Here is a 46,177-nt window from a genome sequence, read left to right on the forward strand (position 1 = left end):
ATTCGATGACATTCGGGCGCAGTGACGACAGACCATATTCCTTGATTTTCCCCTCTGCTTTTAAATCTTCCATTGCGCGGATCGACGCATCGATATCATCATCAATCGTGCCGCCGTGGACGTAATACAGGTCGAGATAAGGGGTTTCAAGACGATTCAAACTTTCAAGACAAGCTTGTTTCAAATAGTCATAACTCGGATCCCATGTCCAACCGGTTCCGGTCGCGTTCATCCGATTTCCACCTTTTGAGGCGAGAAACAATCGACTGCGATCCTCTTGTGAGAAGGTTTGACCGATGATGGATTCGACCGCTCCGTTCGCATAGACGTCCGCTGTATCGAAGTGCGTGATTCCAGCATCAAGTGCCGTCCGCAGGATTGCCGTTGCTTCTTCCTGGCCGCGCTTTAAGATCGTCATCGTACCTAATCCTAATGACATGTTCAATTCCCTCTTTTCTTAGATGAACTGTAAGTTTGGAACTTCTGCATTCTAGTGTATCATATCTGATGAAAAAGACGATTTCGAAGTCTTGCGGCAATACGTCGGAAACGGCATACTAATCATGACAGAGAACGTAAACTAAGATAGAAGAGGGGAACACATCCGATGGAAGAAAAAACGATTGAACGTGAAGTGATTTATGAAGGAAAAGTCTTTGATGTCGAGAAACACGTCGTCACGTTACCGAACGGCAATACGTCCGTCCGTGAACTGGTCTATCATAATGGTGCCGTCGCGATCATTGCTTTTGATGAACAAGGTGACTTGATCGTCGTGGAACAGTACCGAAAAGCATTTGAAAGTCTATCGATCGAGATCCCAGCAGGAAAACTCGAGAAGGGTGAAAATCCACTTGATTGTGCCGGACGCGAATTAAAGGAAGAAACAGGATACGTCGCGAAAGAGTTACGACATGTCTTTGATTTTTATGGTGCGCCTGGTTTCTGTAGTGAGCGTGTACATATTTATGAAGCGATTGGTCTGACTGCTGGTGATCGTCAACTCGATGAAGATGAGTTCCTTGAGAATAAGACATTGAAGCTTGAAGAGGCGCTCGAACTCGTTGCAAACGGAACGATTGTTGATGCGAAGACGATCATGGCGATCCAGCATTGGCAGATCCGTACTTTAAAATGATTCTCATTTAAATGATTTTCAGTTGATAATCATTTTAATTTGAAAAAAGACTGATTATCAGCTATGATAATAGCATCAGTTCGAACAAAGGGGGCGTTATGATGGAAAGTCGTGTAGAACGCATCAAAAAACAGCTAAGCGGTAAAGGATATAAGCTGACTCCCCAACGTGAAGCGACTGTGCGTGTCCTGCTCGAACATGAGTCGGATCACCTCAGTGCCGAAAATGTCTTTCTCCTTGTAAAAGAAAAGAACTCCGACATCGGACTTGCGACGGTTTACCGGACGCTTGAATTATTGACGGAGCTTGAAGTCGTTGATAAAGTCAACTTCGGAGATGGCGTATCCCGATTTGATTTACGACAAGAGGGTGCGAGTCATTCGCATCACCATCTCGTCTGTATCGAATGCGGATCCGTCGAAGAGATTTTAGACGATATGCTGGAAGAAGTAGAGAAAGAAATCGTGTCCCGATTCCACTTTAAAATCAAGGATCACCGCCTGACATTCCATGGCGTCTGCCGTGTCTGCCAAGAGCGTCATGCTCGGGAAGCGTTGGAACAATCGCAAACACAAACAGTCTGACCGTCCGACGAAATTTCGGATGGTTTTTCTTTTTCAATTTTTATAGGTCAGACCTCTTCACAACGGTTTACACCTTTGATATGATGGGAAAGTAAGCGATTTCGTAAACGAAGAGGATGAGTTCAGTGCGTGAACAACTGGAAGCATTTATCAATTATTTAGTGATTGAACGGCAAATGTCCGCGAATACGGCAGCTGCGTATCGAAATGATTTAAATCAATACTTACAGACGCTTGAAACAGCGGAAGTTTCCTCGTTCGAACAGGTTCACCGACATCATATCGTCGACCATATTGAACGATTGCTTGAGGCACGAAAGTCACGATCGACGGTTCGCCGGGCGACGAGCTCAATCCGTTCGTTCCATCAATATTTGGTCGAAGAGAGACTTGCAACACATGATCCGTCTCGTCATCTTGATTTACCGAAACCGGAGAAAAAGTTGCCGGTCGTCTGGAGTCAAACGGACGTCGAACGCTTGCTTGATTCGGTCGTCGGGGTCGATCCGCTTACACGACGAGATGCAGCAATGCTTGAGCTTCTCTATGGAACAGGCATGCGCGTCAGCGAACTGCTCCAACTGAAGTTGAACGATTTGCAACTCGAACTCGGGTATCTGTCGTGTCTTGGGAAAGGGAACAAATCCCGGATTATCCCGATGAGTACGACATCGATTGAAAGCGTTAGGACGTATCTGGATCTCGCGCGTAACAGTCTTGGTGGTCAACAGACGGACGATGTCTTCTTAAACAGTCGCGGTGATCGTTTGTCACGGCAAGGGTTTTGGAAGATGATTAAACGACGAGCAAAGGAAGCGGGGATCGAAAAAGAGATCACGCCGCACGTCTTGCGCCATTCGTTTGCGACCCATCTACTTGAAAATGGTGCCGATTTACGCGTCGTACAAGAGATGCTAGGACACGCTGATTTGTCAACGACACAAATGTATACCCACGTTAACAAAGCACGACTCCACGACGTGTATAAGAAACATCATCCACGGGCATGATGGTTCTATCTTTTAAAGGTCTGACTTCAGACAAATGATGCGTTTTGTCTAGTCTCTTTCCGGGAAAAATCGTAACGGGAATCGCACAACTACAGCTCGTATATAGGAGGAACAGCAAATGGCTCAATCATTTAAACGTGTATTTTTGATCGTCATGGACTCCGTAGGAATCGGAGAAGCACCGGACGCTGAACAGTTCGGAGATCTTGGTTCGCATACGCTCGGTCACATCGCGCGTGAACGCAACGGACTCAACATGCCGAACATGGCAAAACTCGGTCTCTCGCATATTGAACCGATCGAAGGTGTCTCAGCTGAAGAAGCACCGCTTGCGGCATACGGAAAAATGCAGGAAGTATCTGCAGGGAAAGATACGATGACAGGGCACTGGGAGATCATGGGTCTGCGGATCGATACACCATTCCGTGTCTTTGAAAAGTTCCCGCATGATTTGATTCATCGCTTAGAAGAGTTCTCAGGACGGAAGATCATCGGGAACAAACCGGCTTCTGGTACGGAAATCTTAGATGAACTCGGACAAGAACATGTCGAGACAGGCGCTTTAATCGTTTATACGTCGGCAGACTCCGTCCTTCAGATCGCAGCTCACGAAGAAGTCGTTCCATTAGAGGAACTGTACCGGATTTGTGAATATGCACGCGACATCACGCGGGATGACCCGTACATGCTCGGTCGTATCATCGCACGTCCATTCCTTGGTGAAGCAGGAGCGTGGGTCCGGACAGCGAACCGTCACGACTATGCCCTTAAACCATTCGACCGGACGGTCATGAACGAACTCGAGACGGCAGGACTCGATGTCATCTCGCTCGGTAAGATTGCTGATATCTACGATGGAGAAGGTGTCACGGATGCAATCCGGACGAAGTCGAACATGGACGGGATGGATCAGCTCGTGAAACAACTCGATCGTGATTTCAACGGACTTTGCTTCTTAAACCTTGTCGATTTCGATGCGTTGTTCGGACACCGTCGTGATCCACAAGGTTATGGACAAGCACTCGAAGAGTTCGATGCGCGTCTTCCGGAAGTGTTTGCTCGCTTAAACGAAGACGATCTCTTGATCATCACGGCTGACCACGGAAACGATCCGGTTCATGCTGGGACTGACCATACACGGGAATACGTACCATTGCTTGCCTACCATAAAAATGGTGTTGCAAAACCGCTCGGTATCCGTGAAACGTTCGCTGATCTTGGAGCGACGGTCGCAGAAAACTTCGCCGTCAAGATGCCGGCACATGGAACAAGCTTTTTAACAGAACTATAATTCGAGGGAGCGATTCAGATGACAGTCAACTGGAATGAAACACGTTCATTTTTAGAAAGCAAGATGCAGGCAAAACCGGAAATCGGATTGATTCTCGGTTCAGGACTGGGTGTCCTCGCGGATGAGATCGAAAACCCGATCGCGATTCCATATCATGAAATTCCGAACTTCCCGGTATCGACGGTCGAAGGACACGCGGGACAACTCGTCTTCGGTACTCTTGAAGGAAAACAAGTCGTTGCGATGCAAGGGCGATTCCACTTCTACGAAGGATATTCGATGGATATGGTCACGTTCCCAGTCCGTGTCATGAAAGCGATCGGCGTCGAGACATTGATCGTCACGAACGCAGCGGGTGCTTGTAACGAAGCGTTCGAACCAGGTGATTTGATGTTGATCACGGATCACATCAACTTCTTCGGTACGAACCCATTGATCGGGAAGAACGTCGATGAGATGGGACCACGTTTCCCGGATATGTCGAAGCCGTATGATGCGGAATTACTTCGTCTTGCGCAAGAAACAGCAGATGAACTCGGAATTCGTGTCCGTCAAGGTGTCTACTTCGGAAACACTGGTCCAACGTATGAGACGCCAGCAGAAGTCAAGATGGCACGGATGCTCGGTGGCGACGTCGTCGGTATGTCGACGGTTCCTGAAGTCATCGTTGCCCGTCATTCTGATATGCGAGTCCTTGGGATCTCATGTGTCTCGAACATGGCAGCAGGTATTCTCGATCAACCGTTACACCATGATGAAGTCATCGAAACGACAGAACGTGTCCGGGCACACTTCCTATCACTCGTTCGCGGTTCGATCAAAAAAATGTAACGACTGTTTTTAAAACTCACAAACCACTCCTGAGGAGGAACTAGATTATGCGTATGGTAGATTTGATTGCAACAAAACGAGACGGTGGCGAACTCGCAACAGCTGATATTCAATCAATGGTAGAAGGATTCACGAACGGAGAGATTCCGGATTACCAAATGTCAGCGATGTCGATGGCGATTTTCTATCAAGGAATGTCAGATCGTGAAATCGCTGATTTGACGATGGCGATGGTCAACTCGGGTGACGTGATCGACCTTTCGCGTATCCACGGTAAAAAAGTCGACAAACACTCGACTGGCGGTGTTGGTGACAAGATCAGTCTAATCGTCGCACCACTCGTTGCGTCAATCGGTATTCCGGTTGCGAAGATGAGCGGTCGTGGACTCGGTCATACAGGTGGAACAATCGACAAACTCGAAGCGTTCCCTGGTTTTGACGTTGAGCTTTCAGAAGAAGCGTTCGTCTCACAAGTCAACGACATCAAGATGGCAATCATCGGTCAAACGGGTAACCTGACGCCTGCAGACAAAAAACTTTACGCCCTTCGTGATGTTACGGCGACAGTCAACTCGATTCCATTGATCGCAAGTTCGATTATGTCGAAAAAGATTGCAGCAGGAGCAGACAGCATCGTACTCGACGTTAAGACGGGTTCTGGTGCCTTCATGAAATCGTTCGAAGATGCAAAAGCACTTGCGACAGAGATGGTTTCGATCGGTAAGAGTGTCAACCGTAAGACGGTTGCTGTCATTACAGACATGGATCAGCCGCTCGGCTTTGAAATCGGAAACGCAAACGAAGTCAAGGAAGCGATCGAAGTCCTTCAAGGGAAAGATGTCCGTGACTTGAAAGTCATCGCCTTGACGATTGCATCACACATGGCAGTCCTCGGTGAGTTCTACCCGACATTCGACGAAGCATATGCGGATCTCGAAACACGTCTCGGTAACGGAGCAGCACTTGACGTCTTCAAGAAGTTCATCGCAGCTCAAGGTGGCGACGCGTCACTCGTTGATGACATGACAAAAGCACTTGAAACGAAATACGAAAAAACATTCGTCGCTTCAAAAGCAGGTTATGTCTCTGAAATCATCGCTGACGAAGTCGGTGTTGCAGCAATGATCCTCGGTGCAGGACGCGCGACGAAAGCAGATGAGATCGATCACGCAGCAAGCGTTACGTTGCACAAGAAAGTCGGCGACCGTGTCGAAGTCGGCGATGTCATTGCAACACTTCGTTCAAACAAAGAAACACTCGATCAAGCAATCGAAAAAATGGATCACGCGTACCATATCAGTGAAACGAAACCGGCAGAACGTCCGCTCGTTCACGCTGTCATCCAGTAAGCAATCCAATCAGCAATACTTGAGTAGTGGACGTCGTCCGCTACTCTTTTTTTTATGGTAAAATTGTAAGTGTAAAAATATGGGAGGGGATTATATGGAACGTTGGATAATCGGGATTGCCAGTCTAATTGGAGTCATCGGAGGTAGTGCCTTATTGATGACGTTCGCTTTTACACAGGACATGAACTCGGATGGAACGAAAGAGACTGAAGTACAGCGGAATGCAAAAACTTACTTAGAACAGCATCTTCCGGAAGCGAAGGTGACCGGTAGTCTTTACGACAACATGGGCAATTTTCCATTTGAATATGCCGCACGCGCGATAGACGAAAAAACGAATACTGAGTTTTTCGTCTATCAACAAGAGGAGTCGGGGAGGTTCGTTGACTCGTATCATGCGTCACTTTGGGAAGATCGGTTAGAGCGACGGATCCCGTCGCCGACTCTCGAACAACTGAACCATCAATTGAGCGTGACCGTACTTTATGACAACGATAAAATTCAGCGACTTGGTAAGGTCCGTTTTGATTCAAAGGCTTATTTACGTGCGGAAATCGCTCCGACGCTCTTAGTGGACGTGCCTCGCAAACGACATGAACAGGATAGAGCACAGATCAAAGAGTGGGCAAAGTCGTTACGTGAGCAAGGAATTCTTCAACACATGACGGTCAAGGTCGATTATGTCTCGAAGAAAGGTGAACTACTGGAGGACGGAAATTCGTTGTTCGTGACATTATAAGAGGGATGAAACAAATGAGAGTATGCGGTTCCCATCTGATTTGTTATACTGGAAATACTTGTAATGAAAAAGGGGGCACTCTCATGAAACCACCACGCTTACAAAAAGGGGATAAGATTGCAATCGTCTCGCCGGCGTCTGCTGTCGCAGCATACGTACCGCGTCGTCTCGCGCGCGGTATCGCAACACTTGAAAAAATGGGCTTCGAGGTCGTCTTAATGCCGAACGCAACGGCTGTTCATAGTCATACGGCAGGAACGATCGGGGAACGGCTGCAAGATTTACATATGGCGTTCGCAGATCCGTCGATTAAGGCGATCATCTCAACGATCGGTGGGTTTAACTCACACCAGCTACTCGACGAACTCGACTATGAATTAATCCGGAACAATCCGAAAATCTTCGTAGGTTACAGCGATATCACGGCACTGTTTGCTGGGATCTACCAGCAGACAGGATTGACGACGTTCGTCGGACCCGCACTGCTGACACAATTTGGTCAATTCGATGGTCTAGATCCGTATACGGAAGAGTCGTTCAACCGTACGTTCATGCAGACGGAGCCGATCGGTCGGATCGAAGCGTCTGAGGAGTGGACGGACGAGATTTTACGCTGGGATGTTGCGGACGATCGAAGACGGGAACATCAAGTGAACGCAGGATATACGATCGTTAAGACCGGCGTCGCAGAAGGTCCGATTCTGACGGGGAACACGGGAACACTTTTACTGCTTGCCGGAACACCTTACCTGCCATCGTTTGACGGTGTCGTCTTGATGCTCGAGGATGACGAAAGTGAGACACCGGAAACGATTGACCGCTATTTCACGCAATTACGACACATGGGTGCGTATGACAAGGTTGCGGCACTCATCGTCGGACGTTTCCCGCGAAAAGTCGATTTTGATCCAGACTTCTCGCTCAAGGACATCATTCTGCGCGCGACAAGGGGTTACGATTTCCCGATCATTCTCGATGCGGACTTCGGGCATACGGATCCTGTTGCGACACTGGCGAATGGAATTCGGATTCGTGTCGAAGCGACGGATTCGGTCACACTCGATATATTAGAGGCAGCTGTCGAGTAAAAAGGTCTGCACGACGCCCTGAAATTTGGTACACTGTACCATGGAATCACGATCTCGAATCGTGACGAATCTCCTGCTGAAAAGCACGAAAGGTTGGTCAAACATGCAAAAAACTGGTCATATCTTATTAGAAGATGGAAATAAAATCGAATTCGAATTGTTCAACGATGAAGCACCGATCACGACTGAAAACTTCGAAAACCTTGCAAACTCGAACTTCTACGATGGATTGAACTTCCACCGTGTCATTCCAGGCTTCGTCTCACAAGGCGGATGCCCAATCGGAAACGGTACAGGTGGTTCAGGAAAAACGATTCCTTGCGAAACGTCAACTTCGTACCCACACAAACACAAAGCAGGTTCACTTTCGATGGCACACGCTGGTCGTAACACAGGATCAAGCCAGTTCTTCATCGTGCATGAGCCACAACCGCACCTCGACGGCGTACACACGGTCTTCGGACAAGTGACTTCAGGTCTCGAGCACGCTCAAAAAATGAAGCAAGGCGCTGGCATCAAAGAAATCCGCGTCGAAGCGTAAGTTCTTGCTCCTCTTCGAACGTTCGAAGAGGAGTTTTTCTTTTTTTAGATCCGGGTACAATCAGTAAGGGAAGTTAACTCGAAAAGGAGTGTTTGTCATGCGATTAGAAGGAAAACGAATCATCCAAGTCGTCAGCAATGACTTCGAGGATTTAGAATTATGGTATCCTGTCCATCGCTTACGTGAAGAAGGGGCAATCGTCGATATCGTCGGAGAGAAGGCGGATGAGACGTACATCGGGAAGTATGGTGTCCCGATTAAATCGAATAAGACGTTCGATGAGATCAACCCGTCGGAATATGATGCGATTCTTGTTCCGGGTGGTTGGTCACCTGATTTGTTACGTCGCTTTGACTCCGTTCTGAATATGGTGCGTCATTTTGACCAGAACAAGCAACCGATCGGTCAAATCTGCCACGCTGGTTGGGTGCTGATCTCTGCAGGCATCTTAAAAGGTGTCAACGTCACGAGTACGCCAGGAATCAAGGATGATATGACGAATGCAGGTGCGATTTGGCACGATGAAGCAGTCGTCGTCGACGGGCATATCGTCTCGAGTCGTCGTCCGCCCGATCTACCAGACTACATGCGTGCCTTCATCCAAGTGATGGAAGAACAAGCATGACTCAGATGCAGGGGACGTCACAAGACGGACTCCTGCATTTTTAGTGGATTATGAAAAAAATGCAGTAATTCTGTGTGAGAAGGTGTAGAATGAATGAGTCTCAGTCGTTCATGCTCCTGAGAGTTGTTGAAATTAGGAAGGTGTAGAATCACATGCTAGTAAAATATAAGAAGTTGAATGAACGGACCGCGATGGGGCTGATCGCCTTTTCGTGCGAAGTGAAGGATCCGAAGTATTTGCTTGAAACGGTTCAAGCCTATGAACAGGAAGAAGACCAACGCTTGTATTTGTACAAACAAGATGAGGATTTCGTTGGTGTCATCGGGTTTCAATTAATGGATGGCCATGCTGAATTGAAACATATCGCCTTATCACCGTCTTTCCGTGGAGAACGGATGTCGTATCTCCTACTCGATGAAGCAGCCAAGCTTCTGCGAACGGATATTACGGGTGCGACCGAAGAGACGCAACGCCTCGTCGACAAATGGAAAAATCAATAAAAAGACCGGTCCATGGCTCAGATGGACCGGTCTCTTCGGTTTTGTAGCGCTTCTTGTCGTGCCGTGACGACATCCGTACGATCGCGTAAACGGTGTTTATGTGTCACATAGTCAAGATCAGGTGCTGTCGCTTCAAGTGCGACGGCTCGGATGACGTCCGAGAAGACAGGTAACGGGATGTGTCGATAAACCTTATCCGTAAAATGGTCGCGATGATCGAGCAAATATGAGACGTCGATCCCGGACGCAATCAGTGATGCCCGGTGACGTTCGATTTTATCGAATGCTTTTGCATACGTCCGCTGTGCCCCAGCCGCATTTCCGCGGCGGTGATGATAGCGGGCGACGGCCAGTTGAATCAGACCGACAAGCGCCTCGTCCTGGCGTTGTCCTTCTTGCCAGACTTCCTCTAAGATTTCATGGCACTCGAAGTAATCGTGCCGAATGTTGAATTCAAATACGAATCGCTCGATTGGATTCATGGAATCACCTCTTCCTTTGAATATAACATAGTCGAACCTATCCGTTGTATGGTATACTAAGGCGCAAAAAACGTTGATGGGCAGGGAGAATCATGGAATCATACAGTGTAAAGATGGATGCGTTTGAAGGCCCGCTGGACTTGCTGTTACACTTGGTTGGTAAATTAGAAATCGATATTTATGATATATCCGTTTCCATGGTGACGGATCAATATGTGTCCTATATCCGTGCGATGCAGCATCTTGAACTAGATGTTGCTAGTGAATATCTTGTCATGGCAGCGACGCTGTTGCAACTGAAAAGCAAACAACTCTTGCCGATCGAACAGACGGAATACGATGAGATTCCCGATTTCGAGGAAGAACCGACGCGAGAAGGTCTGATTCAACAGTTGATCGAGTATAAAGCATACAAAGAAGCAGCACTCGTCCTGAAAGAAAAGGAAGAGGCACGCCTTGAGCTGTTCTCGAAACAACCAGAGGATTTGATGCGTTATCTCGATACGGATGCACAAGAGTATAACGGTACGTTATCACTGAGTGATTTATTACGTGCTTACGAAAAAATGCGCCAACGGGAAGCCTGGAAGGTGCGCCGTTCGAAGACGGTCAAACGGGAAGAACGTTCACTCGAGCAACAGATGGAGTCCGTTGCCCGGTACGTCGCGACCCGTGAGCGGACGACATTCTTCGGCTTTTTTGCGGAGCAACCGACGGTCGAAGAACTAGTCGTCAGCTTCCTCGCTGTTCTTGAGCTCGTGAAGCAACGGGTCATTGATTGTGAACAGATGACCGATGATATCCTATTGCGGAGCATGGTGAAGGAGGAGAGTCAGATTGGCGTATGAACAAATCATTGAGAGCCTGTTATTCGTCGTCGGAGACGATGGGATCGATCCACGTGGTCTCAGTCAAGCGTTAGAAATCAGTGAAGCGGCAGCGCGTGAACAGTTGCTGGCTCTTCAAACGACATTCGAAACAGAGCAGCGTGTGTTGCAAATTGTGGAGTCGGGTGGTGTCTTTAAGATGGTGACACGAAAAGAAATGTCGCCATATATTCAGGCATATGCCGGTTCGCTCGCAGAAGATTCCTTGTCTCGAGCAGCGATGGAGACACTCGTCATCATCGCATACAAACAACCCGTCACACGTGCTGACATCGAAGTCGTTCGTGGTGTGAAGACGGAGCGTGTCATCCATACGTTAAGTGCAAAAGGTTTGATTGAAGAGGCGGGACGCGCTAAAGGCGTCGGTCGCGCGAAATTGTATAAAACGACGGATCATTTCCTGGACCATTTTGGTTTGAACAGTATTGAAGAGTTGCCGCCACTCGAGTTCGAAGAAACGTTCGAATCGGATGGAGATCTCTTCTTCCGGAATGATCCTTCATTAGAGGAGAGAGTGAATTAATGGAACGGTTACAAAAAATCATCGCACAAGCAGGTGTCGCTTCGCGGCGTAAAGCAGAGGAATTGATCACAGCAGGTCGTGTCAAGGTCAACGGGAAAGTCATCACGGAACTTGGAACGAAAGTCGGAGCACGTGCCGAAGTCGAAGTCGACGGTGTGAAGCTTGAGCGTGAAGAGCACGTTTACTACATGCTCTATAAACCAACAGGTGTCGTTTCGACGGTTGAAGACGATAAAGGACGTAAGACGGTCGTCGATCTCGTACCACCGGGGCACCGTGTCTTCCCAGTCGGTCGACTCGACTACAATACAAGCGGTCTTCTGTTAATGACGAATGACGGTGAATTCTCGAACCTCTTGCTTCACCCAAAATATAAGGTACCGAAGCGTTACATCGTCAAAATCAAAGGTGTACCAGAATACTTCCACGTCAAAGGTCTTGAAAAAGGCGTCGTCTTACCGGATGGTTTCAAGACAGGTAAAGCCCATGTCGAGATGCGCGATATCGATAAGAAGAAAAATACAGCGATTCTTGAAATGGTCATCTATGAAGGACACAACCGTCAAGTCCGTCAAATGGTCGAGACACTCGGTTCGGAAGTCTTGAAGTTGAAACGTGAACAGTTCGGTTTCTTGACACTGGCCGGTCTTACTTCTGGCGAGTGGCGTGAACTTTCAAAAAAAGAAGTCAATCAATTGCGTGAGCTAGCGGATCCAGCCGCTCCACCTACGAAAAGACGTAAGAACACAAAAAAACGTTAATTTGTAAAGCGAGAAGCTCATCCTCCGGGTTGAGTTTTCTTTTTTTGTGACAAAACGATTAACGAATTTCACATTTTGTCAACGGTAAAGCGATTTCAAGTACAATATGGGTGGAGGCGGTAAAATATGAAAAAAACGAAACAAAATCCGGAAGAACGCTTAGCAGCGGCCCAGCAAAAAAAGAAGAAACGCTCCTTCTGGCGTCTGATGATCATGACGATCGTCTTGTTCGCCGGAGCAGTCGTCATCATGCAATTCGTCGATCAAGCGACACGTGATAAAAACGGTCGTGTCATGGCAGGTGATGATGCCCCTGGTTTCGCACTCGTCGATCTATATGGTGAGAAACAGCACTCGATGGACGAGTACAAAGGAAAAGGACTTTTACTCAATTTCTGGGGAACATTCTGTGAGCCATGTAAGAAAGAGATGCCATTGATCAATGACAACTATCAGATGATGCAAGACCAAGGCGTCAATTTCGTAGCGGTCAATGTCGGTGAAACACCAGTTCGTGTCTCAAGTTTCATCAAGGATATTGGCGGAACGGACTATCCGATTCTCATGGATACGAACAGTTCGGTCGAGAAGGCTTACGGGATCTACAACTTACCTGTGACGTTCATCATCAATAAAAAAGGTGAAGTCGTCGAGAAGTATGAAGGTGAGATTGATCAAGCGAAGCTCGAAGAGATGGTGAAGAAGGCGAACGAGTAACGCATCGAAGGGGGATTTAAGGATGCAGGAGCAAGAAGATTTCAAACAACTGGACATGCGTTACGAGGAAGCGGAGCTTCGATCGAAACGTAAAAATCCATCTTGGATCGACCGGGCATGGACGTTCTTCTCGTCCGTCAAGGTCGGGTTGTGGCTGATCGGGTTGATCATCATCGCGAGCGGGGTCGGAACGATCTTCCCGCAAGAGATGTATATTCCACAGGCAACACCACCGGAAGAGTTTTATCAAAAGGAATACGGCACGGCAGGTGACATCTACTATACGTTAGGATTCCACAACCTGTTTGAATCATGGTGGTATATCGGATTGATCACGCTTTTATTACTCTCGATCATCATCGTATCGATTGACCGATTCTTCCCGCTCTACCGAGCACTGAAGAAACAACCGGTCATCCAGTCGGACCGTTTCATGAACGGTCAGCGATTTGGCGCGGAAGCGACTGGCGATATCAAAAAAATCGATGCGATCGCACCGTTGCTTGAGAAAAAAGGATATAAAGTCCGTCGTCAAGATGGGGCACTCTTAGCGGAAAAGCAACGTTTCGGACGATGGGGTCCATACATCAATCATATCGGACTCGTCTTATTCTTCGGTGGTGCGATGCTTCGAGTCGTACCAGGGATGCACGAAGATGAATTGCTTTGGCTCCGTGAAGGAGAGACGTTGCCGATCGAAGCGACGGACAATCAGTACTACTTGAAAAATGAAGCGTTCAACATCGAATTCTATGATCCTGAGAAGGTCGATGAGAAGTTCAAGAAATCACTTGAAGCAGCAGGCGGAAATGTACCGAAGAACTATGATACGAAGATGACGCTGTACAAGAAAGTCGGTGAAACATCCGATTTCAAACCGAAGCTTGAAGAAATCAAGTCAGGTGAGACGGCAGTCAACCGTCCATTCGAATTCGATGATTATCAAGTCTTCCAGGAACAGTACGCGGCAGATCCGGAATTCAAGACGATGTCGTTTAATATCGTCAACCAGAAAACGGACAAAGTCGTCGATACGATCAAGGTCGACTTGCGTGATCCGAAAGAAACATATGCTTTAAAAGATGGATATGAAGTCGAACTGAAGGACTTCCTTCCGGACTTCGTCGTCAAAGATGGTCAGCCAACGACGAACTCGGGACGTCCAGTCAATCCTGCCTTCGTCTTCAGTATCAAGTCACCCGAACACCCGAAAGGTGAGCGGAGTTTGATTGGGATCAAACTGAACGTTGGTGGAGATGAGAACCAGTACAAGATGGCATTCGCCGGTACGGAACTCTCAAACATCTCGGGTGTCCGGATTAAAAAAGATTTGACGCTACCGTTCCTGTTTGCAGGTGGTATCATCTTCATGGCAGGCCTATTGATCGGGATGTACTGGCCGCACCGTCGTCTCTGGCTCAAAGAGAAGAACGGTCGAATCCAGATTGCTGGATTTACGAACAAAAATGCATTGGGGCTCCAAAAGGAAGCCAATCTCGCGTTGACGGAAGTCGGTCTGCCAGAACTTGAGGATCGACAAAAGTTGCGGGAAGAGGGGGAAGCTAAATGAATTTGCTTCAGTTGAGCAGTAACCTGCTCCTTACATCATTCATCGTCTACCTCGTCAGTACAGGATTCTTCGCTGTAGCGACGAGTGGTAAAAAAGGACCGACGCGTTCTGGTAAAATCGCCTTTACGCTTGCGATTATCGGTTTCCTCGCGCAGCTCGGATATTTCTTCACGCGCTGGGCTGGAGCTGGGCACGTTCCAGTTTCGAATTTATATGAATACACGACATTCTTCGGCATGATGATGGTGCTTGGTTTCTTGATCGTTTATGCCATCTACAAAAACAATGTCCTCGGTTTGGTTGCGATGCCAGTTGCATTGCTCGTTATCGCTTATGCGTCGATGTTCCCGGATGAAGTCCAACCGTTGATCCCAGCACTACAAAGTGTTTGGCTCAAAATCCACGTCACGACGGCAGCGCTCGGCGAAGGGATTCTTGCCGTCAGCTTCGCGACCGGATTATTGTATCTGATTCACGCGACGGATTTCAGCAAGGAATCGAAAACACGGACGTGGCTCGAAGTCGTCATGTTTTCACTCGCATGTGTCGTCGGTTACATCTTAGTTGGGCTGTTGTTCAAAGCGACAGGTTCTGCGTCGACGATCGAATACGTGGCGAAAAACGGTGCAACGATGACGCATGACTATGCCATGCCAGTCTTGACAGGTCCTGAAGGCGGAAAAGTCTTATCGGGTTCAGGTGCCGTCATCAAATTACCGAACTTCTTGAACGCGAACAAAGTCAATACGGTCTTATGGTCGATCATTGGTGGCGTCGTCTTATACGTCTTGCTTCGCTTCGTCATTCTTCGCAAGCGTCTTGCTGAGAGCTTGAAGCCGATTGCGCGCAAGATTGATCTTGAGACAGCAGATGAAATCAGCTATCGTTCTATTGCGATTGGTCTTCCCATCTTCATCCTGGGCGGTCTGATCTTCGCGATGATCTGGGCGCAAATGGCATGGAGCCGATACTGGGGCTGGGATCCGAAAGAGGTATGGGCACTCATCACGATGCTCTTCTACGTCTTTTATCTCCACATGCGCATCCAGCGTGGTTGGATTGGTAAAAAATCAGCTTGGTTATGTGTCGGCGGATTTGCCGTCATCATGTTCAACCTTGTCTTCGTTAACCTTGTCGTAGCAGGATTACACTCATACGCATAAGAAAAAGTAAGCAGCGGACCCGGAAATGGTCCGCTGCTTTTTCATGTGCGTCTGACCGAAGTGTGCCTTTTCGGAGAAATCAGCCAGAGCAAGCCATTCTTTTCGTTTCATAGTATACTAAAAGAGTAGTAGGATAGAGGAGTAGAGTTTAGTTTATAGGAGGAGACAGCATGTCAGAAGAAGCACGTATTTTAGTCGTCGACGATGAAGAACGGATTCGTCGCCTGTTGAAGATGTATCTGGAGCGGGAAAATTTCACGATCGAGGAAGCAGACAATGGAGAGACGGCGCTTGAAATGGCGCTTGAGACAGAATACGATGTCATTCTCCTCGACTTGATGATGCCGAAGATGGACGGGATGCAAGTTTGTGAAGAATTGCGGAAAACGAAAGCGACGCCAATCGTCATGTTGACGGCAAAAGGCGAAGAGACGAACCGCGTCCATGGGTTTGAGATGGGGGCAGATGATTATATCGTCAAACCATTCAGCCCACGCGAAGTTGTCTTGCGTGTCAAAGCGATCCTTCGTCGGGCAAGTGCGACGAAATTCCTCCACACGGATGCGAAAACAAAAGATGTCATCGTCTTCCCACACTTGACGATCGACAATGATGCCCACCGCGTGACGGTTGAATCACAAGAAGTCAATTTAACACCAAAAGAATACGAACTCCTGTATTTCTTAGCAAAACAAACGGATAAGGTATTCTCGCGGGAACAACTACTCAAGGAAGTCTGGAACTATGAATTCTTCGGGGATCTGCGGACGGTCGATACACACGTCAAACGTCTGCGTGAAAAGCTGAATCGTTTGTCTCCGAACGCAGCTCAAATGATCACGACGGTCTGGGGTGTCGGATACAAGTTCGAGAATAGTCCGACCTGACGATGAAATGGTTGCAAAGCGTTGTCATCAAACTATGGGGAACGATTCTGTTACTCGTTTCGGTCGTCTTGATCGCCTTGACGATCTTGTTACTTGAATTTTTCAACTCGTTCCATATCGAACAGGAGCGGGGACACCTCGCGAAACTCGGTCAACAAGTCGAGACCGTCTTTCAGGCGCACTCCGGCATCGAGGAAGGGTCGAGTACTGCTGTTGAAATCACGGATATTTACGGCGCGACACTGATCGCAAAGACGCAGGACGATTCCGTCGAAGCGAACATCTCACAAGCGAAGGCGAACCGGATCATCAAGGAACTCGAACGTCAGAACTGGAAAGCAATTGACGGTGAAGAAGGCGAGACGGCGATCGGCAACTATGAGACCTTCGATGGAAAGGCGGCACTCGCGTATCGGGCACCGCTCATTACGGACAGTGGCAACGGAACGATCTACTTGATCGAGCAATTGACGAACATCGAACAGGCGAATGAGGGTGCACGTCAAATCATTCAGCTCTGTGTCCTGTTAGCGATTATCGGAACGACCGTCTTTGCCTTCTTCCTCTCGACACGGATCACGGCACCACTGCGGACGATTCGTCAAGCTGTCGTTGAGGCCGGTGAAGGAAAGTTCGATCAGAGCCTGACGCAACGTTCACGGGATGAGATCGGTGACTTAGCGCTTGCGTTCAATGAAATGAGTAGTCAACTCAATCAATACGTCACGGATCTCGACAAGGAGCGACATTTACTCTCCTCGATTCTGCGCTGTATGGCAGACGGCGTGTTGACGTTCTCAAAATCAGGTGAGCTCCTCGCGACGAATCCACCAGCTGAAGCATTTTTAGCAGGTTCTCCTGTACCGGATGAACTGATTGAACTGTTCCAGACGGTCATGCAGGAAGAGACGGAGATGACGGTTTCCTTCGAACGAGAAGGACGCTTCTACATCATCATCGTCAGTCCGTTACTCGAACAAGAAGAACAGATCGGAGCGGTCGCCGTCCTGCGTGATATGACGGAAGCACAGCAACTCGAGAAGATGCGCGCTGATTTCGTTGCGAACGTCAGTCATGAACTGCGGACTCCACTCGTCATGCTGCAAGGGTACTCAGAAGCGATTGTCGATGGCATGACCGAAAGTGATGAAGCAACAAAGGAATTCGCTTCGATCATTTACGACGAGTCCCAGCGACTGTCAAGACTCGTTAACGATCTTCTTGATCTTGCGCGCATGGAAGCGGGATATCAGGAGTTACGGATTGAATCCGTCGAAGCAATACCTTTTGCGAATCGAGTGATCAAGAAGTTCAAACAGATGGGACGCGATAAACAAGTTACCTTCTCGGTTTCTGGTCCGAACATCGCGTTTGAAGCAGACCCTGATCAAATGGAGCAAGTCTTGACGAACCTGCTTGGGAACGCCCTGCGTTATACGGAGAACGGTGAAATCAAGATTAAGATTGACGAAGATAGGGAAAACATTACATTATCCGTCATTGATTCGGGTGACGGAATTCCAGAAGAAGATCTACCGTTCGTCTTTGACCGTTTTTATAAAGCGGATAAAGCGCGGACACGTGGCAAGACGGGTACAGGAATCGGTCTTGCGATCGTGGCGAATGTCGTCCGAGCTCATGGTGGTGAAGTCGAAGTCGACAGCCGCTTGGGAGAGGGAGCGACCTTCCGGATCCGATTACCGAAAAAACAAGGGAAGCGAACATTATGAGTCGCTTCCTTTCGCTATAGGAGTGAATGAAACATGAAAATTTACACGAAGTCTGGTGACAAAGGAGAAACATCTCTCGTTGGTGGGAGAGTCAAAAAAAATGATCGGTTGATCAGCTTGATGGGAGAACTCGACGAATTGAACAGTTTCGTCGGACTTGCCCGGACGAAAGCATCATCAATCGAGGTGCGTGAGCAACTGACAGTGATCCAGCACGCGCTATTCGATTGTGGCAGTGACTTGATGTATGTCGAGCCGCGCCCGTCACGTTTGAGTCAAGAAGCGACGGTTGATTTAGAAAGTTGGATTGACACGTTAACGGAGTTATCGCCGCCGCTCGATAAGTTCATCTTGCCCGGCGGAACGGAAGCAGCTGCAACGTTACACGTGGCACGGACGGTCTGTCGTCGCGTTGAACGTTCGATGATCGATGTCCCTCAAGCGGCTCATTTGTTACCGTTCATCAACCGACTCAGTGACTTCTTCTTTACAGCAGCCCGTTATGAGAATGCCGTCAAACAAAAAGCAGATATTGAATATGTCCGCAGTGCGCATGTATTCAAACGAAAGGATGGAGAGCAATGAGTCAGTCATTTAGCACATGGAAAAAGGAAGGAACGAGCTACCATCTCGTTCCGACCGACAAATTCAAGACGACGACGATTCTCGTCACATTTTCAGCACCGTTAGAAGCGAAGACGCTGACAAGCCGTGCAATCCTACCGTATATCATGGAAAAATCTACAGCCGCTTATCCGTCGATGAAAGCGTTACGTGAGCCGCTTGAAACACTATATGATGCGGGACTTTATGCGGACGCGTCGAAGTTCGGAGAAGAGCATGTCATCTCGTTCCAACTCGATGTCGTCCGGGGAGAACTCGTCCATCATCCGTCGTTGTTAAAAGAAGCACTCGAATTGCTCGAGCAAATGGTGCTGTATCCAGATTTGACGGAAGGTGGCTTCCGTGAACAGTTCGTCAAACAAGAAAAACGATTGCATGCCTTACGGATCAGTTCACTATATGACGATAAAATGCGCTACGCACAGCAACGTCTTCTCGAATTGATGGCACCAGGTGAAGCCGTCGCGTTGCCATCCCTTGGAACACTCGAAGAACTCGAACAAATCACCCCGTCATCCTTGCGTGATACATACCGTTCGATGATTGAAGACGACCGGATTGATGTCTTCGTCGTCGGACATGTAACGAAGGAGGAGATGGAAGACGCTCTATCATTCTTGCCATCGCATTCTGAAAAAATCAGTCATTACATTCCGGCCCAAAAAGCAGTCAATGGCGTGAAACGGTCGAGTGAAACACAACCGATCAAACAAGGTAAATTGCACCTTGGTTACCGGGTAGCGGTCGATCCGACGTCTGCTGACTCGATTCGGATGCAAATCGTCAATGGTCTGTTCGGTGGCTTCCCGCATTCAAAACTGTTCATGAATGTCCGTGAAAAAGAGAGTCTCGCCTATTATGCGGCTTCACGATACGCGGCATTGAACAGTGCACTCTATGTTTATGCAGGAATCGACACGAAAGAAGCGGAACGTGCCGAGAAAATCATCTTGGAACAACTCGTTGATTTGAAAGCAGGACAGTTCACGGATGAAGAATTGACACAGACGAAGGCGATGTTGATCAATGCACGCCGTCAAATCCTTGATCAGCCGGGTCAACTGATTGGTTGGTTGAATGGTTCGAAGATGCGTGGACTGACACTGGAGGATGAGATTCATATCATTGAAACGGCGACACGTGAAGACGTCGTTCGATTAGCAGCGGCAATCGATCTTGATGCCGTATATCTATTGCGAGGTGAAGCATGATGGAACAACTGATCTATCACGATACAGACGAAACGGTATACCACGAGCAGCTCGATAACGGCTTATCCGTCTATTTGTTGCAAAAAAAAGGATACGAAAAAACGTATGCGACGTTTACGACGCGGTATGGGTCGATTGATCAACGATTCAAAAAAGGGGAGGAATGGATCACGGTACCGGACGGCATCGCCCATTTCCTCGAGCATAAGATGTTCGAATCTGAAAAAGGGGACGTCTTCCAAGAGTTCGGTCGTCTCGGTGCCTCTGCGAACGCCTTTACCTCGTTCTCGCGGACAGCGTACTTGTTTTCAGCGACGTCGCTGATCGAACAAAACCTCGAGACGTTGATCGATTTCGTACAAGATCCCTATTTCACGCCGGAAAGCGTTGAAAAAGAGAAAGGGATCATCACGCAAGAAATCCAGATGTATCAAGATAATCCGGGATGGCGCCTGTTCTTCGGTCTGATCGAATCGATGTATGCATCGCATCCGGTCCGAATCGATATCGCGGGAACTCCGGAATCAATCAATCAAATCACGGCCGATGACTTGTACACGTGCTACCGTACGTTCTATCATCCATCGAACATGGTGTTGTTCGTCGTCGGAAACATCGACCCGGAAGAGACACTGGCATTGATCAAGGCGAATCAGGCGAAGAAAGACTATACGGATCGTCCTGCAATCGAACGGGATTACGGTCAAGAGCCGCATGGCGTACATCGTCCACGTTTTGAACTCGAGCTCGACGTTAAGACACCTAAGGTATTGATCGGTTACAAGGACGAATCGCTTCGCGGTGAGGCACAAGTCCGCCGTGAGTTAACGAGTGAACTGCTGTTACATCTCTTGTTCGACCAGACATCATCGACGTATTTGGAACTGTATGAAGACGGTCTGATTGACGATACGTTCAGCTTTGATTACTCGAGTGAGGAAGAGTTCGCCTTTGCGACGTTTGGAATGGAGACAGAAGATCCAGACAAATTCATCCAAGCGTATGAGACGCTCCTGCAAACACGTCCTGACTTTACGGAAGACGAAGTCACACGCAAGCGGAACATGATGCAAGGGAAGTTCCTCCGTGCCTTGAATTCACCGGAATTCATCGCGAATCAGTTCTCGCGTCACGCACTTGCCGGTACGAACCTGTTCACGCTTCCGACATTGATTGCTTCGATTACGAAAGAAGAGATTGAAGCCCGTTTCGACGAGTTGTTCGCCATTGAAAACCGGGCGATCTCAATCGTCAAACCGTACGCGTGATGCGAATCCTCATCACCGGTGCGAGTGGCGCCATTGGTCTTGCGGCAGCAAAACAACTTGCTGCCGCCGGACATGAATTGGTGCTTCAGACGTATCGACAGCAAGCGGTTTTAGAACGGATGATAGAGGAGTGGCAAGGCGAGCACCACATCCTGACTGCGAACTTAGCAGACGAGGAGGACTTGCAGGCATTTTGTGCGGCATTACCTGTTGTCGATGCTTTCGTCCATTGTGCCGGAACGAGTTATAGCGGTCTGTTGCTCGATCAATCAGCAACATCAATGCATGAACTTTGGAAAATCCATGTCGAGGCATTGATTCGCATCAGCCAAACCGTAACACGGACGAAACCGTTTACGTCGAAGCTTGCGATCGTCGTCATCAGTAGTGTATTAGGGGAACAAGGTGTCGCGGGTGAGGTCGTCTATTCGACGTGCAAGGCGGCACAGCTGGGCTTCGTCAAAGCATACAGTAAAGAACTTGGACCAATGCATGGACGCATCAATGCGATTACGCCAGGATGGATTGATACGCCGATGAACGCGATTTTTTCTGAGGATGAAAAGGCAGAAGCGATTGCTGAAATCCCTGCCGGACGATTCGGAAAAGTAGAGGAAGTGGCTTCTGCCATCCGTTACTTGGTGCAACCAGAATCGAGTTATGTGTCGGGAGCCATCCTTAAAATAGATGGTGCGTGGATGTAAGCATTGGAATTTCAGTTCAGGAATGCTTTTCATTTTTCAAAAAATCATTTAACATGAGGAATGGATAATCGTATCAATAGAGGAGGATGGGCGCGTGAGTGAGTTCGAGCAATGGTATCTCGAATATGAATTAAAGGTCAACCGTCCCGGTATACTCGGGGACATTGCTTCGTTGATGGGAATGTTACATATTTCGATCGTGACGATCAATGGTGTCGATCATCAACGACGCGGTATGTTGCTCCAAACGAAACAACCGGATCAAATTCCACGACTCGCTGCTATTCTCAAGACGATGTCAACCATAGAGGTCATCAAACTACGAAAACCAAAACTGCGCGACCGGATCGCGATTCGTCACGGTCGTTATATCGATCAAAGCAGTGATGAACGAAAGACGTTCCGCTTCGTTCGGGAAGACTTAGGGATTCTCGTCGATTTCATGGCAGAACTATGCAAACAGGATGGGCACTTGTTGATTGGTGTCCGCGGTATGCCACGAGTCGGGAAGACGGAATCGATCGTCGCTGCAAGCGTCAGTGCGAACAAGAAATGGTTGTTCCTTTCTTCGACGCTGATCAAACAGACGGTCCGAACGTCGTTATTCGATGACGAACGGACTGGGGATTATGTCTACATCATCGATGCCTTGGTGTCGCAACGGAATTTCGATGAACGGCACTGGCAGATTTTACGCGAAGTCATGCGACTACCGGCGACGAAAATCGTCGAACATCCGGATGCCTTCGTCAAATCAAGTGAATATACGTGGGATGATTTTGATTACATCATTGAATTACGCAACACGACAGAAGAAATCATTGTGACTGAACTGCCTCGTTCCCATAGGGGAAATGATTGGTTCAACTTTGAATAAGTATGAAAAATGGAAGGTGTGTTACCGATGACCGAGCTCGGAACCTACTTAAAGGAACAACGAGAGGCGCTAGGCGTCTCTCTCGAACAAATTCAAACGACGACGAAGATTCAAAAGCGTTACATCGTCGCGATTGAAGAAGGCAACTATGATCAATTACCAGGTGCTTTTTACGCCCGGGCCTTCATCAAGACATATGCGGAAGCACTCGGTCTTGACGTCGACGAAGTCTTCACGACCTATAAGCGTGATCTTCCGGAACCGGAGACACAACCGGTCGTCGAATTATCACGACGCGCGACGTATTCGAAATCAAGTGCACCGAAGAAAAGCGTTGCAAAGCGCTGGATTCCGAACATCATCATCATCGTGCTAATTTTTGCGATTGGTGCTGCCTTGTATTATGGACTTCAGATGTTCCTCGACGGTAACGAAGAGGCAAAAACGTCTGCACCGAAGCAAAACGATGTCACGATCGACCAAGGAGACGCACCGAGTAAAGAAACGGATGCGCCTGCGAAGACGGAAGAAAAGCCGAAGGAAGAACCGGCGAAACAAGAAGAAACAAAAGAAAAACCTAAAAAAGAAGCGCTTGCTGCGAAGTCGACATCTGGTCAAGATGTCACCTATGAAGTCGCAACGAAAGATACGATGAGTGTCTCGATTCAAATCAAGAAAGATGCCTCTCCATCACCATTCGTTGGTGTGCGTGATACATCCCTTGAAGGAAAAGCACTCGCGCCAGATCACATCAACGCGTCGGATCCGAATCCGATCGTCGTGAAGGACGCGAAGACGGACTTGATCCGGATCCGGATCGGTTCGATTAAAGGGATTGATAAAATCGTCGTCAATGACCAAGAACTGAAACTGAACCGTTCGCTTCTCGTCCAAAACATCTATCTGAAGAAAGTAGCCACGCCGTAAACCGGCGTGCCTTCTTTTAGATGGCATATTCATCTACATATGAAATGAAGGAGGAGGGCGTTACATGAACTTACCGAATCAATTGACAGTATTACGCGTTTTATTAATTCCCGTGTTCGTCATCGTACTTGCGATTGATCCGAACTGGGGACAGTGGGATGTACTAGGAGCTGAACTTCCCGTCTCACACTTCGTTGCAGCCATCATCTTCCTTGTTGCTTCACTGACGGACTGGCTTGATGGGTATATCGCCCGCAAACAAAAACTAGTGACGAACTTTGGAAAATTCATGGATCCACTTGCTGATAAGATGTTAGTCGCTGCTGCGCTCGTCTACCTCGTGGAACTTGAGTTCGTCGCGGCTTGGATCGTCGTCATCATTCTCTGCCGTGAGTTCGCAGTCACGGGTCTGCGTCTTGTCGCTTCTGACGAAGGCATCGTTCTTGCTGCCGGAAACTCTGGGAAAGCCAAGACTTGGGTCCAGCTGACATCGATCACGGCATATTTATTGCACGATATCGTTTTTGCGATGTGGAACATTCCATTCGCAGATATCACGATGTGGCTTGCTTTGATCTTGACGATCTACTCAGGCGTCGAGTATTTCTCGAAAAACATCAAGTTAATTACGAAATCCATGTAAGTTGGATCAATTTAGACTGTTCGTCATACCGAACAGTCTTTTCTTATACTTCAAGAAGGTGAGGAATCAACATGAAAGCAGAAATCATCGCAGTCGGAAGTGAGCTTCTCCTTGGAGAAATCGCCAACACGAATGCACAGTACCTTTCCGAATGGCTAGCCAGTGCAGGAATTGACGTTCATTATCATACAGTCGTCGGTGACAACCGCGAGCGGATGCAGAAAACGTTCCGTCAGGCGCAACAACGGGCAGATCTCCTCGTCATCACAGGGGGTCTTGGACCAACGGAAGATGATTTAACGAAAGAGGTGCTCGCAGATCTTCTCGGACGTGATCTCATTCTCGATCAAGCAGCGTACGAAAGAATCGAAGGATTCTTGAAGACACGTCAACGGGAGATGACGAACAACGAGCAGAAACAAGCATTAGTCATCGATGGCGCGACGGTTTTACGCAATGATGCGGGTCTTGCTCCCGGTATGTCGGTGCAGACGGAGCACCATCAATATATCGTTTTACCCGGTGTGCCACGTGAGATGAAGCAAATCCTCAAAGATCACTTCAGTCATTTGTTCGGTCAAGAGACAATCCGTTCCCGAACACTACGTTTCTTCGGAATCGGAGAATCGGCTCTAAACGATCGCCTGGAAACGTTAATCAAAGAAGCAACCAATCCATCGGTCGCCCCTTATGCGGAACTCGCTGAAGTCCGGTTGCGTCTGACTGCTAAAGCACTCGATCAACAGGAAGCCGACCGTATGCTCGATGAACTGGAACAACACGTACTGGCTGAAGTGGGCATGTACTTTTATGGATATGGCGAGACGAGTCTGCCGGAAGTCGTACTGAAACGGTATCAAGAAGCAGGATTGACACTGTCACTCGCCGAATCACTGACGGGAGGAGCTGTCGCGAGTGGTCTCGTTGATGTCAGCGGTGCGAGTCAAGTGTTGCGCGGGAGCGCCGTCGTCTATGATGATGCAGCGAAGCAAGCCGTGTTATCGGTACCGGAAGTTTTGTTACGAGAGCATACTGCTGTCAGTAAAGAGGTCGCGATCGCGATGGCTGAAGGGGTACGGGAACTGTATCAATCCGATATCGCCGTCGCGTTGACAGGGGAAGCAGGTCCGACGAGCAACAGCGGAAAAGTGGTCGGAACCGTCTATTGTGCTGTTGCGGACGCACGTGGAACACGCATCGTCGAATGGCAATATCCATCGTTCGACCGAGGAATGATTCGACTGCGCGCCGTCAAGGATACCTATTTCCTTCTACTGAAACATCTCGAAAAAGCACCCGAGTGAGAAAATTGGCCAATGTGCAAGTATGCGAATAAATGTTCGTAAAATGCTTGTCATTCGGTCTCAAAAGAAGTACAATAATCTCAGTAAGATAATTAAAAGGAGGCCTGCTACGTGAGTGATCGTAAAGCAGCACTTGAGATGGCGTTACGCCAGATAGAGAAACAGTTCGGTAAAGGTTCCATCATGAAACTCGGAGAAAATGCGGATCAGAAGGTTTCAGTGATCTCTTCTGGATCGATTACATTAGATATTGCCCTAGGTGCAGGTGGATACCCACGTGGACGGGTCATCGAAGTATACGGACCTGAATCGTCAGGTAAAACGACGGTAGCGCTTCATGCAATTGCAGAAGTTCAAAAACAAGGTGGACAAGCAGCATTCATCGATGCGGAGCACGCGCTTGATCCAGCATATGCCAACAAACTTGGTGTCAACATCGATGAGCTCCTCTTGTCACAACCGGACACTGGGGAACAGGCACTTGAAATCGCGGAAGCACTCGTTCGTTCTGGTGCGGTCGATATTCTTGTCGTCGACTCTGTTGCGGCACTCGTACCAAAAGCAGAGATCGAAGGCGAAATGGGTGACTCACACGTCGGTCTTCAAGCACGTTTAATGAGCCAAGCGCTTCGTAAGTTGTCCGGTGCAACGAATAAATCGAAGACGATCGTCATCTTCATCAACCAAATCCGTGAAAAAATCGGTGTCATGTTCGGTAACCCGGAAACAACTCCAGGTGGTCGCGCACTTAAATTCTACTCGTCTGTACGTTTAGAAGTGCGTCGTGCGGAAGCGTTGAAAAACGGTACGGACGTCGTCGGTAACAAAACGAAGATTAAGGTCGTCAAAAACAAGATCGCACCTCCGTTCAAACAAGCGGAAGTTGATATCATGTACGGTCAAGGGATTTCAAAGGTCGGTGAGTTGATCGACATCGGAACAGACCTCGATATCGTTCAAAAGAGTGGTGCATGGTACTCGTACAACTCAGAGCGTCTCGGTCAAGGACGTGAGAACGCGAAGCAATACATGGTCGAGCATCCGGAAGTCGCAGCAGAGGTCGAACGTTTGATTCGTGAACACCACGGTCTCGTCGATCGCGAAGAGCCGGTTGATTTCGAAGCAGAACAACCAGAAGATCTATTTGCTGAATAAACCGTTTCAGAGAGGATTCGCATGCGAATCCTCTCTTTTTTAGTGTAAAAGAGGAAAACAGTGGAATTCTTTCCCGTCCGTTCGTTGACAATGAACGAGTGCTATCCTTACAATATAGATGTACGTTTTTTAGACAGCTTCGATGAAATACCGAAATGAACTAAGAAACACCTTGCAAAGGGGAGGTGAACCCATGAGTACACTGACTTGGATTGTCATACTTCTCCTCACTTTGCTGATCGCATTCATCGTAGGCTACTTCTTGCGGAAATCGATTGCAGAAGCGAAAATTCAAGGCGCAGAAACGGAAGCGAACAAAATCGTTGAACGTGCGCGTGAATCGGCTGAGGCAACGAAAAAAGAAGCAGTACTCGAAGCGAAAGATGAAGCATTCAAACTTCGTAACGAAGTGGAAAAAGAATTGCGTGAACGTCGCCAAGAGCTAGCGAAACAAGAAGCCCGGTTGCTCCAGAAAGAAGAGACACTCGATCGCCGTGTTGACGCTATCGACCGTAAGGAAGATCAAATCAATACACGTGATGCAGAGATCGCGAAACGGAAGCATCAAGCTGAAGAACTAGAGCGCAAAGTAGAGGACCTGTATGAACAGGGACGTCAAGAGCTTGTCCGCGTCGCGAATTTATCGCAAGACGAGGCAAGAACGATCATCATGGATGAGACGAAACAGGCTGCTTTACACGACGCAGCCATTCTTCAAAAAGAAATCGAACAAAAAGCAAAAGAAGAAGCCGACAAGAAAGCACGTAACATCTTGTCACTTGCGATTCAACGGTTCGCCGCTGAACATATCGCAGAGACGACTGTATCGGTCGTCAACTTGCCGAACGATGAGATGAAAGGTCGGATCATCGGACGGGAAGGCCGCAACATCCGTACGCTCGAGACCTTGACTGGGATCGACTTGATCATCGATGATACGCCGGAAGCCGTCATTTTGTCTGGTTTTGACCCAATTCGTCGCGAAGTCGCTAAAATGGCGCTCGAGAAATTGGTTCAGGATGGTCGGATTCACCCGGCCCGTATTGAAGAGATGGTCGACAAATCCCGTCGTGAAGTCGACGAGCGGATTCGAGAAATCGGGGAAGAAGCGACGTATGATGTCGGAATCCACGGCATTCATCCGGACCTTGTCAAAATTCTCGGTCGCTTGAAGTACCGTACGAGTTACGGACAGAACGTCCTGTATCACTCACTTGAGGTTGCCCACCTTGCAGGTATGATGGCAGCTGAACTTGGAGAAGATGTCACGCTTGCGAAGCGTGCGGGTCTTCTGCATGATATCGGGAAAGCGATCGACCACGAAGTCGAAGGCAGTCACGTTGAGATCGGAGTCGAGCTCGGTACGAAGTATAAAGAGCATCCAACCGTCATCAACGCGATCGCGTCCCACCACGGGGATACGGAAGCGACATCTGTCATTTCCGTCTTGGTCGCAGCTGCGGATGCATTATCTGCTGCTCGTCCAGGTGCACGTCAAGAGACACTCGAAAGTTATATCCGCCGTCTCGAACGCCTCGAGGAAATCTCGGAATCGTTCGACGGTGTCGAAAAATCATTTGCGATCCAAGCGGGTCGTGAAGTCCGCATCATCGTTCGACCTGACGTCGTCGATGATGTACTGGCTCACAAGATGGCGAGTGACATCCGGAAAAAAATCGAAGAAGAACTCGATTATCCGGGACACATCAAGGTCACGGTCATTCGGGAAACGCGAGCAGTCGAATACGCGAAATAAGTGGAGTGGCGGGCGACCGCCACTTTTTTTAATGAACGGAGGAACAGCAATGAAGATTTTATTCGTCGGAGACGTCGTCGGTGCACCCGGTCGACATATCCTGCAACAATTCACAGCACGCTTGAAAGCGAAATACAATCCGAACGTCATGCTCGTCAACGGTGAAAATGCAGCACACGGACGCGGTATCACGAAGTCGATCTATCATCAATTCCTCGAACTCGGATTCCACGGCATCACGATGGGGAACCATACGTTTGATAACCGTGACATCTTTGACTGGATTGACGACGCGGACCGGATCATCCGTCCTGCGAACTATCCGGAAGGCACACCAGGTCGTGGGATGATGATCGTCAAGGCAGGCAATAAAAAGATTGCCGTCATCAACGTCCAAGGAACGGTCTTCTTACCACCTCTCGGTGACCCGTTCCGTACCGTTGATGAACTGATTGCGGAAGTCGAAGGAAAAGTCGATGCGATCTTCGTTGATGTCCATGCGGAAGCAACGAGTGAAAAAATCGCGATGGGTTATCACCTCGATGGTCGTGTACAAGCTGTCGTTGGCACACATACGCACGTCCAGACAGCAGATGAGCGTGTTCTTGACGGAGGAACGGCTTATATCACGGATGTCGGGATGACAGGTCCGCTGAACGGTGTGCTCGGGATGCGTCAGGAAGATGTCCTACGAAAATTTAAGACACAGCTCCCAACGCGGTTTGAAGTTGCCGAAGGACGGGAACAACTTAATGGAGTCTTGATTCATATCGATGACACAACCAAAAAAGCAACGAAGATTGAACGGATTCATCTGACGGATCAGTCAGTATTCTTCGACTGATTGCCATTTCTGGATGGGGAGGTACACGCATGGACGTCCTGAAAGTATCAGCTAAGTCGAATCCAAACGCGGTAGCAGGTGCACTCGCGGGTGTCATTCGAGAGAGAGGTTCCGTCGAGATTCAGGCCATTGGTGCGGGAGCGCTCAATCAATCTGTCAAAGCCGTCGCCATCGCACGCGGATTCGTGGCGCCTTCTGGCATCGATTTGATTTGTATCCCAGCCTTCACAGACATTTTAATTGATGGAGAAGAAAGAACCGCCATCAAACTCATCATCGAACCACGATGATGAATTGGACATAGGTCCTATATTTACAAGTAGACCATTTACTCGACTGGAGTAGATGGTCTTTTTGCTGCGTCTTCGAATTTTTCTCACCTTTCCACCGAGGGAGCATTGTACTACTTCCGGTAAATCGGTATCATGAGGGAGGATAGAGAGAACTATCATTTCAGGGGACAGAGAAGGAGCGAACGTCGATGTATAATCAGTTATCATGGAAAGTTGGCGGTCAGCAGGGAGAAGGGATCGAATCAACAGGCGAAATCTTTGCGATTGCCTTGAATCGACTCGGCTATTATCTGTATGGCTACCGTCACTTTTCGTCACGTATCAAGGGAGGACATACGAATAATAAGATTCGTGTCGCAACACAGGAAGTCCGGACGATTTCCGATGATCTCGATATTTTGGTCGCGTTCGATCAAGAGACGATCGACGTCAACTTCCATGAATTGCGTCAAGGTGCCATCATCATCGCGGATGCAAAATTCAATCCGACGAATCCGGACGAAGCACGCGCTTCCTTGTATGCGATTCCATTTACGGAGATCGCAGCTGATCTCGGTACGGCCTTGATGAAGAACATGGTCGCGATTGGTGCATCGAGTGCGATTCTCGGCATTGCACCAGAGCGTTTCCAAGCCGTCGTCGAACAGATTTTCGGACGAAAAGGTCCAGATATGGTCGAGAAGAACTTAGCAGCGATTCGTGAAGGAGCAGCAGCGTTTGAAGCTCTTGCAGGAGAGGGCGAACGGTTCGTCTTGGAACCGGCTGACGGAAAACAACGGATGTTCATGATTGGAAACGATGCAATTGCTCTTGGCGCGATTGCCGGTGGAGCGCGTCTGATGGCAGCTTACCCGATCACACCATCATCTGAGATCATGGAATACTTAATCAAGAAATTACCGCAGTTCGGTGGAACGGTCGTCCAGACGGAAGACGAACTGGCAGCGGTCACGATGGCAATTGGTGCCAACTACGCAGGTGTCCGTGCTTTGACGGCGTCTGCTGGTCCAGGATTGTCACTAATGGCGGAAGCGATCGGATTATCCGGGATGACGGAAACACCGCTCGTCATCGTCGATACACAACGGGGTGGTCCGTCAACAGGTCTACCAACGAAACAGGAACAGTCGGACTTGATGGCGATGATCTATAGTACACATGGTGAGATTCCGAAGGTCGTTTTGGCACCGTCAACGGTCGAAGAAGCGTTCTACGATGCAGCAGAAGCATTCAATATCGCAGAGGAGTATCAATGCCCTGTCATTCTATTGACGGATTTGATGCTGTCGCTCGGAAAACAATCGGTTGAACCACCGGATATGTCACGCGTTGAGATCCGTCGCGGGAAGTTGATCCAGGAAGACTTACCGGAACTTGAAGGAAAAGCGTACTTCAAACGCTACGAAGTGACGGAAGATGGAATCAGCCCACGTGTCATTCCAGGCGTCAAGCACGGAATTCACCACGTAACGGGTGTTGAGCACAATGAGGAAGGGCGTCCGTCGGAAGCGACGAAGAACCGGGTCGATCAAATGACGAAGCGACTTCGTAAGCTGAACACGTTCCGCTTACAGGATGCCGTTCTCGTAACGGAGCATCATGCAGAACCGGATATCTTATTCGTCGGTTTCAACTCGACACGTGGAACGATCGAAGAGATCATGCCACGACTCGAAGCACAAGGAATCAAGGTTGATCACTTGCATATCCGTCAAGTCCATCCGTTCCCAAGTGAGCTCGTCACGCCGCACTTAGAGCGGGCCAAACGAGTCATCGTCGTCGAGTACAACGCAACGGGACAACTGGCGAAGCTGATCCAGATGAACTGTGGACATGCATCGAAGATCGAGCATATCCTGAAATTCAATGGCGACCCGTTCTACCCAGCAGAGGTCGTCGAGCAGGTCGTAGGAGGGGTATATCATGGCAACCTTTAAGGATTTTAGAAATGATGTCAAACCAAACTGGTGTCCAGGGTGTGGAGACTTCTCGATTCAAGCAGCGATTCAGCGTGCTGTCGCGAACGTCGGTCTCGAGCCAGAAGAGTTGGCATTGATTTCCGGGATCGGCTGTTCTGGTCGGATTTCCGGTTATATCAATACGTATGGCTTCCACGGCGTTCATGGACGATCCCTTCCGATCGCCCAAGGTGTTAAGATGGCGAACCGCGAATTGACAGTCATCGCGTCTGGTGGCGACGGTGATGGATTTGCGATCGGCATGGGACATACGATTCATGCATTCAAGCGCAATGTCGACATGACGTACATCGTCATGGACAATCAGATTTACGGCTTGACGAAAGGACAGACATCACCTACTTCTGCACCTGGATTCAAGACGAAATCGACGCCAAAAGGGTCGATCGAAAAGAGTGTTTCACCGGTTGAACTCGCCTTGACGGCTGGTGCGACGTTCGTTGCCCAAAGCTTCTCGAACGATTTGAAGGGCTTGACGCAACTGATCGAGCAAGCGACGGCACATAAGGGGTTTGCGTTCATCAACGTCTTCAGTCCGTGTGTCACGTTCAACAAGGTCAATACGTACGATTGGTTCAAACAGAACTTGACGAAGCTGTCCGACATCGAAGGATACGATCCGTCGAACTTGGATCTTGCAAAACAGACCGTTCATGCTCACGACGGACTCGTCATGGGATTGATTTATCAGGATGAAACACGTCCTGATTACCAGTCACAAATCGACGGCTATCAAGAATCAGGTCTCGCATATGCGGATCTTGAGCTAAACGAAGAAACATTCGGTAAACTAGCGGCAGAATTCATGTAAGATAGAGGAAAGATGTGTTTGGTTTTTTGGGGATGCTAAACATTTGGAAGTTCGCCACATATACATAAACGCGAACTTCCGCGAAGGAGTCGGGGAAAGATGACGAAATTAGTAACGACGGTAGAAGAGACGGCAACGACGAAAACGATGCGTGCACTCGTCAAAGAAGAGCGCGGATTCGGTGCGGCACTGAAAGAAGTATCGGTACCCGTACCGAGTCGTGGGGAAGTCTTGATTCGAGTCGAGGCAACATCGATCTGTGGAACGGACGTGCATATCTATGAGTGGGATGCGTGGGCAGCCTCGCGTGTCAATCCGCCGTATGTCTTCGGTCACGAGTTCTCGGGCGAAGTCGTCGAGCTTGGAGAAGGCACGAAACGCTTGAAGCTCGGTGACCGTGTCTCGGCGGAGACGCATATCGTCTGTCATCAATGTAAACAATGTCTTCGTGGTCAATATCATATCTGTAAGAACACGAAGATCATCGGTGTCGATACACAAGGTTGTTTTGCGGAATACGTCGTCATGCCGGAAGAAAACCTTTGGGTCAACCCGGAAGATATGCCAGCAGGGATCGCTTCGATTCAAGAGCCAATGGGCAATGCCGTCCATACGGTACTCGCGAGCGATGTCAGCGCGAAAACGGTCGCAATCGTCGGTTGTGGTCCGATTGGTCTGATGGCAGTTTCGGTCGCAAAAGCAGTCGGTGCGGCGGAAGTCGTCGCAATCGACGTCAATCCATATCGTCTTGAACTCGCACGGACGATGGGGGCGGATGTCGTCATCGATTCACGTCATGACGATGTCTTGGAGCGGATCGAGCGCATGACGGACGGGGATGGAATTGATGTCGTCTGTGAGATGAGTGGTCATCCGGTTGCGATTCGTCAAGCCTTCGAGATGGTGACAGCAGGTGGAGACGTCAACATCCTCAGTCTGCCGGTCAAACCGGTCGAAATCGATTTGACGAACCATGTCGTCTTCAAAGGTGTCCGGGTTCAAGGCATCACGGGTCGGAAGATGTACGAGACATGGAGCCAGGTTTCTGCTTTCTTATCGAGCGGAAAAGTCGATGTCCGACCGTTAATTACACACACGTTGCCGCTAGAGCGGTTCGAAGAAGGATTTGAATTGATGCGTCAAGGGAAATGCGGGAAAGTCGTATTACAACCAAGGGGGACGAATTAATGGGATTTGAACACTTACGGACAGAACTAGAAGAGATGAAACAGGCGGGCACGTTCCGCAACCTCGTAGCACTTGAGAGCGCGCAACATAACCGCGTGACGATCAATGGTAAGGAACTCATTCAACTGTCGTCGAACAACTACCTCGGACTCGCCGCACATCCACGTCTTGCTGAACAAGCAGCGGAAGCAGCGCGCACGTTCGGTGCTGGAACAGGATCGGTTCGGACGATTGCCGGGACACTCGAGATGCACCAAGCATTCGAACGGGAACTTGCGACATTCAAGCACACGGAAGCAGCACTCGTCTTCCAGTCTGGATTCGCCACGAATTTAGGTGTCTTATCGGCACTGCTCGGTCCGGAAGACGTCGTCATCTCGGATGAGTTGAACCACGCTTCGATCATCGACGGGATTCGTCTGACGAAAGCGAAACGCCGGATCTATAAACACGTCGACTTGGCGGATCTTGAAGCGGCCTTACAAGAAACACAAGACGCGCGGACGCGCCTTATCGTCACGGACGGTGTCTTCTCGATGGACGGAAACATCGCACCACTTCCAGAAATCGTTGAATTAGCCGAGCGTTATGACGCACTCGTCATGGTCGATGACGCTCATGCGTCAGGTGTGCTTGGGAAAGCGGGACGCGGTACGGTCAATCACTTCGGTCTTGACGGACGTGTTGCTCTTCAAGTTGGTACGCTCTCAAAAGCCATCGGTGTCCTTGGCGGATACGTCGCGTGTGAACAGCACGTCAAAGATTATCTGATCCATAAAGGACGTCCGTTCTTGTTCTCGACATCACATCCACCAGCGGTCGTCGAAGCGAACCGCGAAGCACTCCGCGTTATGGAAGAAGAAACGGTACTTTTCGAACGTCTGTGGGAAAACACGGAATTCTTCAAACAAGGACTCCGGGATCTTGGATTCGACATCGGCACGTCGACGACTCCGATCACACCGGTCATCGTCGGGGATGAAGCACGTTGCCACGAATTGTCGGATCGCCTCCGTCAAGAAGGTGTCTTCGCTCAAGGCATCGCCTTCCCGACGGTCGCAAAAGGAAAAGCACGTGTCCGGACGATCGTGACGGCGGAACATACGCGTGAAGATTTAACGACGGCTCTTGCAGCGTTCGAAAAAGTCGGTCGTGAATTAAACTTGATCGGTTGATATCGATCACGGACGAAATGCGTCCGCATACTTTCAGGCAGCGGATCAGCGATCCGCTGCCTGAAGTGCGTCATGACGAAAGAATCAACGTCGACCGTTTTTACTTTTGCGAGATAGGGAATAACAGATGAGGAAAGGATGTGACCTGATGAGTACGAAGAAGAAAGGGATTTTGCTCTCATTTTTGATGCTGACGCTGCTCCTTGGGGGGTGTATTCGCATCCAATATGATGCGACGATTCATACCGATCAGAGTGTCACCTTAAAAACGACATATGCCGCAAAGGAACACCCAGTAGCGCGTTTACTGAACCTAAATCCGAATTGGAATAGTTATGTCAAACAGGCAGAAAAGAACGGCTATGCGGCGAAAACGTTCAAGACGAAGGATGACTATGAAGGGATCCGGATGCAGAAGACATTCGCGAACTTCAAGGACATGACGTCGATCAAGGAGGAATGGAAGACAGGTATCGGAGGGATTCTCATTCCACCTGATACGAAGTTCGACATGAAAAAATCGGACGGATTTTGGTTCGATACGTATCGACTGGATACGAACATCGATCTCAGTATCGATCGTTTGAATATCAAAGGCTATCAACCGACGGGACAGGTTAAGAAACTCGCCGACCGGTATATCCGTCAAGCCGATATCGAGATCAAACTCCACGGTCCGAAAGTGATCGGTCTCCAAAACGGAGAAAAGATCGACTGGTCGAATTATCATGATGTGTCATGGAAATTATACGGAACGAAAGCCAACCAGCTACAGTTGATTGCCTATGTACCGAATCCGACAGGTTGGATCATTACCGGTATCGTGTTATTAATCGGTGTCGGATTATTGCTCTACTGGGTCTTTCACCGTGTCCGCCGTTTGCGCCGGCAACAGTTGAAGACGATTAGTATCTCGCTCCTCGTCTGTTTGATCGTTGGGGGAGGCGCGTGGTGGGTGTTCGCGGAGGATACGTCGAGTGCGCCGCCACCAACGCGTCAGATCGTCACACAAGGAAAGAGTGAAATCGTACCGACGTTCCTCGTCCACGGGCTATTCGGGACGGAGCGGACGTTCGTGCCGATGATTCAAAACTTCACGAATAAAAAAGTCGCCGATGATGGTGGTCGATGTGACGTGACTCGTTCCGGAAAAGCGACTTGTAGCGTCACACCCTCGCCGACCGGCTACCCGCTTGTCCGAATCGTCTTTGCGGACGACGAGGCGAGCCTTGCCGATCAACAAAAGTGGTTGAATGCAGCGATTGCTGCGTATGATGCGAAACAAAAAGTGACCTTTTCCGATATCCAGCTCGTCGGTCACAGCATGGGTGGTGTGGATGTCGTCGCCTATACGGTCCAAGAAGAGATGCCGTATCACGTCCGAAAAGTCGTGACGCTCGACTCACCGATCGCCGGTTCCGATTACGCAAAACTCGGGTTGACGCTCGCACCGCTTGGCACGAATACGAACAGTCCCGCCATTCGTGATCTCGCGAAGGGCTCACCAGCGATGAACAATTTAACTAAGCGGCTCGAGACATGGCCACGCGATGTACTCGTCTATTCGTTTGGTGCCAAAGGAGGCGATTTCAATATGATTTCGTTAAAGAGTTCCTTTGCACTCGAGAACTACACGGATAATATCCAGACAAAATCGTATAAATATGATCACTTCACGATTCATCGCCGGGAGCCGGTCTTCCGCGAAATCCGCAATTTCCTATTTAAAGAAAATCGGGTCACGGAGGAGGAATCATCATGAAACACGTCGTCATCGTCGGCGGAGGAATTGCAGGTTTAACGGCTGCGGCTCTGATCGCACAAGAAGGACATACTGTTACCGTCCTTGAAGGAAGCCGTGAATGGGGGGGATCAGCCGGGAAGTTCACGCGCCGGGACCTGACGTATCCAGTAGGGGCGACACTCGGAATGGGGTTTGAGCCCGGTGGTATTCACGATCGTGTTCTTAATCATCTTGGAGTGACGCATCAGGTCGAGTCGCTCGACGTCGTCATGACGATTCGCATCGCAGGACGGACGATTCATTATTATCAGGATCGTGCTGCGTTTCTAACCGAATTGACATCACATTTTCCAGAGCAGGCATCGTCGATTCAGGCTTTCTTTGCAGAAATCGAGCAGATTTACGAGGTGATTCGTCCGCTAATGGCAGAACTTCCAGCATTACCACTTCAAGATCCAGCAGACGTCCGGCGGTTAGTCCGACATGCGAAAAGTGTCGTCCTTTTACCGTATTTTCCGCTGACGATTGGTCATCTGTTACGAAAACATGAACTAGCGGATACGTTGTTCGCACAAGTGATCGACGGGATCTTGCTCGACAGCATGCAGACTGGGCAGGAGGCCTCAGCTTTACTAGGAGCCGTCGCCTTATCGATTTATCATGAAGGTGCCTATTATGTTCCGGGCGGCTTGTACCGACTGGCTGAGCAATTGAAAGAGACAGCAGAGGCGAGCGGGGCAACCTGTCTCCTTGGACGGAAAGTCACGTCGATCCGAAAGACATCAGATGGATTTTTGATCGAGGATCGCCGAGGACGCTTGATGATTGCTGATACTGTCATCTGTGCGGTTCCGCTTGAAGGCATCCGAGAAGTCGTCAGCATGGATATGCGACGAACATTACGACGAACGTACCGACGACAGGAAAAATTACAGCAATGGGCGACCTTTACGTATTATGCGGCGATTCCAGAGGCGCTCATTTTGTCTGACGAAGCATTCCGGCAAGTTCATGATACGTCCTTACCTTCAGGTCATGCCTTCATCTCGCTGTCCCGTCCGGATGATCGATTACGTGCACCAGTTGGTCAGCGGACGCTGACGATGTCATGCCATGTTCCGATTGGTACGTTTGATAAGACGAACCGCAAACGTTACGACGGACAAGTCGAGACGATGTCGGCGATCTTCGAAGCCATTCTCGAACAGCAGTTTCCGGGTTTTAGTCAACAGGCAATCGAACGCCATCCGGGTGGACCAGGTGCATGGGTCCGCTATACGTTCCGCCCGGATGGTGGAGTCGGTGGATATCCGCAACGTCCGAGTACGAGTCTCCTATTCGCGGCACCGTTTCGAACAGGTGTCGATCATTTCTTTGCAATCGGCGATACCATCTTTCCGGGTGCTGGAACGATCGGTGCGACGACGTCTGCGATCCATGCTGCCCGACAGTTTGGAGTCAGATTGTGAGAAATCGTCGTAAACTGATGAAAGAAGCGACGCATCTGTCGCTTTTTTCACATTTGAGGATTATGATGAGGAAGAGTCGGGAACATGATATCCATGAACAAAAAGAGAGAAGGAGTGAAGAACCATGGAGACATTCGAACAAAAATGTCAGTCGTTCATTCAGGAACGACGACCTGAAGTCGGTCCGATTCAATTCGAGTCGGCGCGTACGTTTCTCAATGCACGCGGTTTAAGTGTCTACGAACGGATTTATCAAGGGAAAGAAGAAGTCCGATTAGCGTTCGTCGAGCAGACGAATGGTCAACAACTCGTTTCATTAATGGAAAATACATTCGGCAACGGACTGGTCTATTTTGTCTCAACGGCAACCGCGACATGGGATGGCGACCGTTTTGGTGAATACACGTTTTAAGTACATAGGGAGTCCCAGTCGATGACTGGGGCTCTTTCGTGTCGAAACCTAATCCTTGTCCCGTTCGTAAGGTAGATAAGTGACTCAGTTGAAGGAGGAAACGATGTGTCATCATTTGAACAACCTAAAACATCGACACGGCGGCTTGCAACCGTTTCGTTGATTTTCATGGCGGTCGGATTCGTCGTCTCATTGCCATTTAAAGAAAATGCGTGGGTCTTTTGGCTCCAGAGTGGTTTTGAAGCCGGACTCGTCGGTGGGATTGCCGACTGGTTCGCGATCACGGCGCTGTTTCGTCACCCGCTTGGATTAAAGATTCCCCATACGAACCTATTGCCGAAAAATCGGGAACGGGTCATCGAATCGATTGTTCATATGCTCGAGACGGATTTACTGAACAAAGAAAGTATCGTTGCGAAGCTGCAACATATGACGCTTGCAGATCGTGTCATCAAAATTTTACGTTCGATTCTGGTCTTACCTGCCTTTCGAGCAACCGTCACCGAGCTGTTGATGGGTTTGATTCGGAAACTACCGAAAGAGGCAATTCTTGAGTTTGCGAATACACGGGTGACGGAGACGATCAAAGCGTATCCGTCCAAACGGCTGGCGGTCCGGGCGATGGAGTTGAATGAGGAACGTCGACTCGACGAGTGGCTGATGGATCAGTTACTCGATTACGGCCAACGTCTTCTCGAAGATCCGATCATTCGCGATCAGATCGGCCGCCTTGCTTATACGGCAATGATTGACCAAGAAAAGAATACGTTTTTGCGGGTGACGGCGCGAACCGTCCAAAAAGTCTATTCGGAAGAAAAACTCAGTCTGGTCATTCAAGGCGTCTTGTTGACGGTCATTCAAGATATGCGACACGTCCATCATCCAAATCGACTCGCGATTCTCGATCATCTGCGTCGTAACCTGGCACAGTTGTCGATTGATGAAGAGCGTCTCGCGAAAATCGATGCTTGGAAGGCAAGTGAGGTCGACCGGTTTGACTTCGTTCCGGTCATTGAACGTGCCTATGACGCTGGTCTGATCGAGCTCGAACGCTATTTGACGTCAGACGCTTTCTGGACGGAACGGGCGATGCCGATGCTTTCGCGCGCTTTAGACGACTGGGAACAGCATCCGACGTTCAAGGATAGCAGTGATCAGTGGATGAAGGAGCAACTCGTGCGTTTCGTCGAACAAAATCACAAAAAAATCGGCGGACTCGTGCGCGAGAACTTAAATCGGTTCGATACCGAGACACTGATTCATATGATCGAGGATAAGGTCGGCAGTGACTTGCAGTGGATTCGGGTCAACGGGGCATTGTGTGGATTCATCATCGGTTTGATTCTCGGTGCGATCAAGGTGTTCGTCGGATGAGCCGGTGGACATATGATCTGACGTTGTCGGAAGCATTGGATTTTAAAGGAATCGTATCTCGTTTGACGGAAGACCCGTTACAAATCGAACAGGATGGGCGACTCGTCGTTCCGGTCTTCATCAACGATCAGGCATATATCACGATGATGGAAGCCATCGACGGTTATACGTTACGGATTGACGGTTCAGGACCGCAAGCAGCGGTGCTGACGCAACTCAATCGGCGCTTTCGACTCAGTGAGCCGAATCCTGCGCAGCATCTCAAGACGACGTCGTTACATGCGATCGTCGAACAGTTCGGCGACGAACGGCTCGTTCTTGATCATTCACCGTTCACGGCCTTGATTCGTTCGATCATCCATCAACAAATCAATCTGTCGTTTGCGCATACGTTGACGGAACGTGTCTTTCGGACATTCGGAACGGTCAAGGATGGAATCATCCTACCGCCGACACCGCGCCAACTAGCGGCAGCGCGTCGCGAGGACTTGCTCGCTCTGCAACTATCAGGACGTAAAGTCGATTATCTACTCGGGGTAGCAACAGCAGCGATTGATTATGATGCATTGACGTCAGCGACCGACGCAGAAATCGCTGAGACGTTGATTGCACTGAAAGGCGTTGGACCATGGACGGTCCAAAACGTCCTGATGTTCGGGTACGGTCGTCCGGATTTGTTTCCGGCATCGGACATCGGGATTTTACGGGCTTTCGAACGGTTGCTCGGTTACCGACCGACGGTGGAAGAAGCGACGCGACTGGCGGAGGAATTTGCCCCTGTCCGCAGTCACGCCGCCTATCTATTATGGCGTTCGATTGAATAAGGAACTATTCTTGTCACTCTATCGTCAGAACGGTATAATGAATGCGATAGAACGAGGAATCGTTCAGAAATGCTAAGGGAAGCGACGTGTTCGCTAACGATAGAGGGGACGAATGTGGATGTATACAGATGAACAAATCATCGAAAAAGCCAATGAAATCGCCAAAATGATTTCAGAGACACCGGAAGTAGAACGATTCAAAGCGGCAGAAGCCAACATCAATGGGAATGAAAAAGTCCAAAAGATGATGAAACAAATCAAGTTCCTTCAAAAAGAGGCAGTCAACTGCCAGCATTACGGCAAAACAGAAGCACTCGCACGTGTCGAAGCGAAGCTCGATAAATTGTTCGCTGAGCTCGATGAGATGCCTGTCGTCCAACAGTTCCAAGAAACGCAAGAAGAAGTCAACGGACTTCTCCAATACATCACGGTGACGATCTCGAACGGGATTACGGATCAAATCATCGAAGCGACGGACGGAGATGTTCTTGCAGGTAAGACAGGTAGCGGCATGGAAGCAGAAAACAAAAGCGGCGGTTGCGGCTACTAATCACGAAATGAACGAAAAGCCGACGGACATCCGTCGGCTTTTTCGACGAATGAGGTGGAAGAATGGAAGCAGTACACAACACACCGATGATGAAACAATACTTCTCGATCAAGGCGGACTATCCGGACGCTTTCTTGTTTTATCGGCTCGGTGATTTTTATGAATTATTCTTTGAGGATGCCAAAAAGGTCGCCCATGAACTGGAGTTGACGTTGACGGTGAAAAACGGTAAAAACGCGGAGCATCCGATTCCGATGTGTGGCGTACCCCATCACGCAGCGAACGGCTACATCGAACAGTTGATCGAGCGTGGGTATAAAGTGGCGCTTTGTGATCAAGTCGAGGATCCAAAGTTGACGAAAGGACTTGTCAAACGCGAAGTTATCCAAGTCATCACACCGGGAACGTTGATGTCCGCTTTAACGGAAAAAGAAAATCGTTACTTAGTTGCAGTCGTTGAACAGGACGGTCGCTTTGGGATTGCCAGAGGAGATGTCTCGACGGGTGAGAGTGCCTTGACAAGCGTTGCGACACTCGATGGTGTAATCAAAGAATTAAGCATTATCTTGCCACGGGAAATCATCGTCACGACAGAGGAACATGAGACGGCACTTGCGTCCTTACGGATCCCGCTGACGCGCAGTTCACGACGCGAGACACATCCACATGGCGATCGCGCGATTGATACAGCCCAAGCGGAAGCCTTTGCGGTCCTCTATGCCTACATGCACGATACACAAAAACGAGCGTTGACACATCTGCAACCGGCCATTGTCTACGAAGCGAGCGATTTCATGCAACTCGAACCGAATACGGTCAAGAATCTTGAGCTCGTCCGCTCGGCACGGACAGGAGACAAAAAGGGTTCGTTGCTTGGTCTACTTGACGTGACAGGTACAGCGATGGGTGGACGGATGCTGAAACGCTGGCTGGAAAAACCGTTGTTATCGGAGCGCGTCATCACGGAACGGCTCGACGCTGTCGAGGAACTGTTGCAGCACTATTTCGAGCGTCAGCAATTAAAAGATACGTTACGGGAAGTCTATGATCTTGAGCGACTCGTCGCAAAAGTCGGTTACGGAACAGCGTCAGCGCGTAATCTCGTTCAATTGAAGTCGACGTTGCGATTGATTCCCCGTATTCAATCAGCACTTGAAGAGATGATGAGCGAACGTCTCGGTCAACTTAGTCTCGGACTTGATCCACACGACGAATTGAGCGATCTACTCGATCGTGCGTTCGTTGAAGCCCCACCGATCTCAACGAGAGAGGGCGGCATGATCAAGTCCGGTTATTCACCAGACCTCGACGAGTTACTTGTTGCTTCAAAAGACGGTAAGACGTGGTTAGCGACGCTTGAAGCAAATGAACGAGCAGCAACCGGCATCAAAACGTTGAAGATCGGTTACAACCGTGTCTTCGGCTATTACATCGAGGTCTCGCGTGCAAATGCCAAACTGTTACCGGAAGGACGGTATGAACGGAAGCAGACACTCGCTAATGCTGAGCGTTATATCACACCGGAATTGAAGGAAAAAGAAGCGTTGATCCTTGGTGCGGAAGAGAAGAGTGTCACGCTCGAGTACGATCTCTTCTGTGGAGTGCGCGATGAAGTCAAAGGACATATCGAAAGCTTACAACGCGTCAGTCGCCGGATTGCGGAACTCGACGTCCTCGTCGCACTGGCTGAGATTGCCGAAACACACGACTATGTCCGACCAATCACGACGACGGGACGAACGGTTGATATTCAGCAAGGGCGTCACCCGGTCATCGAGACTGTCTTACCGCGCGGCGAATATGTTGCGAACGGGATCACCTTAAACGAAGGACGCGAGATGCTGTTGATCACTGGACCGAACATGTCCGGTAAATCGACCTATATGCGACAGTTCGCCTTGATTGCCTTATTGCATCAAATCGGCTCGTTCGTACCAGCTGCTCAAGCGGAACTGCCGATCTTCGATCAAATCTTCACGCGGATCGGGGCGGCAGATGACCTTGTCAGTGGACAGTCGACATTCATGGTCGAGATGGTCGAGACACAAGAAGCGTTGACGCGCGCGACGGACCGGTCGTTGATCCTGCTAGATGAAATCGGTCGCGGGACCTCGACGTACGACGGGATGGCACTCGCACAAGCGATCGTTGAACACATCGCCCGGCACGTCGGGGCAAAGACGCTATTTTCGACGCATTATCATGAATTGACAGTGCTCGAAGAATCGATTGATCGATTAGCGAACGTTCATGTCCGCGCCGTCGAACAAGAGGGACGCGTCGTCTTCTTGCATGAAGTACGCGACGGAAAAGCCGATCAATCTTACGGAATCCATGTCGCGCGTCTAGCTGATTTACCAGATAGTCTGATTGAGCGGGCGCAAGTCCTCTTGTCCGAGTTCGAGCAGGCTGAGCCTGTTCCGGTCGCAGCACCTGTAAAAGCCCTTGTTCAGGAGGAGCCGATTGATCAACTCAGTCTGTTCTCAGAAGCGGATCCTCTGCGAGAGACGATGGCTAGTCTTGATTTAATTAATATGACGCCACTCGAGGCACTGAATACGCTATACCGTCTACAAGCTGAAGCGAGAAAGTGAGGAGAATGCAGTGGGAATCATTCGTGAATTATCCGATAGTTTAGCGAACCGAATCGCGGCGGGAGAAGTCGTCGAACGACCGGCATCGGTCGTCAAGGAACTGGTTGAGAATGCACTTGATGCCGGTGCGACCCAAATCGATGTCGAACTCGAAGAAGCCGGAATGAAACGGATGACGATCCGCGACAACGGACATGGGTTTTACCCGGATGACGCCGAACTGGCTTTCGTTCGTCATGCGACGAGTAAGATTAAGGACGAGCATGACTTGTTCCGAATCAAGACACTTGGTTTTCGCGGAGAGGCACTTGCCTCGATCGCATCCGTTAGTAAAGTGACGTTGAAGACGAAACGCGAGGACGCAGAAGGAATTCAAGTGACGCTTGAGTACGGGACGGTCGTAAAGCGGACACCAGCAGCAATGAACCGGGGAACGGAATTGACGGTCGAGCATCTCTTCTTCAATACACCGGCTCGTTTGAAATACTTGAAGACTACACATACGGAGCTTGCCGCAATCACGGACGTGCTGAACCGGATGGCGTTCGCTCATCCAGACGTCAAACTTCGAGCAACCCATGAAGGGAAGACGTTGATCCAGACGAACGGATCAGGAGACGTCCGGCAAGCACTGGCGAGTGTCTACGGTCATCAAACGATCCAAGGGACGTTGGTCGCTAAGGGAGCGAATGCCGATTATCAATTGACGTGTCATCTCGTCAAACCGGAAGTGACCCGTGCCTCGAAGAATTACATCACGTTGATTCTTAATGGACGTTCGGTCAAAAACTTCGCCCTGACGCAAGCGGTCTTGAACGGTTACCATACGCTCTTACCGATTGGACGGTATCCGATTGCGGTCATTGAGGTGACGATGGATCCACTCCTGATTGACGTCAACGTCCACCCGGCGAAACGGGAAGTTCGTCTTTCAAAAGAGATGGAGCTCTGTCAGTTGATTCAAGAGACAATCAAGATGACGCTCAGCCGAGAGACGTTGATTCCGAAGGTGACGCCACCGAAACCGAAAAAGGATCCGAGTAGTCAAGAGAAACTCGATTTTTCTTACGTCGCGGAACCGGTCGAGGAGACGTCATCGCGAGCAGTCTGGAATTATCCGATTCCGAAAAAACCGCAAGAGGACGATCGACCCTTTGTAGAGAAACCATTGCCGTTTAGTAACGAGGATGATCTATTCGAGCCCATCGCACCGGTCAAGCAGGACGTTGTCGAACCGATGGAAGAATCTCACGCGCGTCCGCGCTTTCCACACCTCGACGTCATCGGACAACTTCATTCGTCCTATATCGTCTGTGCCGGAGAAGACGGGATGTATATGATTGATCAACATGCGGCTCAGGAACGGATCAAATACGAGACGTATAAAGTCATGTTCGGTCGACCACCAGAGCAACGGCAGCAATTGCTCTTACCATATACGTTTGAAATCTCGTCAGATGACATGAAACGAATGGAGGAAATCCTTCCGTTACTAAAAGACGTCGGCATTGAATTCGAAGCGTTCGGTCCACAAAGCTTCATCGTCCGAGAAGTTCCGACGTGGTTCCCGTCCCATCGACAGGAAGAGACGATTCAAGAATTACTCGATGAGGCATTGATGAAACGGAAAATCGATCTTGAGACGTATCGGGAAGATGCCGCCATCATGATGGCATGTAAGAAATCGATCAAGGCGAATCATCCGTTGAACGATGAGATGATGCGTCGGTTGATTGATGATTTAGCGAAGACAGAGATGCCGTTCACGTGTCCACACGGACGTCCGGTCATCATTGAATGGACGACGTATGAACTCGAGAAGTTATTCAAACGGGTCATGTGATCAAGAAGAGGAGTCGATCCCATTCAGGTGTCGTCTCAGATTATAGAAAAGGGAGCTGACTCAAAAGTTAGTTTCTACAAAGAATGACGCGTCATACGCAACTCCTACAGGAAAAAGCGCATTTATGCGCTTCAGAGACAAACAAGACCAGCTTTCCTGCTTGTATAAAGCAGGAAAACTGGCTTGTGTCTC

General features: G+C 49.2%; 45 protein-coding genes. 43 read left to right on the plus strand and 2 right to left on the minus strand.

The features are described from left to right. Nucleotides 1-439, minus strand: a 439-nt coding sequence (locus tag B4C70_RS00515) for an aldo/keto reductase (protein WP_290776270.1), incomplete at its 3' end; no start/stop codon positions are given. A 168-nt stretch (nt 440-607) separates the two neighbouring features. Between B4C70_RS00515 and B4C70_RS00520 the strand changes: the two genes are divergently transcribed. The 11 genes from B4C70_RS00520 to B4C70_RS00570 all read left to right on the plus strand — a co-directional run bounded on the left by B4C70_RS00520 (nt 608) and on the right by B4C70_RS00570 (nt 9,696). Then, complete coding sequence (locus B4C70_RS00520) at nt 608-1,138, plus strand: NUDIX domain-containing protein (RefSeq protein WP_034785931.1); 531 nt, start codon at nt 608-610, stop codon at nt 1,136-1,138. Between the two features lie 101 nt (nt 1,139-1,239). After that, the gene (locus tag B4C70_RS00525; RefSeq protein WP_023467675.1) at nt 1,240-1,722 is read left to right on the plus strand and encodes a Fur family transcriptional regulator; all 483 of its coding nucleotides are present in this window, start codon (nt 1,240-1,242) and stop codon (nt 1,720-1,722) included. Nucleotides 1,723-1,847: 125 nt separating this feature from the next. Beyond that, the gene (gene xerD / locus B4C70_RS00530) at nt 1,848-2,732 is read left to right on the plus strand and encodes a site-specific tyrosine recombinase XerD (RefSeq protein WP_029341179.1); all 885 of its coding nucleotides are present in this window, start codon (nt 1,848-1,850) and stop codon (nt 2,730-2,732) included. A gap of 118 nt (nt 2,733-2,850) precedes the next feature. Beyond that, nucleotides 2,851-4,023, plus strand: a complete 1,173-nt coding sequence (deoB, locus tag B4C70_RS00535) for a phosphopentomutase (RefSeq protein WP_290776273.1) — start codon at nt 2,851-2,853, stop codon at nt 4,021-4,023. Nucleotides 4,024-4,041: 18 nt separating this feature from the next. Continuing rightward, complete coding sequence (locus B4C70_RS00540; RefSeq protein WP_029341181.1) at nt 4,042-4,854, plus strand: purine-nucleoside phosphorylase; 813 nt, start codon at nt 4,042-4,044, stop codon at nt 4,852-4,854. Between the two features lie 47 nt (nt 4,855-4,901). Next, entirely contained in the window at nt 4,902-6,203 is a 1,302-nt protein-coding gene (locus tag B4C70_RS00545) for a pyrimidine-nucleoside phosphorylase (protein ID WP_290776275.1), read from the plus strand. Between the two features lie 94 nt (nt 6,204-6,297). Beyond that, nucleotides 6,298-6,942, plus strand: a complete 645-nt coding sequence (locus B4C70_RS00550) for a hypothetical protein (RefSeq protein ID WP_290776277.1) — start codon at nt 6,298-6,300, stop codon at nt 6,940-6,942. An 83-nt stretch (nt 6,943-7,025) separates the two neighbouring features. Further along, complete coding sequence (locus B4C70_RS00555) at nt 7,026-8,030, plus strand: S66 family peptidase (RefSeq protein ID WP_290776279.1); 1,005 nt, start codon at nt 7,026-7,028, stop codon at nt 8,028-8,030. Nucleotides 8,031-8,133: 103 nt separating this feature from the next. Further along, nucleotides 8,134-8,571, plus strand: a complete 438-nt coding sequence (locus tag B4C70_RS00560; RefSeq protein WP_023467682.1) for a peptidylprolyl isomerase — start codon at nt 8,134-8,136, stop codon at nt 8,569-8,571. Between the two features lie 97 nt (nt 8,572-8,668). Then, nucleotides 8,669-9,196 carry a type 1 glutamine amidotransferase domain-containing protein gene (locus B4C70_RS00565; protein ID WP_029341185.1) on the plus strand — a complete coding sequence of 176 codons (528 nt, stop codon included), beginning with the start codon at nt 8,669-8,671 and terminating at the stop codon, nt 9,194-9,196. 152 nt (nt 9,197-9,348) lie between these two features. Further along, entirely contained in the window at nt 9,349-9,696 is a 348-nt protein-coding gene (locus tag B4C70_RS00570) for a GNAT family N-acetyltransferase (RefSeq protein WP_023467684.1), read from the plus strand. A gap of 17 nt (nt 9,697-9,713) precedes the next feature. Here B4C70_RS00570 and B4C70_RS00575 read toward each other — a convergent pair whose 3' ends face one another. After that, nucleotides 9,714-10,178, minus strand: coding sequence for a DUF309 domain-containing protein (locus tag B4C70_RS00575; protein ID WP_290776283.1), 465 nt, complete (start codon nt 10,176-10,178; stop codon nt 9,714-9,716). A gap of 92 nt (nt 10,179-10,270) precedes the next feature. On the opposite strand from B4C70_RS00575, the gene B4C70_RS00580 reads away from it, so the two are divergent. The 32 genes from B4C70_RS00580 (at nt 10,271) to mutL (ending at nt 45,985) form a co-directional block, all read left to right on the plus strand. After that, on the plus strand, nt 10,271-11,026 hold the full coding sequence (locus B4C70_RS00580) for a segregation/condensation protein A (protein WP_023467686.1): 756 nt from the start codon (nt 10,271-10,273) through the stop codon (nt 11,024-11,026). After that, nucleotides 11,016-11,588 (plus strand): SMC-Scp complex subunit ScpB, encoded by a 573-nt coding sequence (gene scpB / locus B4C70_RS00585; protein ID WP_223041557.1) that lies wholly within the window; start codon nt 11,016-11,018, stop codon nt 11,586-11,588. The genes B4C70_RS00580 and scpB overlap by 11 nt, the downstream gene beginning before the upstream one ends. Beyond that, nucleotides 11,588-12,349 (plus strand): pseudouridine synthase, encoded by a 762-nt coding sequence (locus tag B4C70_RS00590; RefSeq protein ID WP_290776285.1) that lies wholly within the window; start codon nt 11,588-11,590, stop codon nt 12,347-12,349. The genes scpB and B4C70_RS00590 overlap by 1 nt, the downstream gene beginning before the upstream one ends. Nucleotides 12,350-12,475: 126 nt before the next feature. Next, nucleotides 12,476-13,066: a thiol-disulfide oxidoreductase ResA gene (resA, locus tag B4C70_RS00595; RefSeq protein ID WP_023467689.1), complete on the plus strand. Its 591-nt coding sequence runs from the start codon at nt 12,476-12,478 to the stop codon at nt 13,064-13,066. 22 nt (nt 13,067-13,088) lie between these two features. Next, nucleotides 13,089-14,636, plus strand: a complete 1,548-nt coding sequence (resB, locus tag B4C70_RS00600; protein ID WP_290776287.1) for a cytochrome c biogenesis protein ResB — start codon at nt 13,089-13,091, stop codon at nt 14,634-14,636. Then, nucleotides 14,633-15,799 (plus strand): c-type cytochrome biogenesis protein CcsB, encoded by a 1,167-nt coding sequence (gene ccsB / locus B4C70_RS00605; protein WP_290776289.1) that lies wholly within the window; start codon nt 14,633-14,635, stop codon nt 15,797-15,799. Before resB ends, ccsB begins: the two co-directional genes overlap by 4 nt. Before the next feature lie 170 nt (nt 15,800-15,969). Next, complete coding sequence (locus B4C70_RS00610; RefSeq protein ID WP_023467692.1) at nt 15,970-16,686, plus strand: response regulator transcription factor; 717 nt, start codon at nt 15,970-15,972, stop codon at nt 16,684-16,686. A gap of 2 nt (nt 16,687-16,688) precedes the next feature. After that, nucleotides 16,689-18,416: an ATP-binding protein gene (locus B4C70_RS00615; protein WP_195865462.1), complete on the plus strand. Its 1,728-nt coding sequence runs from the start codon at nt 16,689-16,691 to the stop codon at nt 18,414-18,416. A gap of 33 nt (nt 18,417-18,449) precedes the next feature. Next, on the plus strand, nt 18,450-19,001 hold the full coding sequence (locus B4C70_RS00620) for a cob(I)yrinic acid a,c-diamide adenosyltransferase (RefSeq protein WP_290776292.1): 552 nt from the start codon (nt 18,450-18,452) through the stop codon (nt 18,999-19,001). Continuing rightward, complete coding sequence (gene yfmF / locus B4C70_RS00625; protein ID WP_290776294.1) at nt 18,998-20,251, plus strand: EF-P 5-aminopentanol modification-associated protein YfmF; 1,254 nt, start codon at nt 18,998-19,000, stop codon at nt 20,249-20,251. Before B4C70_RS00620 ends, yfmF begins: the two co-directional genes overlap by 4 nt. Beyond that, nucleotides 20,248-21,519, plus strand: coding sequence for an EF-P 5-aminopentanol modification-associated protein YfmH (gene yfmH, locus B4C70_RS00630; protein ID WP_290776295.1), 1,272 nt, complete (start codon nt 20,248-20,250; stop codon nt 21,517-21,519). Before yfmF ends, yfmH begins: the two co-directional genes overlap by 4 nt. Further along, a complete protein-coding gene (ymfI, locus tag B4C70_RS00635) occupies nt 21,519-22,223 on the plus strand; it encodes an elongation factor P 5-aminopentanone reductase (protein ID WP_290776297.1) in 705 nt (234 codons plus the stop codon). Before yfmH ends, ymfI begins: the two co-directional genes overlap by 1 nt. A 94-nt stretch (nt 22,224-22,317) precedes the next feature. Beyond that, complete coding sequence (locus tag B4C70_RS00640; protein ID WP_290776299.1) at nt 22,318-23,100, plus strand: DUF3388 domain-containing protein; 783 nt, start codon at nt 22,318-22,320, stop codon at nt 23,098-23,100. 27 nt (nt 23,101-23,127) lie between these two features. Then, complete coding sequence (locus B4C70_RS00645; RefSeq protein WP_214855264.1) at nt 23,128-24,027, plus strand: helix-turn-helix domain-containing protein; 900 nt, start codon at nt 23,128-23,130, stop codon at nt 24,025-24,027. Nucleotides 24,028-24,091: 64 nt separating this feature from the next. After that, the gene (gene pgsA, locus B4C70_RS00650) at nt 24,092-24,670 is read left to right on the plus strand and encodes a CDP-diacylglycerol--glycerol-3-phosphate 3-phosphatidyltransferase (protein ID WP_214855267.1); all 579 of its coding nucleotides are present in this window, start codon (nt 24,092-24,094) and stop codon (nt 24,668-24,670) included. Nucleotides 24,671-24,741: 71 nt separating this feature from the next. Continuing rightward, nucleotides 24,742-25,974, plus strand: a complete 1,233-nt coding sequence (locus B4C70_RS00655; RefSeq protein WP_214855269.1) for a competence/damage-inducible protein A — start codon at nt 24,742-24,744, stop codon at nt 25,972-25,974. A 111-nt stretch (nt 25,975-26,085) separates the two neighbouring features. After that, nucleotides 26,086-27,129 (plus strand): recombinase RecA, encoded by a 1,044-nt coding sequence (recA, locus tag B4C70_RS00660; protein ID WP_195865458.1) that lies wholly within the window; start codon nt 26,086-26,088, stop codon nt 27,127-27,129. Between the two features lie 193 nt (nt 27,130-27,322). Beyond that, nucleotides 27,323-28,885 carry a ribonuclease Y gene (gene rny / locus B4C70_RS00665; RefSeq protein WP_023467703.1) on the plus strand — a complete coding sequence of 521 codons (1,563 nt, stop codon included), beginning with the start codon at nt 27,323-27,325 and terminating at the stop codon, nt 28,883-28,885. A gap of 49 nt (nt 28,886-28,934) precedes the next feature. Then, nucleotides 28,935-29,729: a TIGR00282 family metallophosphoesterase gene (locus tag B4C70_RS00670; RefSeq protein WP_035408850.1), complete on the plus strand. Its 795-nt coding sequence runs from the start codon at nt 28,935-28,937 to the stop codon at nt 29,727-29,729. Between the two features lie 29 nt (nt 29,730-29,758). After that, the gene (locus B4C70_RS00675) at nt 29,759-30,019 is read left to right on the plus strand and encodes a stage V sporulation protein S (protein WP_023467705.1); all 261 of its coding nucleotides are present in this window, start codon (nt 29,759-29,761) and stop codon (nt 30,017-30,019) included. Between the two features lie 191 nt (nt 30,020-30,210). Then, nucleotides 30,211-31,959, plus strand: coding sequence for a 2-oxoacid:acceptor oxidoreductase subunit alpha (locus B4C70_RS00680; protein WP_035398188.1), 1,749 nt, complete (start codon nt 30,211-30,213; stop codon nt 31,957-31,959). After that, entirely contained in the window at nt 31,946-32,812 is an 867-nt protein-coding gene (locus B4C70_RS00685; RefSeq protein ID WP_023467707.1) for a 2-oxoacid:ferredoxin oxidoreductase subunit beta, read from the plus strand. The genes B4C70_RS00680 and B4C70_RS00685 overlap by 14 nt, the downstream gene beginning before the upstream one ends. Before the next feature lie 99 nt (nt 32,813-32,911). Further along, the gene (gene tdh / locus B4C70_RS00690) at nt 32,912-34,000 is read left to right on the plus strand and encodes an L-threonine 3-dehydrogenase (protein ID WP_290776304.1); all 1,089 of its coding nucleotides are present in this window, start codon (nt 32,912-32,914) and stop codon (nt 33,998-34,000) included. Next, nucleotides 34,000-35,175: a glycine C-acetyltransferase gene (locus B4C70_RS00695; RefSeq protein WP_214855278.1), complete on the plus strand. Its 1,176-nt coding sequence runs from the start codon at nt 34,000-34,002 to the stop codon at nt 35,173-35,175. The genes tdh and B4C70_RS00695 overlap by 1 nt, the downstream gene beginning before the upstream one ends. Nucleotides 35,176-35,320: 145 nt before the next feature. Further along, complete coding sequence (locus B4C70_RS00700) at nt 35,321-36,937, plus strand: alpha/beta hydrolase (protein WP_414654383.1); 1,617 nt, start codon at nt 35,321-35,323, stop codon at nt 36,935-36,937. After that, a complete protein-coding gene (locus tag B4C70_RS00705) occupies nt 36,934-38,388 on the plus strand; it encodes a phytoene desaturase family protein (RefSeq protein WP_290776309.1) in 1,455 nt (484 codons plus the stop codon). Before B4C70_RS00700 ends, B4C70_RS00705 begins: the two co-directional genes overlap by 4 nt. Nucleotides 38,389-38,512: 124 nt before the next feature. After that, complete coding sequence (locus B4C70_RS00710; RefSeq protein ID WP_029341204.1) at nt 38,513-38,800, plus strand: hypothetical protein; 288 nt, start codon at nt 38,513-38,515, stop codon at nt 38,798-38,800. A gap of 105 nt (nt 38,801-38,905) precedes the next feature. Next, nucleotides 38,906-40,174: a DUF445 domain-containing protein gene (locus B4C70_RS00715; protein WP_290776311.1), complete on the plus strand. Its 1,269-nt coding sequence runs from the start codon at nt 38,906-38,908 to the stop codon at nt 40,172-40,174. Beyond that, the gene (locus B4C70_RS00720) at nt 40,171-40,998 is read left to right on the plus strand and encodes a DNA-3-methyladenine glycosylase family protein (RefSeq protein WP_290776313.1); all 828 of its coding nucleotides are present in this window, start codon (nt 40,171-40,173) and stop codon (nt 40,996-40,998) included. Before B4C70_RS00715 ends, B4C70_RS00720 begins: the two co-directional genes overlap by 4 nt. A gap of 112 nt (nt 40,999-41,110) precedes the next feature. Then, nucleotides 41,111-41,548: a RicAFT regulatory complex protein RicA family protein gene (locus tag B4C70_RS00725; RefSeq protein WP_023467714.1), complete on the plus strand. Its 438-nt coding sequence runs from the start codon at nt 41,111-41,113 to the stop codon at nt 41,546-41,548. A 62-nt stretch (nt 41,549-41,610) separates the two neighbouring features. Then, complete coding sequence (gene mutS, locus B4C70_RS00730; RefSeq protein ID WP_290776315.1) at nt 41,611-44,142, plus strand: DNA mismatch repair protein MutS; 2,532 nt, start codon at nt 41,611-41,613, stop codon at nt 44,140-44,142. Between the two features lie 10 nt (nt 44,143-44,152). Continuing rightward, nucleotides 44,153-45,985 (plus strand): DNA mismatch repair endonuclease MutL, encoded by a 1,833-nt coding sequence (gene mutL / locus B4C70_RS00735; RefSeq protein WP_290776317.1) that lies wholly within the window; start codon nt 44,153-44,155, stop codon nt 45,983-45,985. Nucleotides 45,986-46,177: the final 192 nt, after the last annotated feature.

This window comes from Exiguobacterium sp. UBA5002 (assembly GCF_002396765.1).
In the GTDB taxonomy this organism is placed as follows: Bacteria; Bacillota; Bacilli; order Exiguobacteriales; family Exiguobacteriaceae; genus Exiguobacterium_A.

Excerpts from the sequence above, each read along its gene's own strand:
- B4C70_RS00520 (WP_034785931.1), top strand. The coding sequence starts at position 608 with ATGGAAGAAAAAACGATTGAACGTGAAGTGATTTATGAAGGAAAAGTC.
- B4C70_RS00525 (WP_023467675.1), top strand. The coding sequence starts at position 1,240 with ATGGAAAGTCGTGTAGAACGCATCAAAAAACAGCTAAGCGGTAAAGGA.
- deoB (WP_290776273.1), top strand. The coding sequence starts at position 2,851 with ATGGCTCAATCATTTAAACGTGTATTTTTGATCGTCATGGACTCCGTA.
- B4C70_RS00540 (WP_029341181.1), top strand. The coding sequence starts at position 4,042 with ATGACAGTCAACTGGAATGAAACACGTTCATTTTTAGAAAGCAAGATG.
- B4C70_RS00545 (WP_290776275.1), top strand. The coding sequence starts at position 4,902 with ATGCGTATGGTAGATTTGATTGCAACAAAACGAGACGGTGGCGAACTC.
- B4C70_RS00550 (WP_290776277.1), top strand. The coding sequence starts at position 6,298 with ATGGAACGTTGGATAATCGGGATTGCCAGTCTAATTGGAGTCATCGGA.
- B4C70_RS00555 (WP_290776279.1), top strand. The coding sequence starts at position 7,026 with ATGAAACCACCACGCTTACAAAAAGGGGATAAGATTGCAATCGTCTCG.
- B4C70_RS00560 (WP_023467682.1), top strand. The coding sequence starts at position 8,134 with ATGCAAAAAACTGGTCATATCTTATTAGAAGATGGAAATAAAATCGAA.
- B4C70_RS00565 (WP_029341185.1), top strand. The coding sequence starts at position 8,669 with ATGCGATTAGAAGGAAAACGAATCATCCAAGTCGTCAGCAATGACTTC.
- B4C70_RS00570 (WP_023467684.1), top strand. The coding sequence starts at position 9,349 with ATGCTAGTAAAATATAAGAAGTTGAATGAACGGACCGCGATGGGGCTG.
- B4C70_RS00575 (WP_290776283.1), bottom strand. The coding sequence starts at position 10,178 with ATGAATCCAATCGAGCGATTCGTATTTGAATTCAACATTCGGCACGAT.
- B4C70_RS00580 (WP_023467686.1), top strand. The coding sequence starts at position 10,271 with ATGGAATCATACAGTGTAAAGATGGATGCGTTTGAAGGCCCGCTGGAC.
- B4C70_RS00590 (WP_290776285.1), top strand. The coding sequence starts at position 11,588 with ATGGAACGGTTACAAAAAATCATCGCACAAGCAGGTGTCGCTTCGCGG.
- resA (WP_023467689.1), top strand. The coding sequence starts at position 12,476 with ATGAAAAAAACGAAACAAAATCCGGAAGAACGCTTAGCAGCGGCCCAG.
- resB (WP_290776287.1), top strand. The coding sequence starts at position 13,089 with ATGCAGGAGCAAGAAGATTTCAAACAACTGGACATGCGTTACGAGGAA.
- ccsB (WP_290776289.1), top strand. The coding sequence starts at position 14,633 with ATGAATTTGCTTCAGTTGAGCAGTAACCTGCTCCTTACATCATTCATC.
- B4C70_RS00610 (WP_023467692.1), top strand. The coding sequence starts at position 15,970 with ATGTCAGAAGAAGCACGTATTTTAGTCGTCGACGATGAAGAACGGATT.
- B4C70_RS00615 (WP_195865462.1), top strand. The coding sequence starts at position 16,689 with ATGAAATGGTTGCAAAGCGTTGTCATCAAACTATGGGGAACGATTCTG.
- B4C70_RS00620 (WP_290776292.1), top strand. The coding sequence starts at position 18,450 with ATGAAAATTTACACGAAGTCTGGTGACAAAGGAGAAACATCTCTCGTT.
- yfmF (WP_290776294.1), top strand. The coding sequence starts at position 18,998 with ATGAGTCAGTCATTTAGCACATGGAAAAAGGAAGGAACGAGCTACCAT.
- yfmH (WP_290776295.1), top strand. The coding sequence starts at position 20,248 with ATGATGGAACAACTGATCTATCACGATACAGACGAAACGGTATACCAC.
- ymfI (WP_290776297.1), top strand. The coding sequence starts at position 21,519 with ATGCGAATCCTCATCACCGGTGCGAGTGGCGCCATTGGTCTTGCGGCA.
- B4C70_RS00645 (WP_214855264.1), top strand. The coding sequence starts at position 23,128 with ATGACCGAGCTCGGAACCTACTTAAAGGAACAACGAGAGGCGCTAGGC.
- pgsA (WP_214855267.1), top strand. The coding sequence starts at position 24,092 with ATGAACTTACCGAATCAATTGACAGTATTACGCGTTTTATTAATTCCC.
- B4C70_RS00655 (WP_214855269.1), top strand. The coding sequence starts at position 24,742 with ATGAAAGCAGAAATCATCGCAGTCGGAAGTGAGCTTCTCCTTGGAGAA.
- rny (WP_023467703.1), top strand. The coding sequence starts at position 27,323 with ATGAGTACACTGACTTGGATTGTCATACTTCTCCTCACTTTGCTGATC.
- B4C70_RS00670 (WP_035408850.1), top strand. The coding sequence starts at position 28,935 with ATGAAGATTTTATTCGTCGGAGACGTCGTCGGTGCACCCGGTCGACAT.
- B4C70_RS00675 (WP_023467705.1), top strand. The coding sequence starts at position 29,759 with ATGGACGTCCTGAAAGTATCAGCTAAGTCGAATCCAAACGCGGTAGCA.
- B4C70_RS00680 (WP_035398188.1), top strand. The coding sequence starts at position 30,211 with ATGTATAATCAGTTATCATGGAAAGTTGGCGGTCAGCAGGGAGAAGGG.
- B4C70_RS00685 (WP_023467707.1), top strand. The coding sequence starts at position 31,946 with ATGGCAACCTTTAAGGATTTTAGAAATGATGTCAAACCAAACTGGTGT.
- tdh (WP_290776304.1), top strand. The coding sequence starts at position 32,912 with ATGACGAAATTAGTAACGACGGTAGAAGAGACGGCAACGACGAAAACG.
- B4C70_RS00695 (WP_214855278.1), top strand. The coding sequence starts at position 34,000 with ATGGGATTTGAACACTTACGGACAGAACTAGAAGAGATGAAACAGGCG.
- B4C70_RS00705 (WP_290776309.1), top strand. The coding sequence starts at position 36,934 with ATGAAACACGTCGTCATCGTCGGCGGAGGAATTGCAGGTTTAACGGCT.
- B4C70_RS00710 (WP_029341204.1), top strand. The coding sequence starts at position 38,513 with ATGGAGACATTCGAACAAAAATGTCAGTCGTTCATTCAGGAACGACGA.
- B4C70_RS00720 (WP_290776313.1), top strand. The coding sequence starts at position 40,171 with ATGAGCCGGTGGACATATGATCTGACGTTGTCGGAAGCATTGGATTTT.
- B4C70_RS00725 (WP_023467714.1), top strand. The coding sequence starts at position 41,111 with ATGTGGATGTATACAGATGAACAAATCATCGAAAAAGCCAATGAAATC.
- mutS (WP_290776315.1), top strand. The coding sequence starts at position 41,611 with ATGGAAGCAGTACACAACACACCGATGATGAAACAATACTTCTCGATC.